At 39.7% G+C, this 57,348-nt stretch carries 56 protein-coding genes and 1 pseudogene; 23 read left to right on the top strand and 34 right to left on the bottom strand.

Annotated features, from left to right (window positions below; genetic code table 11):
• Window positions 1-370 precede the first annotated feature (370 nt).
• From gltX to proB, 4 genes are all read right to left on the bottom strand, one after another.
• A complete protein-coding gene (gltX, locus tag H5087_RS17300) occupies window positions 371-1,855 on the bottom strand; it encodes a glutamate--tRNA ligase (protein WP_002961608.1) in 1,485 nt (494 codons plus the stop codon).
• Between the two features lie 39 nt (window positions 1,856-1,894).
• Complete coding sequence (locus H5087_RS17305) at window positions 1,895-2,254, bottom strand: glutaredoxin domain-containing protein (protein WP_002961611.1); 360 nt, start codon at window positions 2,252-2,254, stop codon at window positions 1,895-1,897.
• A 56-nt stretch (window positions 2,255-2,310) separates the two neighbouring features.
• On the bottom strand, window positions 2,311-3,285 hold the full coding sequence (locus H5087_RS17310; RefSeq protein WP_182672828.1) for a GGDEF domain-containing protein: 975 nt from the start codon (window positions 3,283-3,285) through the stop codon (window positions 2,311-2,313).
• Window positions 3,286-3,386: 101 nt separating this feature from the next.
• Window positions 3,387-4,490 (bottom strand): glutamate 5-kinase, encoded by a 1,104-nt coding sequence (gene proB, locus H5087_RS17315; protein WP_182672829.1) that lies wholly within the window; start codon window positions 4,488-4,490, stop codon window positions 3,387-3,389.
• A 119-nt stretch (window positions 4,491-4,609) separates the two neighbouring features.
• Here proB and H5087_RS17320 point away from each other — a divergent pair, with 119 nt between their 5' ends.
• A complete protein-coding gene (locus H5087_RS17320; protein WP_182672864.1) occupies window positions 4,610-5,569 on the top strand; it encodes a DMT family transporter in 960 nt (319 codons plus the stop codon).
• Here H5087_RS17320 and H5087_RS17325 read toward each other — a convergent pair.
• Genes H5087_RS17325 through pdsO form a run of 3 tightly spaced genes read right to left on the bottom strand, consistent with a single transcriptional unit; the run spans window position 5,464 to window position 8,862 of the window.
• Window positions 5,464-6,069, bottom strand: a complete 606-nt coding sequence (locus H5087_RS17325) for a class GN sortase (protein WP_081709144.1) — start codon at window positions 6,067-6,069, stop codon at window positions 5,464-5,466. The genes H5087_RS17320 and H5087_RS17325 overlap by 106 nt on opposite strands.
• Window positions 6,066-8,084, bottom strand: a complete 2,019-nt coding sequence (locus tag H5087_RS17330) for a marine proteobacterial sortase target protein (RefSeq protein ID WP_182672830.1) — start codon at window positions 8,082-8,084, stop codon at window positions 6,066-6,068. Before H5087_RS17330 ends, H5087_RS17325 begins: the two co-directional genes overlap by 4 nt.
• Before the next feature lie 46 nt (window positions 8,085-8,130).
• Window positions 8,131-8,862 (bottom strand): sortase-associated OmpA-like protein PdsO, encoded by a 732-nt coding sequence (gene pdsO, locus H5087_RS17335; RefSeq protein WP_182672831.1) that lies wholly within the window; start codon window positions 8,860-8,862, stop codon window positions 8,131-8,133.
• A 204-nt stretch (window positions 8,863-9,066) separates the two neighbouring features.
• Here pdsO and pdsR point away from each other — a divergent pair, with 204 nt between their 5' ends.
• From pdsR to H5087_RS17350, 3 genes are all read left to right on the top strand, one after another.
• On the top strand, window positions 9,067-9,756 hold the full coding sequence (pdsR, locus tag H5087_RS17340; protein ID WP_182672832.1) for a proteobacterial dedicated sortase system response regulator: 690 nt from the start codon (window positions 9,067-9,069) through the stop codon (window positions 9,754-9,756).
• Window positions 9,756-11,894, top strand: coding sequence for a proteobacterial dedicated sortase system histidine kinase (gene pdsS, locus H5087_RS17345; RefSeq protein ID WP_182672833.1), 2,139 nt, complete (start codon window positions 9,756-9,758; stop codon window positions 11,892-11,894). Before pdsR ends, pdsS begins: the two co-directional genes overlap by 1 nt.
• A 281-nt stretch (window positions 11,895-12,175) precedes the next feature.
• Window positions 12,176-12,340, top strand: a complete 165-nt coding sequence (locus H5087_RS17350; protein WP_007581574.1) for a hypothetical protein — start codon at window positions 12,176-12,178, stop codon at window positions 12,338-12,340.
• A 5-nt stretch (window positions 12,341-12,345) separates the two neighbouring features.
• On the opposite strand, the gene H5087_RS17355 is transcribed toward H5087_RS17350, so the two are convergent.
• Complete coding sequence (locus tag H5087_RS17355; RefSeq protein WP_182672834.1) at window positions 12,346-13,596, bottom strand: multifunctional CCA addition/repair protein; 1,251 nt, start codon at window positions 13,594-13,596, stop codon at window positions 12,346-12,348.
• A gap of 132 nt (window positions 13,597-13,728) precedes the next feature.
• Between H5087_RS17355 and H5087_RS17360 the strand changes: the two genes are divergently transcribed.
• Window positions 13,729-13,956: a hypothetical protein gene (locus H5087_RS17360; protein WP_007581571.1), complete on the top strand. Its 228-nt coding sequence runs from the start codon at window positions 13,729-13,731 to the stop codon at window positions 13,954-13,956.
• A 30-nt stretch (window positions 13,957-13,986) separates the two neighbouring features.
• Here H5087_RS17360 and H5087_RS17365 read toward each other — a convergent pair whose 3' ends face one another.
• The 4 genes from H5087_RS17365 to H5087_RS17380 are packed head-to-tail and all read right to left on the bottom strand — an operon-like array spanning window position 13,987 to window position 17,852.
• Window positions 13,987-14,487 (bottom strand): DUF1543 domain-containing protein, encoded by a 501-nt coding sequence (locus H5087_RS17365; RefSeq protein ID WP_182672835.1) that lies wholly within the window; start codon window positions 14,485-14,487, stop codon window positions 13,987-13,989.
• Between the two features lie 8 nt (window positions 14,488-14,495).
• On the bottom strand, window positions 14,496-15,845 hold the full coding sequence (locus tag H5087_RS17370; protein WP_024597600.1) for a sigma 54-interacting transcriptional regulator: 1,350 nt from the start codon (window positions 15,843-15,845) through the stop codon (window positions 14,496-14,498).
• 2 nt (window positions 15,846-15,847) lie between these two features.
• Window positions 15,848-16,393, bottom strand: coding sequence for a hypothetical protein (locus H5087_RS17375; RefSeq protein WP_182672836.1), 546 nt, complete (start codon window positions 16,391-16,393; stop codon window positions 15,848-15,850).
• A 1-nt stretch (window position 16,394) separates the two neighbouring features.
• Window positions 16,395-17,852, bottom strand: a complete 1,458-nt coding sequence (locus tag H5087_RS17380; RefSeq protein WP_182672837.1) for a sensor histidine kinase KdpD — start codon at window positions 17,850-17,852, stop codon at window positions 16,395-16,397.
• A gap of 330 nt (window positions 17,853-18,182) precedes the next feature.
• On the opposite strand from H5087_RS17380, the gene H5087_RS17385 reads away from it, so the two are divergent.
• The 4 genes from H5087_RS17385 to H5087_RS17400 all read left to right on the top strand — a co-directional run bounded on the left by H5087_RS17385 (window position 18,183) and on the right by H5087_RS17400 (window position 19,337).
• Entirely contained in the window at window positions 18,183-18,416 is a 234-nt protein-coding gene (locus H5087_RS17385; RefSeq protein WP_002961641.1) for an EF-hand domain-containing protein, read from the top strand.
• Between the two features lie 24 nt (window positions 18,417-18,440).
• A complete protein-coding gene (locus H5087_RS17390; protein WP_007581559.1) occupies window positions 18,441-18,668 on the top strand; it encodes a hypothetical protein in 228 nt (75 codons plus the stop codon).
• A gap of 186 nt (window positions 18,669-18,854) precedes the next feature.
• Complete coding sequence (locus H5087_RS17395) at window positions 18,855-19,091, top strand: calcium dependent protein (protein WP_033021630.1); 237 nt, start codon at window positions 18,855-18,857, stop codon at window positions 19,089-19,091.
• A gap of 9 nt (window positions 19,092-19,100) precedes the next feature.
• Window positions 19,101-19,337, top strand: coding sequence for an EF-hand domain-containing protein (locus H5087_RS17400; RefSeq protein ID WP_182672838.1), 237 nt, complete (start codon window positions 19,101-19,103; stop codon window positions 19,335-19,337).
• A 56-nt stretch (window positions 19,338-19,393) separates the two neighbouring features.
• Here the strand turns inward: H5087_RS17400 and H5087_RS20225 are convergent.
• Together H5087_RS20225 and H5087_RS17410 are read right to left on the bottom strand one after the other, a co-directional pair.
• A pseudogene (locus tag H5087_RS20225) lies at window positions 19,394-19,630 on the bottom strand (energy transducer TonB); the annotation flags it as partial.
• A gap of 349 nt (window positions 19,631-19,979) precedes the next feature.
• Entirely contained in the window at window positions 19,980-20,462 is a 483-nt protein-coding gene (locus tag H5087_RS17410; protein ID WP_182672839.1) for an energy transducer TonB, read from the bottom strand.
• Between the two features lie 172 nt (window positions 20,463-20,634).
• On the opposite strand from H5087_RS17410, the gene H5087_RS17415 reads away from it, so the two are divergent.
• A complete protein-coding gene (locus tag H5087_RS17415; RefSeq protein WP_182672840.1) occupies window positions 20,635-22,317 on the top strand; it encodes an amidohydrolase in 1,683 nt (560 codons plus the stop codon).
• Between the two features lie 55 nt (window positions 22,318-22,372).
• Here H5087_RS17415 and H5087_RS17420 read toward each other — a convergent pair whose 3' ends face one another.
• Window positions 22,373-23,212 (bottom strand): HDOD domain-containing protein, encoded by an 840-nt coding sequence (locus H5087_RS17420; protein ID WP_039485043.1) that lies wholly within the window; start codon window positions 23,210-23,212, stop codon window positions 22,373-22,375.
• 296 nt (window positions 23,213-23,508) lie between these two features.
• On the opposite strand from H5087_RS17420, the gene H5087_RS17425 reads away from it, so the two are divergent.
• On the top strand, window positions 23,509-25,209 hold the full coding sequence (locus H5087_RS17425) for a dipeptidyl-peptidase 3 family protein (protein ID WP_182672841.1): 1,701 nt from the start codon (window positions 23,509-23,511) through the stop codon (window positions 25,207-25,209).
• 41 nt (window positions 25,210-25,250) lie between these two features.
• On the opposite strand, the gene H5087_RS17430 is transcribed toward H5087_RS17425, so the two are convergent.
• Window positions 25,251-25,655, bottom strand: coding sequence for an HIT domain-containing protein (locus tag H5087_RS17430; protein WP_182672842.1), 405 nt, complete (start codon window positions 25,653-25,655; stop codon window positions 25,251-25,253).
• A 111-nt stretch (window positions 25,656-25,766) separates the two neighbouring features.
• Here H5087_RS17430 and H5087_RS17435 point away from each other — a divergent pair, with 111 nt between their 5' ends.
• Both H5087_RS17435 and H5087_RS17440 read left to right on the top strand, forming a co-directional pair.
• Window positions 25,767-27,992: a S9 family peptidase gene (locus H5087_RS17435; RefSeq protein WP_182672843.1), complete on the top strand. Its 2,226-nt coding sequence runs from the start codon at window positions 25,767-25,769 to the stop codon at window positions 27,990-27,992.
• Window positions 27,993-28,134: 142 nt separating this feature from the next.
• Window positions 28,135-29,772: a methyl-accepting chemotaxis protein gene (locus H5087_RS17440; protein WP_182672844.1), complete on the top strand. Its 1,638-nt coding sequence runs from the start codon at window positions 28,135-28,137 to the stop codon at window positions 29,770-29,772.
• A gap of 71 nt (window positions 29,773-29,843) precedes the next feature.
• On the opposite strand, the gene H5087_RS17445 is transcribed toward H5087_RS17440, so the two are convergent.
• Window positions 29,844-31,364: a leucyl aminopeptidase family protein gene (locus tag H5087_RS17445; protein ID WP_154903474.1), complete on the bottom strand. Its 1,521-nt coding sequence runs from the start codon at window positions 31,362-31,364 to the stop codon at window positions 29,844-29,846.
• Between the two features lie 129 nt (window positions 31,365-31,493).
• A complete protein-coding gene (gene dinB, locus H5087_RS17450) occupies window positions 31,494-32,546 on the bottom strand; it encodes a DNA polymerase IV (RefSeq protein WP_039485058.1) in 1,053 nt (350 codons plus the stop codon).
• A 727-nt stretch (window positions 32,547-33,273) separates the two neighbouring features.
• Between dinB and H5087_RS17455 the strand changes: the two genes are divergently transcribed.
• From H5087_RS17455 to H5087_RS17465, 3 genes are all read left to right on the top strand, one after another.
• A complete protein-coding gene (locus tag H5087_RS17455; RefSeq protein ID WP_182672845.1) occupies window positions 33,274-33,702 on the top strand; it encodes a thioesterase family protein in 429 nt (142 codons plus the stop codon).
• Between the two features lie 18 nt (window positions 33,703-33,720).
• Window positions 33,721-34,773 carry an aldo/keto reductase gene (locus tag H5087_RS17460; RefSeq protein ID WP_182672846.1) on the top strand — a complete coding sequence of 351 codons (1,053 nt, stop codon included), beginning with the start codon at window positions 33,721-33,723 and terminating at the stop codon, window positions 34,771-34,773.
• A 116-nt stretch (window positions 34,774-34,889) separates the two neighbouring features.
• Window positions 34,890-35,813, top strand: a complete 924-nt coding sequence (locus tag H5087_RS17465; RefSeq protein ID WP_149602191.1) for an ABC transporter substrate-binding protein — start codon at window positions 34,890-34,892, stop codon at window positions 35,811-35,813.
• Here the strand turns inward: H5087_RS17465 and H5087_RS17470 are convergent.
• The 6 genes from H5087_RS17470 to H5087_RS17495 form a co-directional block, all read right to left on the bottom strand.
• Window positions 35,764-36,384 (bottom strand): fumarylacetoacetate hydrolase family protein, encoded by a 621-nt coding sequence (locus H5087_RS17470; RefSeq protein ID WP_182672847.1) that lies wholly within the window; start codon window positions 36,382-36,384, stop codon window positions 35,764-35,766. The two genes, H5087_RS17465 and H5087_RS17470, sit on opposite strands and share 50 nt — an antisense overlap.
• A gap of 332 nt (window positions 36,385-36,716) precedes the next feature.
• Entirely contained in the window at window positions 36,717-38,684 is a 1,968-nt protein-coding gene (locus tag H5087_RS17475) for a hybrid sensor histidine kinase/response regulator (RefSeq protein ID WP_039485072.1), read from the bottom strand.
• A 10-nt stretch (window positions 38,685-38,694) separates the two neighbouring features.
• Window positions 38,695-39,156, bottom strand: a complete 462-nt coding sequence (locus H5087_RS17480; RefSeq protein ID WP_039485075.1) for a response regulator — start codon at window positions 39,154-39,156, stop codon at window positions 38,695-38,697.
• On the bottom strand, window positions 39,157-40,641 hold the full coding sequence (locus tag H5087_RS17485) for an ATP-binding protein (protein ID WP_182672848.1): 1,485 nt from the start codon (window positions 40,639-40,641) through the stop codon (window positions 39,157-39,159). It abuts the gene before it with no gap.
• Between the two features lie 38 nt (window positions 40,642-40,679).
• Window positions 40,680-40,889 carry a histidine kinase gene (locus tag H5087_RS17490; protein WP_039485081.1) on the bottom strand — a complete coding sequence of 70 codons (210 nt, stop codon included), beginning with the start codon at window positions 40,887-40,889 and terminating at the stop codon, window positions 40,680-40,682.
• A 14-nt stretch (window positions 40,890-40,903) separates the two neighbouring features.
• Window positions 40,904-42,244 carry a sigma-54 dependent transcriptional regulator gene (locus tag H5087_RS17495; RefSeq protein WP_182672849.1) on the bottom strand — a complete coding sequence of 447 codons (1,341 nt, stop codon included), beginning with the start codon at window positions 42,242-42,244 and terminating at the stop codon, window positions 40,904-40,906.
• Between the two features lie 237 nt (window positions 42,245-42,481).
• Between H5087_RS17495 and H5087_RS17500 the strand changes: the two genes are divergently transcribed.
• Together H5087_RS17500 and H5087_RS17505 are read left to right on the top strand one after the other, a co-directional pair.
• Window positions 42,482-42,997, top strand: coding sequence for an NUDIX hydrolase (locus H5087_RS17500; RefSeq protein ID WP_182672850.1), 516 nt, complete (start codon window positions 42,482-42,484; stop codon window positions 42,995-42,997).
• Window positions 42,998-43,212: 215 nt separating this feature from the next.
• Entirely contained in the window at window positions 43,213-44,589 is a 1,377-nt protein-coding gene (locus tag H5087_RS17505) for an NAD-dependent succinate-semialdehyde dehydrogenase (RefSeq protein ID WP_182672851.1), read from the top strand.
• Between the two features lie 157 nt (window positions 44,590-44,746).
• Here the strand turns inward: H5087_RS17505 and H5087_RS17510 are convergent, their stop codons facing one another.
• Complete coding sequence (locus H5087_RS17510; RefSeq protein WP_182672852.1) at window positions 44,747-45,094, bottom strand: hypothetical protein; 348 nt, start codon at window positions 45,092-45,094, stop codon at window positions 44,747-44,749.
• A 338-nt stretch (window positions 45,095-45,432) separates the two neighbouring features.
• Between H5087_RS17510 and H5087_RS17515 the strand changes: the two genes are divergently transcribed.
• Window positions 45,433-46,068, top strand: a complete 636-nt coding sequence (locus H5087_RS17515; RefSeq protein ID WP_182672853.1) for a hypothetical protein — start codon at window positions 45,433-45,435, stop codon at window positions 46,066-46,068.
• 107 nt (window positions 46,069-46,175) lie between these two features.
• Here H5087_RS17515 and H5087_RS17520 read toward each other — a convergent pair whose 3' ends face one another.
• The 3 genes from H5087_RS17520 to H5087_RS17530 form a co-directional block, all read right to left on the bottom strand.
• A complete protein-coding gene (locus H5087_RS17520; RefSeq protein ID WP_182672854.1) occupies window positions 46,176-47,258 on the bottom strand; it encodes an endonuclease/exonuclease/phosphatase family protein in 1,083 nt (360 codons plus the stop codon).
• A gap of 23 nt (window positions 47,259-47,281) precedes the next feature.
• Window positions 47,282-47,644: a hypothetical protein gene (locus H5087_RS17525; protein WP_182672855.1), complete on the bottom strand. Its 363-nt coding sequence runs from the start codon at window positions 47,642-47,644 to the stop codon at window positions 47,282-47,284.
• 76 nt (window positions 47,645-47,720) lie between these two features.
• The gene (locus H5087_RS17530; RefSeq protein WP_024595124.1) at window positions 47,721-47,969 is read right to left on the bottom strand and encodes a TIGR03643 family protein; all 249 of its coding nucleotides are present in this window, start codon (window positions 47,967-47,969) and stop codon (window positions 47,721-47,723) included.
• Window positions 47,970-48,092: 123 nt separating this feature from the next.
• Here H5087_RS17530 and H5087_RS17535 point away from each other — a divergent pair, with 123 nt between their 5' ends.
• The 3 genes from H5087_RS17535 to H5087_RS17545 all read left to right on the top strand — a co-directional run bounded on the left by H5087_RS17535 (window position 48,093) and on the right by H5087_RS17545 (window position 51,603).
• Window positions 48,093-48,782, top strand: a complete 690-nt coding sequence (locus tag H5087_RS17535) for an ABC transporter substrate-binding protein (protein ID WP_182672856.1) — start codon at window positions 48,093-48,095, stop codon at window positions 48,780-48,782.
• 29 nt (window positions 48,783-48,811) lie between these two features.
• Complete coding sequence (locus tag H5087_RS17540) at window positions 48,812-49,468, top strand: YoaK family protein (protein ID WP_182672857.1); 657 nt, start codon at window positions 48,812-48,814, stop codon at window positions 49,466-49,468.
• Window positions 49,469-49,542: 74 nt separating this feature from the next.
• Entirely contained in the window at window positions 49,543-51,603 is a 2,061-nt protein-coding gene (locus H5087_RS17545; RefSeq protein ID WP_182672858.1) for a TonB-dependent receptor, read from the top strand.
• Window positions 51,604-51,638: 35 nt separating this feature from the next.
• On the opposite strand, the gene H5087_RS17550 is transcribed toward H5087_RS17545, so the two are convergent.
• On the bottom strand, window positions 51,639-52,430 hold the full coding sequence (locus H5087_RS17550) for a helix-turn-helix domain-containing protein (RefSeq protein ID WP_007581507.1): 792 nt from the start codon (window positions 52,428-52,430) through the stop codon (window positions 51,639-51,641).
• 106 nt (window positions 52,431-52,536) lie between these two features.
• Here H5087_RS17550 and H5087_RS17555 point away from each other — a divergent pair, with 106 nt between their 5' ends.
• Window positions 52,537-53,733 carry an MFS transporter gene (locus tag H5087_RS17555; RefSeq protein WP_149602180.1) on the top strand — a complete coding sequence of 399 codons (1,197 nt, stop codon included), beginning with the start codon at window positions 52,537-52,539 and terminating at the stop codon, window positions 53,731-53,733.
• Here the strand turns inward: H5087_RS17555 and H5087_RS17560 are convergent.
• The 5 genes from H5087_RS17560 to H5087_RS17580 all read right to left on the bottom strand — a co-directional run bounded on the left by H5087_RS17560 (window position 53,722) and on the right by H5087_RS17580 (window position 57,260).
• The gene (locus H5087_RS17560; RefSeq protein WP_182672859.1) at window positions 53,722-53,943 is read right to left on the bottom strand and encodes a hypothetical protein; all 222 of its coding nucleotides are present in this window, start codon (window positions 53,941-53,943) and stop codon (window positions 53,722-53,724) included. The genes H5087_RS17555 and H5087_RS17560 overlap by 12 nt on opposite strands.
• 112 nt (window positions 53,944-54,055) lie before the next feature.
• Complete coding sequence (locus H5087_RS17565) at window positions 54,056-54,898, bottom strand: glycosyltransferase family 2 protein (RefSeq protein ID WP_182672860.1); 843 nt, start codon at window positions 54,896-54,898, stop codon at window positions 54,056-54,058.
• Window positions 54,888-55,946, bottom strand: coding sequence for a glycosyltransferase (locus H5087_RS17570; RefSeq protein ID WP_182672861.1), 1,059 nt, complete (start codon window positions 55,944-55,946; stop codon window positions 54,888-54,890). Before H5087_RS17570 ends, H5087_RS17565 begins: the two co-directional genes overlap by 11 nt.
• Window positions 55,930-56,964 carry a glycosyltransferase gene (locus tag H5087_RS17575; protein ID WP_182672862.1) on the bottom strand — a complete coding sequence of 345 codons (1,035 nt, stop codon included), beginning with the start codon at window positions 56,962-56,964 and terminating at the stop codon, window positions 55,930-55,932. Before H5087_RS17575 ends, H5087_RS17570 begins: the two co-directional genes overlap by 17 nt.
• The gene (locus H5087_RS17580) at window positions 56,961-57,260 is read right to left on the bottom strand and encodes a glycosyltransferase (RefSeq protein WP_182672863.1); all 300 of its coding nucleotides are present in this window, start codon (window positions 57,258-57,260) and stop codon (window positions 56,961-56,963) included. The genes H5087_RS17575 and H5087_RS17580 overlap by 4 nt, the downstream gene beginning before the upstream one ends.
• Between the last annotated feature and the right edge of the window lie 88 nt (window positions 57,261-57,348).

Consider the following 57,348-nt stretch of genomic DNA (forward strand, 5'->3'; position numbering starts at 1 on the left):
TGTTTAAAGTACTTATGGCAAACTGATGTCTCAGGCATAGCAGTTGTGACTTATGTGGGTTGTGGTGATTTACATAAGATCATAAATTGCTGTGCCTGTCACGTTTTGGGGATTCGTCAGCCCAAAGGGTTCTTTCTAGGGGCTATTTACTCTTTGTTGCTCGGTTTTTACTTAGCCCACTAGGTTACAAACCTCGCGCCGCGATTAAATAGCCCCTAGTTTGAACAAATTTTAATCCGAAAAGATCAACAGACCCTAATACTTTAGTTAAACAATATCAAAATACGATGTCATATAGCTAAACAGCCTGAAACAAAAAAGCCGAACTTATTTTACTAAGCTCGGCTTTTAAAAGTACATTGTTTAGCAATTATGCACTTGGGTATTCGCGGTACGCACGCTCTATATTTTTAGCCTGCTTTTTAGAAATACCTAAATGAGCAAGCGCTACACGTAAACGAGCACGTGATAAGTCAGAGCCTAATATCTCCATTGCATCAAGCACCGACGTACTTGATGTTTTGCCTGTAATTGCAACAAAAATTGGCTCTAAAAAGTCTTTAATTTTAAGCTCGTGGAATGTAGCCACTTCTTTTGCAATTGCAAAAATAGCGGGCTTATCAAAGCTACGTAAGCCTTCTAGCTGCCATACAAAAAATTGTAGTGCTTGGCGTATTACGTTTTCGTCTGCTTTACCAGCTGTTAATAGCGCAGGGTCGTAAGTTGGAATACCACCTACAAAGTGCCCTGCCAGCTCAACCATATCCGAAAGGGTATTAATACGCGTTTTAGCCTCAGGTAATACTTTAGCTAACATTTCACCGTTAAACTTCCAATCAACAAAGCGCTGAATTAACTGCTCGTCGGTTAGATTTTCGCGGATCCACATGCCGTTTAACCAGCTTAATTTATCCACGTCGAATACTGGGCCACCAAGCGATACGCGCTTCATGTCAAAGTTTTCAATCATTTCATTGAGTGTGAACTTTTCACGCTCATCTGGCATTGACCAACCCATACGACCTAAGTAGTTAAGCACGGCTTCTGGCAGGTAACCCATTTCTTTATAGTAGTTAATAGACGTTGGGTTTTTACGCTTAGATAGCTTTGATTTATCTGGGTTACGTAGTAATGGTAAATGACCAAGTACTGGCGCTTCCCAACCAAAGTCTTCGTAAAGTTTTAATAACTTAGGTGCTGAGTTAATCCACTCTTCGCCACGGAAAATATGACTAATTTGCATATGGTGGTCATCAACTACGTTCGCTAAAAAGTACGTTGGGAAACCATCCGCTTTTAAAAGCACTTGCATGTCTACGTTTTCCCACGGGATCTCAATTTCATCTCGTAGGTAGTCGTTAAACTTAAATGTGCCTTCGCTTGGGATTTTCATACGTATAACGTAAGGTTTGCCTGCCGCTAAGTTTGCTTTAATTTCTTCATCTGTATGGTTTAAACCACGACCGTCGTATTTAGGGCGCAAGCCTTCTGCCATTTGCTCTTCACGCATTTGATCAAGCTCTTCGCTTGTTGCAAAGCAGTAAAACGCTTTCCCATCGTCAACTAACTGATGCGCGTATTTTTTATATAAATCGCTACGCTCAGATTGACGGTAAGGACCAAATTCGCCACCCACATCAGGACCATGATCCCACTCAAGCCCTAACCAGCGTAAGCTATCCATAATCGCAAGTTCAGACTCTGGCGTGCTACGTACTTGGTCTGTATCTTCTATACGAAGTACAAATTCACCGCCTTGTTGTTTAGCAAAACAGTAGTTAAATAAGGCGATATAAGCGGTGCCAAGATGCGGGTCACCAGTTGGCGACGGGGCAACACGGGTGCGAATTGTCATGGTAAATTCTCTTTAAATAAGTGAGATAATAAAAGTGGTTTATGCAGCTACTTTGTTTAAGTAAGCAATAATATCGTTTGATTCATAAAGCCATTGTACTTGGCCATTTTTCTCTATACGCAGGCAAGGCACTTTAACTTTGCCGCCTTGCTCAAGAAGCTCTTGACGATATTGCTCATTATTTTTTGCATCACGCGTTTCTATGTTTAAGCCTTCGCGCTTAATAGCGCGGCGTACTTTTACACAAAACGGGCATGCTTTAAATTGGTACAGTTTAAATTGTGAGGTTTGCTGATCAAGCTGTGCTTGCTCGTCGCTTGCACGCTTTTTACTGCGAGGAGTAAATACAAAATTAAAGAATAAGATTATACAACCTAAAAACCAACGAACTAATTTCATGTTCTGTGCTCTGCTTACAACAATTTAAGGAGCCAGATTTTAGCACAAATTTACAATCAAAAAAGCTCAATACTGTTATCTATCTTTGGTTCGTTATTAACTTCTAATTCACTGTAGGAGGTAACTCTATTACGGCCAGTATTTTTAGAGTAGTAAAGCGCTAAATCAGCCTGATTTACAATACTCGATACAGTATCAATACTCACTAACTCTAAAAAACCAATGCTAATGGTTAATTTGCCAATTTGTGGAAAAGGGTATTGGGCAACATTAAGGCGTAACCGGTTAAGTGCAACATGTGCATCAGCCTCTGTTTTTGCTTGAAATAACATTGCAAATTCTTCACCACCATACCTAAATACATAGTCTTCTATTCTAAAATTATTTTTTAGTAGCCGTGCAACAAGTAAAATAACCTCATCGCCAATTACATGCCCGTAGTTGTCATTAATATTTTTAAAGTTGTCGATATCGGCAATAGCTAAGTACCAACGTCGCTTTTTATTGTTATCATTTCTTGGTAACAAAAAACCGTTACCCGATACAATCTCAATTACTTTTTTATCAAATGTTTGCCTATTTAAAAGCTCTGTAAGTGGATCTAACCGCGACTTATATAATAGCCCAAGCTGATTAGCATAAATATTTAAAATATGTACAGCTAACATAGTTGTTCGTTCTGGTAATTCTTGCTCGGTTTCTATTAATAAAGTGCCGACTACTTTTCCAAAATGATAAATAGGCACGTAACTTGTTGTGCTACTAAAAGCATAGCTCACCCTAATTTTATTTTGAGTGACCTTTTGTAATAACAATGATGCTTCATCTGGGCTTAATTGCTCTAAATTACTATTTGGATTAATAAGAGTAGGGGGTATGAGGGCTGAAAAATTTTTATTGACGTAAATGGCAAAATTATCAACTTCGAGCAAGTCGCTAATTATTTGTATTAATGCGCTATCTAAATCACTTTCTTCCTCTTGCTGGGTAAGCTTAATAATCCATTCGTGCCCACACTTATTTGCCTTCATTACACTGCCTAAACTAATTAAACTTTTATTAGTCTAGACAATACTCATGAATTTACTAAGTTATGAGGTAATACTTATTAACTAATCCTTTAGAATAGGTATTAAAGTAATACTAAGTCGTCGCGATGCAATACTTCTGCACCACTATCATATTCAAGTAACCCACCTATTTGATTTGAGTGTGCGCCTTTAATTTTATTTACCTCGGTACTGCTAAAACGCGTTAAGCCACGTGCAATTACTTGATTTTTATTATCTATTAAATCAATTAAATCGCCTCTTTCAAAACGTCCAAATGCATTAGTAACACCTTTAGCAAGTAAGCTTGCGCCTTTATTTTGCAGCGCGGCAATAGCACCTGTATCTATAACAATTTGGCCGGTACTTTTAGGCCCTGCTAGTAACCATTTTTTACGGCCATCTTTTGGGGCGGTGAGTTTTAAAAAACGCGTGCCTGGTAACTCGTCACTCATGCATTTTAAAATAACGTTTTTACCTGCGCCTTTAGCAATAATGACTTCAACGCCTGCACGCCTTGCGATGTCGGCTGCTTGTAATTTAGTTGCCATACCGCCAGTACCTAAGTTTGTACCACTGCCACCAGCAAGTTGTCGCAGCTCATCATTTATATGTGTTACTTCACCAATGAGGGTGGCATCGGCGTTTGTGCGCGGATCGCTGGTAAATAACCCTTCTTGATCGGTAAGTAGCAGTAACTTATTAGCATTAGCCAAAATAGCGACAAGTGCCGATAAATTATCGTTGTCGCCTACTTTTATTTCACTGGTAGCGACTGCGTCATTTTCGTTAATGATGGGCACAACGTCGTAATTTAATAACGCATTGAGTGTATCGCGGGCATTTAAGTAGCGTTCTCTGTCGTCTACATCAGCGCGAGTAAGCAGCATTTGCCCTACATTTACCCCATATAAAGCAAACAAACTCTGCCAAATATGAATAAGTTGACCCTGTCCAATTGCAGCAAGCATTTGTTTATCAATTAAGCTTCTGCCACAGGGTTTTAATAGTTGTTCGCGCCCAGCAGCTACCGCGCCGCTCGATACTAAAATAACGTGATGCCCTTGCTTTTTAAGCTCGCAGCATTGGCGTACTAATTCAACCATATGTGCTTTGTCTAGCTTATCGGTGCCGCCAGTTAGTACGCTTGTACCAAGCTTTACAACTATTACCTGTTCCCTTTGCATGTGCTTTTTACTATTGATTAATTAAAGATGAATTAATTTATACCAGCTCGGTATTTTTGAACAAGTTAAAAATTTTCATGCTAGGATCTGATTTTATTAAATTAAGTAAATTACTCTCTATGCCTGCCAGTTTATGTTTAATTATTGCCACCTTTTTATGGGGCAGCTCTTTTATTGCGCTCAAATACGCCATTGCTATTTACGACCCTGCATTGGTGATATTTTTACGCATGCTCACCACGTTAGTTTTGTCGCTTTGTTTATGGCGCTACGTTATTCGGTTTGAGTACTTAAAAGGTGACTGGAAGTATTTAGTGGGTATGTCGCTTGCTGAGCCTTGCTTATACTTTTTATTTGAAGGCCATGCAATGGAGTACACATCAGCCTCGCAGGCCGGTGTTATTGTCTCTTGCTTGCCTATTATTATTGCGTTGCTCGCCTTTGTATTACTTAAAGAACATATAAGCAAAGCTATTGTTGTTGGTTTTACGCTGTGTATAGGCGGCAGTATTTTACTTACGCTTCTTTCACCAAGTACCGACCAAGCACCTAATCCGTTACTAGGTAACTTTTTAGAGCTTATGGCGATGGTGTGCGCTGCATTTTATACAGTAAGTATTAAACATTTAGCTAATCGCTACTCGCCCCTGACTTTAATTGCGTTGCAAGGTATTAGCGGCAGCTTGTTTTTTGCGCCGTTTTTATTTTTTATCGACCTACCAAGCGAAAACCAACACGACTTAACTGCGCTCATGAGCATTTTGTATTTAGGTTCGTGTGTAACCCTTGGCGGCTACGGCATGTACAACTATGCAATTAGCAAAGTATCGGTATTAACCGCTGCTGCGTACTCTAATTTAATTCCTATTTTTACACTTATTTTGTCAGCTATTATTTTGGGCGAAGTGCTCAACGTTTGGCAATGGCTGAGCATATTTGTGGTATTTATTGGCGTAATGATAAGCCAGCGCCATCAAGAACTTGTGGTGGATATACCGCTTAGCGAATCGGGCGAAGACATTTGCGCAGATACAAGCAACCTTAAATCAGTACCCGAGGCAAGCGAATCAAAAGGGTAACAGGTAAGCAAATACAGCCCAGATGTTTGTAAAAATGAGTTTTGGGATTGATGAATAACCTCAATCCCCGTTACCTTATAATTTTGAATCACCCCACTTTGCAGTTGCAAAGTAAACGCCTCACCTACTTTGGCGTTTTGTAAAAATGCAAAGTGGGTGTCGTTATGCCCGGCTATTAGCGCGCCTTTTTCGTTTCCAAACTCTTTTCCGCCAAGCTCCCCTGCAGGTAAAAATTGGCTAGGCGCAAACGCTAAATTGCGACCACTCGCTCCAGCTAATACACTTAATGTTTTATTATGGCTTGGCCAATCAAGCTTTGCAGTCACGTAGCTGTCGGCGTAATACCACGGCTTTACTTTAGTGTCGGGTGATTTAAGTGCCTCTTGCCATGCTTGCTCAATTAATACTTGAGCAAGCCACGCTTTTGCCTGCATATAAGCGCCGTGACCAAATAATCCAAGCCCAGCTATTAGTAAGCCCACGCTTAGCCACTTTTTCATTTACGTGCCCTGCTTAACTTAAATGATCGGTTTATTTTAAGGGCGCTAAATCCCAATAATAAAATACAGCCTAGTAATATATGTAACCTGCTTTGCCCATCGGTTTGCGGTAAACGCATTGCCATACCTTGTGGTACTGCATTAGTAGCTTGCGCCGTTTGCTCTGCCACTTCTTTTATTTGAGTTTGTTCAATCGCTATAAAAGCAGTAAACGGGCTAAGTAATTGATGAGTAAGCGCAAGCTCCTGTACTTCATCTTTAACTACACTTTGCTCGTTGTATAAAAGTAATGACTTAATTTTTTGGCGCGCCCACAGTTTTGCTATACCTTGAGCGCTTGAGCTATTTTGTGTACTTAATTTAATACTTAAAGGCCCTTGTGCTGTTTGCCCAGCAAGTACAACATTTTTAGCATTATTAAGTTTTATAGCGACCATGATAGGCTCGCCAAAATATAAATCAGGTAGTGGTGATGGCCAAAAATCTAAACTGTTACCGCTTTCATCGCTTAGCACCAAATTAGTAATAGCCGGATGTGCAAGCTTATCAAACAACTGTTGCATTTTAGGTTGCACCTCGCTTGTGCTGCCTATAAACGTAAATGAGCCCTTACCGACATCTGCCGCTCGGCGCATAAAAAAGCTATTCGGTGCGCTGCCAATACCCACTGTAAATAAGCGGCTATCACCTAACTTACTTTGAATATTTTTAAACAATGCGTCCTCATTGCTTACGCTGCCATCAGTTAAAAATACAACTTGGCGTACAAAACCATCAAACTCGCTACCATCAAGTACAGCATTAAGCGCACCTTGTATTTCAGTGCCGCCGTCAGCTTCTAGGCTATAAATAAATCGCTCTGCACGGCGTAAATTAAAGTCACTGGCTATAAGTGGTTTATCGCTCATTGGAGTTACTAAGTTGTCAAAACCAATAATGTTAAAGCTGTCGTCGCTATCAAGTAATGACAGCGCATAAAACAAGGCTTTTTTAGCTTGCTCCATAGATTGCCCGTGCATAGAGCCTGACGTATCAACTACAAATACCATTTCACGAGGTAAGCGCTGAGTTTGTGTAAAGTGATCCCCTGGTGGCATTAGCATAGCAAGCCCGTATCGATCACCATTTTCAAACTGCTGAGTAAAAAATGCGGCTTGAGCTTGCTCTTTTTGCAGCGGTTTAAACTCAAGTACAAAGTCGCGATTAACTGCATTTGCCTCATTTAACGCTATTTTATATTGTCCAAACGCGGTGTTTTGCACATCAACATTATGATATTTAGAATTGATATCCACCAGCTCTAAGCCTACGTCTATATCTATGTTTAAGCTAAGTTGGCTGCTTGGTACGTTATCATTTTGATTACTGCTTTTAGTGCTGTAAACAGGGCTTAACCATCCCGTTGGGAGCGGATTAACATGCGCTTGATTTTGAGTACTAACCTCAACCTCACCACTAATCGCGTGATAACGCGGTGTAATGGTAGTAGGAAATCTAATAGCGAATGTGCCGCTGCTGTAATCAATTATTTCTTGATACTCAAGCTCAATAATCACTTGCTCACCAGGACCAATATTTGCCACATTCGTAATAAACATATTGGCGCGTTGCTGGCGTACAAGGGCCGCTTGCTTGCCTGCTTTTTTAGCCTCCTCGTATTTTTTTTCGGCTTCCACTTTTTTATCAATTTGGCCTTTAATGACTCGCTCACCTATACGCATCGTCATGGCATGTACGGCGCTTTCATCTGGCAATGGAAAAACGTAGCGCGCATTAACCGCAAACGGGTTTTCGTTTTGATAGGTTTGCGTAACTACAACATGATTAATTAGGCCAGTTAAGGTCATATTGGCGTCGCTTTTTAATATTATTGCTGGGCCTGCTGGCGCACCATTGCTATCAAAAAGCTCTAACTTGGGTGATTGCGCATGGCTTTTGAAGCTCGCTAACAGCACAATCGCTATGAATATAAAAATGCTTACTTTAGTAAGCATTTTGGTCGGTTTACTCAACATAAAATCACTCCATCGAACGCTTTGCTTTACTTAGATTCAGTTAGATTTAGTTACTCGCCGTTTGGCCATTTGCTGGGCTCATTGAGCGAGTGGTAAGCGTTACGCGTCTATCAAAAAAGTTATCTTCCACCGTGTCGCTGTTAGCCAATGTTTGCTGCTCGCCAAATGCCTGCGTGCTTAAACGTTTGTGGCTCACACCGTGTTTTATTAAATAGCTTTGCACGGCATTTACTCGCGCTTTAGAAAGTAAAAGGTTGGCTTGCTCATCGCCGCGCTGATCGGCAAAGCCACTTAAATCAAGTGCGAGTTGTGGTTGGTTGTTTAACAAGGTAACTAGTTGGTCTAACTGCAATGCAAAATGCGGGGCAATAACACTTGAACCTGTTTTAAATTGCACCGTCATCGCCAATAAGTTATTAATTTGAACTTGAGTTAACTGCTCATTTTGATTGGCAAGTACTTCTAACTGCTGCTCTAACATATTGTTGTGGTTAAGCACGTGTTGGTAATCGTTGGTTTTTTCTTTCATGACCGTAATTGCACGCTCTTGCTCTGCAATTTTGTTATCAGCTACTTTTGAATCACCTATTAAACCACCGGCAAAAGCCCCAATAAACGCACCAATTGGCCCGCCCACTACGCCGCCAATAATAGCGCCTGCACCTAGCCCAATAGCCGTTTCTTTATGGGCTTCTTTTGATGGCGTGTTAGATGTTGAGGCAATTGCTGGAGTACAAAAACTAGCAACGAGTGTTAACGCAATTAATGTCTTCTTCATGATTTGATCCTTAAACTTACTTTTTAATTTGTGATGTTTTGTTTTGATGGGTGTATTAAAACAAGCTCAAGTGGCAGCAAAGGGGATCAAAAATGGCAAACTGCTGAGCAATTGTGGCAAAAAAATGGCAATTGCCTTTTTAACCTTACTTAGCTTAAAAACTTCGATATAGTGCACAACAGAGCCGATAGGATAATGATTAAAATGAAAAAAATAGCCATCGTTGAAGATGAACCCGCAATCCGCGAAAACTACATAGAAATGCTGAGCGCACAGGGCTACCAAGTCAGTGGCTTTGAAAATCGCGCCAGCGCTGAAGCTGCATTTAAAAATGCCCTGCCCGATTTAGCCATTGTTGATATTGGCTTAGGCCATGAAATAGATGGTGGTTTTTTACTGTGCCAAACATTGCGTTCGCTTTCTAAAACGCTGCCTATTATTTTTTTAACCGCCCGCGATAGCGAAATAGATACCGTATGCGGCCTACGCATGGGCGCCGACGACTACCTAACAAAAGACATTAGCTTGGCTCACTTGGCTGCACGTATTGGGGCGCTGTTTCGCCGAATGGAAGCACTTGAACAACCCGCTGATGCAAACGCCCTCATAACACGCGGGCAGTTAACGCTCGACACGCAACGTATGCAGGTATTTTGGCAGCAACAATTAGTTGATTTAACCGTAACCGAATTTTGGATGCTGCATTCACTCGCCCAGCGACCAGGCCATGTTAAAAGCCGTAACGAATTAATGAGCGATGCAAAAATTTATGTAGACGACAGCACCATTACTTCACACGTAAAACGTATTCGTAAAAAGTTTATAGCACTCGACAGCTCCTTCGATCGCATAGATACCGTGTATGGCATGGGCTACAGGTGGGAACAACACTAATGCTACGATTTGGTCTGCGCAGTAAATTTATATTACTTTCATGTTTTTTGTTTTTGCTACCGTGGCTTGGCTACGAGTACGTATGGGAAATGGAAAAGTTTTTACGCCAAGGCCAAGAAAAAACTCTCGTAGGCACCACTCGAGCACTTGCTACAGCATTACATGAGCGCCCCGCATTATTTGACGAGCAAACCAACTTTTTAGACCAAGTAGTAAAAGGCCGCGATTTATACGCTTATAATCTTAAAAACCCTATTCAGCTCGACGGTAAACTTAACGATTGGGACAGCTATCAACCGCTATTTTGGCATTACGATAAACGCTACTTACAAAAAACAGATAACAAACATCAAGCCCGTGACTTATCGTTTGATCATATGGTGGGAAAATTTGATAACTACTTATACGCCGTATTTAAAGTCACCGACAATACTCTTATTTATCGCGCTAAAAATAGCTTAAGTATTACCAATAACGATTATTTACAAATTGGCCTAAAAACGCCTAACGGCCAGTTTAATACTTACATTATTGCGCCACGCCAAGACGGCTGGGTTAATGCGTTTGATGCAAATACCAAAGCCCCTTTTACAAAAATTCAGGGCTATTTTGAAAGTACCGAATCAGGTTATAACGTAGAGCTGCGCTTTCCAATTAGCATGCTGGGCAACAAGCTTGGCTTTGCTATTGTTGACATTGATAGTAAAGAGACATTGCTAGAGCCTAAAATAATGTCGACCTCAAACTTAAATAACCCAAACGATTTAGGCTCGGTATTAGTCCCTTCCCCAGAAATTAGCCGTATTTTAAAAGGTATGGGCCACAGCGGTAGCCGCATTTGGGTGGTTGATAACCATCATCGTGTACTTGCCCAATCGGGTACTATTCAAAATGCAGATGGCGTATGGGCTGATGGGCTTGCTAACAAAACACCTGAAACTTGGTGGCAGCGCTTTGAGCAAAATTACTTACACCCAATTTACTATAAAATATTAACGCGCCCCGAAAATGAGTTTTTAGATACCCTGCACGATGTAGCCTCTATGCAGGGCACACATTTAGCGAAAGCATTAAAAGGACAACCTGCATCGTCTTGGCGCTTAACTCCCGACAGCAAAGCCGTTATTTTATCGGCCGCTTACCCTATTTGGATTCAAGACCAAGTAATTGGCGCGGTAATAGCAGAGGAAACTACAAACGGCGTACGTACGCTGCGTAACAAATCGCTCGAAAAACTCTTTAACGTTATTTTAGCTGTGATGCTAATTGGTACTGTCACCTTGTTCTTTTTTGCCTCACGCATATCGAACCGAATTAGGCGGCTGCGCGATACAGCTGAGCAAGCAATTGATGCGCAAGGGCGTGTTACTGGCAGTATTAATTACAGCGACGCTAACGATGAAATTGGCGACCTGTCTCGTAGTTTTTCAAACATTGTGAGCCGACTTGGTGGCTATACCGATTACTTAGAGAATATGTCGTCGCGGTTATCCCACGAACTGCGCACGCCGGTTGCCGTAGTGCGCTCATCACTCGAAAACTTACAAAGCTTGCCACAAAACGAGCTGAGTCAAAAATACCTCGACCGCGCCAGTGAAGGCGTTGAACGCTTAGGTAAAATAATAACCACCATGAGTGAAGCTACTCGCCTTGAGCAAAGTATTCAAAGCAACGAGCCTGAGCCTTTTGATTTACAAAAAGTAATAAATGGCTGCATGCAAGGCTATCAGCTTACTTACCCACACCAGTTATTTACGCTTGATGTATGCCAAAGCAAATTACCTATGCAAGGTGCACCGGAGTTTATAGCTCAGCTGCTAGATAAACTTATTAATAACGCGCTGGAGTTCACTGAAGCCAATACGGCTATTAATGTAAGCCTTAAGCAGAGCGAAAATAAAGCAACATTAACAGTGAGTAATACTGGTCCCGTTTTACCTGAAGGATTAACTGAGCATATTTTTGACTCTATGGTGTCGGTACGTAGCCAGCAAATGCAACAACAGCCACATTTGGGATTAGGGCTTTATATTGTAAGGCTGGTGTGCGACTACCATAAAGGCAATGTAACCGCGCAAAACAACGAGCAAGGTGATGGTGTCGTCTTTACCGTAACACTGCCGTTAGCTAATAGTTAGGGCTGTATTTATACCGTTATATCTGTACCGTTATATTTATAGCCACAGCATTATATGCAAATAGTAAGTACGCAATAAGTTAAATTCAGCTGTATAATTTTAGTTAAAAAAAGCTACTTTAATTTACCTTAACTCCATATAAATTAACAAATACCTCCCTCTCATCCCTTAAAAGCTGCCGGTTACAATTTAGTACAACTTCAAATGTAACTATTCACTTTTAATTCAGTCGAATGACCATACCCTACATCATATTAAAGTATTAAATTGAAGGAATACTCATGAAACCATCACTAGAGCGTGAAGAACTAGACTTTATTTTTGACTTATACAGGCCCTCTAAAAAACCTGAGTCTGAAAATGTAAAACCAAAAAGTACAAACTACAAAGAGCTAAGAAAGCACGACGCGACTAAAAACCAAGGCGTATCGCACTACTTAGTCTAATTTTATTACGCTTGGGACTTCTCATGTTCTAAAAATGCTTTAATGCAGTTTATTTCTGCAAGTTTTACTTCTTCGCCTATTTCAGGGCCTTTTTTGCCATTTTTAAGTGCATTTTGCACTACCAGTTTCTTATCCATTTTTTGCAGTTCAGTATGAATTGCTCGCAGCTTAGCTGCTTGCGGGTATGGCTTATCAACAAGTGTTTCACCACGCCCTTGTGCATCGCATTGGCATGCTTGGGTAAACGCTATAAAACGTTCTGGGTGTACCAACGCATTTAGGTTAGTCACTATTAGCTTGTGAATGGTTTGCGGCCTTAACTGGTCAATCGTGTGGCAAAGGGTATGATTATCACTGGTGAGTACGCCAACATCGCGAAAACAGTTAGGCACTTTTAAGCGCTCACAAAACGCCTCAATAACTGCAACACCTTCGCGTTCGTGCCCACGTAGGTTTCCATATTTTTTAAAACTAAGCGCTTTTCCAAAATCATGGGTTAGTGCAGCAAAACGTGTTTCTAAATTAAAATTTAAATCGGCTGCACGCCTAAGTACCAGCATAGTATGTACAAATACATCACCTTCAGGATGATGGTTTGCCGGTTGCGGTACATTAACCATGCGCTCAAGTTCTGGAAAGATACCTAAGCCTTGCAGTGCTTCAAAATAAAGCTCAGGGTACTTTTCACCCAGTGCTTTTTCAGTTTCAAGCCACACGCGCTCAGGTACTAAATGATTTAGCTCACCTTTATTTTTAAGCTCGCGCATTAATGCATACGTACTTGGGTGAATACGCCAATCACTGCCATAGCGCGCTAAAAAACGGGCAATACGCAGTACTCGAACAGGGTCTTCTACAAATGCCTCAGTGGTGTGGCGCAGTGTTTTATTTTGTAAGTCAGTTTGGCCATTAAACGGATCAATAATATTACCGTGTTCATCAAGCGCCATTGAATTTATGGTTAAATCACGCCTTGCTAAATCTTCTTCTAGCGTCACTGTTGGGCTGGCATCAACCACAAAGCCAGTATAGCCTTTGCCGCTTTTACGCTCTGTGCGCCCCAGTGCATATTCTTCTTTTGTTTTTGGGTGTAAATAAACAGGAAAATCGCTACCTATTGGTACAAAACCGAGCGACTGCATTGTGTCTGGCGTTTCACCAATCACTACATAATCGTTATCTTTTGATTTTATATTTAGCAGTTTGTCGCGCACTGCACCACCAACGAGGTAAACTTTTTTTAAGTTACTTTTCACTTTATTCCCATAAACATTAATAAAATTGTTTGATACTAATCATAACATTAATTAAAAAACTCTGCGGTGTTTGCCAAGCTTAAGTAAGCTCATTACAATGGCGCATTATTTTCAGCTATAGCCTCACAATTAATGAAAAACCATTCATCAAAAAAAGAACTTATGTTACTACCCATTTTATTAGTGGTTATTTTAATGTGTGTGGCGGGTCACTTTTTACTACAAGCAAATTTTCAAGACAGTAATGTGGTTGAATACATGTTAGCAGCACTGCCGTTTGCTATGTTTGGATTGGTTATTGTGGCGTTTAAAATGGCGGCTAAAAGCGAAAAGGATGAACAAAACGAGCAGGACTCTTAATCCTACTCAGTTTTAGCTACTTATTATAATTTAAAGTATGTGATAGCCAAACCAGTCTGGCTTTATAGGCTGCGATATACCGCTGGGCGTGAGCTTAATGTTTAGCTGGCTGTCGAGTAAATCAATGGCAAAGCAATCGTCTACGTCATATAAATCATCTTTATGGATATGGCTAAGCCCTGCTAGCAAATCGCTTTTAGCGCGCTCTTTAGCTTCATGGCTACTGCTTGCAACATACAGTGCAAAGTCGTGTTGCTCAGCCATAGAATCACTTCTGTAAGCGCCTAAATTTACAAAATAGAGTTGTTTATTTTGTTCAACGTACGTATCAACAACTTCTACTTTAAAGCCATCAATATGATTAATTGCCATGTAACTATCCATGTGAACACTACTTCTGTCGCCTACCCATTGGCTTTTTAACTTTGAATAAGTTTGCTCAATGTTTTGCCCTACAACAAAACGAATATCATGCATTTCAATGTGGCAACCTTGAATCCGCCCCCCTAAATACACCATAAATAACTGCATGCTTTTCCTTAACCTAAATTATCAACATCAATATTATGCTTTTTAATCAACTTATAAAAATCTGAGCGGTTGCGCTTGGCAAGCTTAGCGCCTTCAGCTACGTTACCACCTGCCATTTTTAAAGTGTTAATTACATAGTCGCGCTCAAACTCTTTTTTAGCGTCGTTTAGTGATAATGGTTCTACGTTTGTTTCGTTACTATTTAGCGCAGCTAACACTAAATGCTCTGAAATAACATCGCTTGGCGTTAATGCTACAACCTGCTCTACTACGTTTTGTAATTGGCGGATATTACCTGGCCAGTCGTAACGTACAAGTGCATGCATAGCATCGCTTGCAAAGTGTTTTTCAGTTTGGTTCATGCGCTTAGCAATGCTTGCACTAAAGTGCTGTGCTAATAAGCTTATATCTTCGCGGCGCTCACACAGTGGCGGTAATTTTAAATTAACTACGTTTAAGCGATAGTATAAATCTTCTCTAAATTGCTGGTTTAAAATAGCTTCAGGAAGATTTTTATGTGTTGCCGACACTATGCGTACATCAATTGCTATCTCTTCTTGAAAACCTACTGGGCGAATTGTTTTTTCTTGTAATACGCGCAGTAACTTAACCTGTAAGTTAAGCGGCATATCGCCAATTTCGTCTAAAAATAACGTGCCACCCTGTGCTTGTTGAAACAAACCTTGGTGATCTTTAATTGCACCCGTAAACGAGCCTTTTTTATGACCAAATAATTCGGACTCTAAAAGCTCCCCTGGTACAGCGCCGCAGTTAATTGCAACAAAAGGGCCACCGCTTACATGGCTATGCTGGTGAATCGCCTGTGCGAGTAATTCTTTACCAGTACCACTAGCCCCCGAAATAAGTACATTAACTTGGGTTGGCCCAAGTAGTTTTACTTGCTCTAACAAGTGCAGCATGGCACCACTGCGCGTAACTATATTACTTTTAGGTGCAGCTTCATCGGCGTTAACACCATGAATTTCTATCGCTTTTGCAAGGCTGTCAAATAGCTCGTCTTTATCCACTGGTTTAGTTATAAATGCAAAAATGCCCTGCTTAGTTGCCTCTACGGCATCAGGAATTGAGCCGTGCGCTGTCATCATAATGACTGGTAATGCAGGGTAGCGGCTTTGCAGCTGACGATGCAGTGCCATACCATCCATTTCATCCATGCGTAAGTCGGTTATAACGGCATCAAACACTTGGCTTTTAAGTATTTGTAGTGCAGTTAAGCCGCTTTCGCAGGTTGTTACTTCGTATCCTTTTGATTCAATACGAATAGCAAGCAGTTTTAATAAGCTAGCGTCGTCGTCTACGAGTAATACTTTTGCACCTTGTACTTTAGTTGCGGCCATCATTACTGCTCCTTCGTTTCTTCTCGTAGTAAAAGTTGCTGCTCAATCGTTGCTAACGATGAGAGGGTTTCTTGCATTTTATTATTAAGTGCTTGCTGCTCTTTTTTAGCATTTATTTGCATAGTTACTTGCTGCTTTTGAAGCCATAAATATTGCTTTATGTCATCAGGCCAAAAGTAAGCAAGATCGAGCTTTAGCAACTGAGTCATTACCGTATTTGGATCATTATTTATGTTTAAGCACATAAATTTAAAAAAGCGTTTAAGCTCGTTTTCGCCTGTAAAAACATTTTTGCTAGGAACCAATTTAAACCCGCCACACTGATTAGCGTGCCATGCAATAACTTGCTCTGCAGGAGGATAGCTTGGTTCAATTTTTGGTCTAGGTTTTGGACTAGGGTTACTGTTTTTGTCGGTCGTTTTTTTTGTATCGACCACAGGTGCAGGTGTAATTGACACACGCTCTTCTTGCCCATTATTAATTTCACAACCTGATATAACCATGCTGCTACTGAGCACACATAAAATAGCGATTAAACGCAAGCGCATGTTAATTAACTCCTAGATTTTTTGTTATGGGAATTTTAATTGAAAACCGGCAACCATGTGGCTCGTTATGCTCAACACTAAGTGTACCTCTTAGCTGTTCAACAGACTCTTTTACAATAGTTAAACCCAGTCCACTGCCTTGCAGCGTAACATTTTTACTGTGTTTACCTTGATAAAATGCGCTGAAAATTTGAGTTTTTTCTTGCTCTTTAATACCGCACCCTTTATCAAGTACAACGATACAAAGCTGGTTTTGCTCAAGCGCTAAATTAATAGTAACGCTTTGCTTATCTTCTGAAAATTTTAAGCCATTTGAAATAAGCTGAATTAAAATCATCTCAATAAGCTCACTAGGTAAAGCAAGCGGTTTATTCGGTAAAGTATTTTGCCACTGCAGAGCTTGCTGACGCGCAGTTAAGCGATGCTCAAAATGGCTATTAATTTTATTAATAAGAAGACTAAACTCAACTTCGCTTAAGCTGTCTTTACTGGTGCGAATCGCATTATAACTCAGCAAACTGTCAATCATTGTGCGAAGGCGCACCATAGATTGGCTAATAAGCTCAAGCACCGCTTTTTGCTCAGCAGTAATTGGACCTACTATTTCATCAGTTAATAAATCAGTGCCTTCAACCATTGAAGCAAGCGGCGTTTTTAGCTCATGAGTTACATGGCGTAAAAAAGTATCTTTTTGCTGCTCAAGCATATGAAGCTGTTCTTGTACCCATTGGAGCTTTTCTCCTAGCTCAACAAGCTCAGCTGAACCTTTCACAGATATTTTTTGCTGCCAATGCCCCTGCCCAAGCTTATCAATAACCGTAGTTAACCCTTTTAGCCGCCCACTTATGCGCCATAAAAAACCTCCCCCAACAATTAAAGTCAGCGGAATTAGTGCCACCAGCCAGTTTATAAATGACGCTTGCAGGCTTGTAAGCTCATTTTGGTTATTGGTAATTTGCGCTTCGTTTTTATCACGTAACCATAAAGTAAGCTCAGCAATTAAATCGCTCACTGGCACAAATAGCTCAGCTTGTTGTTGTTTTTGCTCAACGAGTTTTACATGCGCGGTTTGTAAGGTGGTATATAAGCGTTGCCATTGGTTGATATACTCTTTATTCGGGTTTACAAATTTGAGTTCATCAATGCTTTGTAGGGATGATTGCCATTTATCGACAATGAGCTTATCAAGCGATTCACTTTTTAATACCCAGTTTTGCCTAGTAGCGCGTTCAAGGCTGTTGAGTTCTTGCTTTAAAGTGTTAAACGATTTGGTAACTTGGTAGTTACTACTCACAATACTTTGAGTAACCGCTAATTGCTTATTAAGCGCATTTAAAAATACGATCACCACTATAGAAAGCGGAAGTAGCGAAAGCAGCATACTCATTGCAAATTGCCCAATTAAATTAGGCCGCCAGTTAAGCATTGCTTGGTATTTTTTAGCTATGGTTGCTGGCATTTCGTTTAGTCCTTTTAAGTTAAGCGCTCTATTATTAAGTGCTTACCTTATACACTAGCTGAACCAGCAATTATATTTAATACGATTAACAGCCAGCACTATAAAACAATGTGTCGCCAAATAGAGACAACGTAACTCGTTGATTTTAATAAATTCCCTTTCAACCTCACTAAATAGTGTTGCAAAAGGCGCACAAAAATTACAATAAACCCAGTAAAAACTTCTCACTGGCTTAAAGCAAAAACAATAACCAATTGAAAAATAACAACAATTATTATTGGCACCATTTTTGTAATAGGAGTAATAACTTTAATCAATAAGGAAATAATTATGAACAAACGCATTTTAGTAATTTCATCATTACTGGCTTTAGGCTTTTTAGGCGCTAATGCACACGCAATGGACGTTCACGCGACTTTTAACGAACTTGATAAAGACAGTAACGGCACATTGAGTGAAGCCGAAGCAGGTGAAGATGCTGTGTTACACGAGAATTTTTCTCAAATTGATACTAATCAAGATGGGCAATTGTCGCTAGATGAATTCAAAAAATTTATTCAATAAACTCATTTAATAAGGAACGTGATTATGAAACAACTTATAGCCGCTTTTTCATTAATGTTTTTAGCAATTAGTGCCACTGTAATTGCATCGCCAACAAATGTGCGCTTTGCCCACTTAGATAAAGACATGGACGGACAAATATCAATTGTAGAAGCAAAGGAAGACAAGGAAGTAATGAGACAGTTTGCCGACTTAGATGAAGACGGTGATGAAAAAGTCTCAAAAAAAGAATTTGAAAGCTTTAAACCTTAATGAGTAATTACTGATTAAGCTTTACTTAAGCTTGTTATAGGTAAACTGGAATTAAAAGCATTTGCCATAATCCCTGAGGGAGTGTGTAAAAGGATTTAATGTTGGGAGTTAAATTACGGCAAGTGCTTTTTCCTTTTCACTTTATTTTAGCCACAAACTTTAAATACATCTTTTGGAAGGAACACCATGAAGATACTTCCCCTTATTATAAGCATCTTAATGCTATTAAGCTTTGATGCCGCTGCACTTGATGTAAAGCAACGCTTTGATCACCTCGATAGCGACAAAAGTGGCTATTTAACGCATGACGAACTTGATCCCCAACCACAACTATTAAACACATTCGTAAAATGGGACAAAAACCAAGATAACCAAATTTCGTTAATCGAATTTAAAAATTACCTTACCAATAACCTCTACTGAGTATTTTTCATGAAAAAAACAAGCTATATAGCGCTTTTTGCGTTTAGTATTTTTAGCACATTAGGCTTTGCTGCAAGCAACAATGTTGCAGAGCAATTTGAAAAACTTGATAGAAACCAGGATGGTTTTTTAACACGTTCAGAAACCGCTGTAGACCCCGCTTTGTGGTCTCGATTTTCAAGCTATGATCAAGACAAAGACGGCAAGCTAACGCTAAGTGAATACAGTTTATATGCAAGTATGTAATCTTATAGCTAGGTACACAAACACCTAGCTTATTATATTTATACTATTAATTACGTTTAGACTTTATTTTTACAACAATGCGCTAAGTACTCTGCATCAGTAGGTTTTGGGCTCACCATAAAATCCATTTTGAGATAAGTTAGAATCGGTTGCTTACTCGTATTTTCAACTGTCGGTTTCCAGCTCCATAAACCCACAGCAGCTGCCGCATCAATATCAAACACGCCCTCAGGGTAAGACGAGACAACCTTATACCCTTGGGCTTCACCTTGTGAATTAATTAACATAGCAAACTCAACACAGCCTTAAATACTTTTCTTTGCAGCTTCTATCTGATATCGCGGCTCAACTCTTTTAGCAACATCCCAGTATTCACCTACCTTACTTCGCAGTTCAGGACTTGATAAATCAATAAAACTCGGCATTTCATCGTTTATTTGTTTATTTGTTTATTTGTTTATTTGTTTATCAGACATTGAGCTACAGACTGTCAGCATCATGCTCAAGGGGAGTAATAAATAGAGAGCTTTCATAGCATTTCCTTATCAATTCGTTATAAATAATTTTTTAAGTAGTTGCATCAATTACCTGTTATGCAAACGCACCACCAAAGTGAGGTATATAAATACTCCACTTAAAATCTTATGACTTTCTTCTTTCTCCCGTTATTTGAAATGCTTCGCCAGCCGGACAATTCTTTAAATATTTTTCACCTACTGGTTTTGATTCAATAGTGAAATCAATTCTAATATGAGTAAGAACAGGCTGTTTAGCTACATTTACGTTAGTAGGCAACCAGGCCCATGTACTTAAAGATTGAGCTGCGGCTTCATCAAATAACCCTTTAGGATATGAGGAGGTTACTTTATATCCTTGCGCCCTACCCTCAGAATTAATGATAGTCATGAGTTCTACACAACCTGCAAGACCTTTTTTTGCAGCAGCTATTGGATATTGTGGTTCTGTTCTTGTTAAAATATTCCAATAGTCTTTCACCCTATCGCGCAGCTCAACACTTGATAAATCTATATAATCTAGCTTTTCAACAGTTTCCTCTGTCGTAGGTGTTGCTCCACATGCCACAAGTAATGAAGTTAATGGGAGTAATAAATAGAGGGCTTTCATAGCGTTTCCTTATGCTTTATTGATTGTTTTACATACTAAATATTCACATCAATTACCTATTTTGTAAACAGTTAGTATAGAGAAAAACCTTAAAATGAGGCCTATCAATTCATTGGTATTATAAAATCAAGTTTGTTAATGTAAGTAAATTAACAATAAAAATTAAGTAACTATGCCGCTCAAAAAAATAATCAAACCACTCATACTAGCCAGCCTTTGCGCTAGTTCTAGTTACACTATTGCACAAACAAAAGTAATTTATAATGCCAACGGTTATACCCCTTTATATCAAGGTGAAGTACAGCAGTTTACTACCCTCGTTATTAAAAATGGCAAGGTAGTAAAACTAGGTAGCGATACACTTAAAGATAGCTACCCAGATGCCAAGCTAATTGACGCGCACGGTAATACCTTATTACCAGGCTTAATTGATGCTCATGGGCACGTTATTGGCCTTGGCGATAATTTATCGCAACTTGATGTACGCGGTGCAAAATCGGTTGATGAAGTAACGAATAAACTAAAAGTATTTGCCGATAACAAACAAGGTTGGATTATAGGGCGAGGTTGGAACCAAGAGCTATGGCCTGATACACGCTTTCCTACGGCTAAAGATTTAGACAAAGTAGTTAACGATCGACCTGTGGTGCTTTCTCGAGTTGATAGCCATGCCATTTGGGTTAATTCAAAAGCGCTCGAACTTGCAGGTATTACCGCCCAAACGAAAGCACCTGAAGGCGGTGAGATAATTAAAGACGAATTTGGCAATCCTACGGGTATTTTTGTAGACAAAGCAGAATCGCTAATTACCCAGCATATGCCAGCCCCTTCAAAACAAGATATAAGTGACTCACTAGATGCAGCTGGTAAACATTTATTAAGTTTAGGCATTACCTCTACTCACGATGCAGGTATTGATAAAACCACATGGGAGGTTTACAAAGAGCGCGGCGACCTTGGTAATTTACCACTGCGTATTGTGGCAATGTTAAGTGGTGCAAGCCCTGATTTAGACACAATGTTAAAGGCAGGCCGGTACCACGACAAAAATGACTTTATGGAAATTCGCAGTGTTAAAGTTTATGCCGATGGCGCACTGGGCTCTCGTGGTGCAGCACTTATTGAAGAATATGCAGACAGACCTGGTCACCATGGTTTAATGCTTGAAACACAAGAGAAACTCGAAGCACTCTTTACACAAAGCTTTAAAAGCGGCTTTAGCGCAAATACTCACGCCATTGGCGACAAAGCAAATAAAGTAGTACTTGATGCCTATCAAAATGTGTTTAAAAAAACGGGCGGTATATTACTGCGAAACCGAATAGAGCACGCCCAAATTGTAACCCCTGATGATATCCCTCGCTTTAAAGCGTTAAAAATAATCCCTTCAATGCAGCCGGTGCATGCCACTTCTGATATGCATATGGCAGAGCAGCGTTTAACTGAAAAACAACTAAGCGGCGCCTACGCGTGGCAAACATTTTTACAGCAAGGTTCGGTGGTTGCTGCGGGCTCTGATTACCCTGTAGAGCTTGCAAATCCATTTGATGGTTTGTATTCAGCCATTACACGCATGGATCATAACAAACTACCGGAAAACGGCTGGCGCGCAAGTGAAGTACTAAGCCGCGAAGATGCATTACGTGCATTTACTCTTGGTGGCGCCTATGCAGCTCATCAAGAATTTAAGGTGGGTAGTTTAGAAAAAGGTAAATGGGCCGACTTTATTTTAATTGATAAAGACTACTTTAAAGTGCCTGTTGAGGAGATATACAAAACAAACGTACTGCAAACATGGGTAGCAGGAATAAAGCGATACGAAAAAACTAAAACAGAAAATACCACCGAAAAATAAAACTAAAAAAGGGTTAACGCAAGTTAACCCTTTTTGGTTGTGTAGGAAGGCACTTTTAGCTAAACATGTTTTTCACATCTTTTAGCATGTCGTTGTACTCATCACTCGTGAATAGCTGCATAGACGGTATAACGCCTTTGTCTATATACGTTTGTAGCGCTGCAGACTTATCAGAAACTTGTAACGTGCCCTCTAAAATAGCCCCTACTCGAATAAAATCCACGTAACTTACTTTTTCAGGTTTGTAACTTGGGTCAGCCCAGCTCTGAGCTACATCAACAAACTCTTTAGGGAATTCCCACGCTTGCATAATAGATGAGCCAACCTTTCCGCTAAGCTTTTGAATTGCATGAGCCAAAAAGCTTGGATTAGCAAATACCTCTGGGTGGCGCTCAGCTTCAGTTAAAATTGGTAATACACCAATATTATAAACAAGTGCGGCTAGTGTAATAGAATCGCGGTTTAGTGACGTGTGCTTACTATTTTTTAAATAAAACTCCATGAGTGATATTGAATGGCTAGCAACGGTTAATGTTTTTTGCCATGCCTTACCCATGTAGCCTTTAATTAGCTCATTATTTGATACAAATAATTGTTCCATAGCCATAGCTGTAGCAATGTTTTTAATTTGACGTAATCCAATACGAGTCACTGCTTGTTGTAAATTAGATACTTTTACAGAACGTCCCATAATCGCACTATTAGCTACTTTTATCATACGAGCTGAAAGCGCTGGATCTTGTGAGATTACATCTGACATTTGGATTAAATTCACATCTGGGTTATCTGCAGCTTGGCGAACCTTAATCGCTACTTCAGGTAGCGTTGGTAAAACCAACGTATCGTTATTTATTCTATCGACTAGAATCGTTAATAAAGCGTTTTCTGTAGACATAAAGCTGCCATCCTTTTGTGTTCAGCCTGTAAAGTAACTGCAAACTCAGGCATTTAATTTTCGTATTAGTAATATAATTAGTATTGTCTAACTTACCGATAAAGTTAAGAAAATTATAGAAGTTTATTTTTATTTATAATGCTTTACCGCTCATGCTTGCCTTACAACGCCAAATACTTGCTATTTACCATTTAGTTTTGCTTTAATGCACTCACAATAAGGAAGCGTTTGTACATACTTAATATTTTAACTAAAGCAGTACAAATTATTAAACTTACTTTTTAACAGGCAATATAATGATCTTAAATAAAATTAGCCAAGCAATTATGCTCTCTGGTGTTGTTTTTCTTAGCGCATGTTCTGAAAAAGCGCCGTCTTCTACCGACAACACAGCCGTAGAGCTTGCTCAAAAAAGCAGTGCACAGTCAGGCCCTAAGCTTATTAATGCAGATAAACAACGTTTAGATATTTACACCGACTTTAGCTTACAAAGTGATTTATCGCACTTAAGCGATAATCAACGAGCAATGGTTGCAAAGCTTATTGACGCTTCAAAAATAATGGATGAGTTATTTTGGAAGCAAGCATTTGGTGAAAATAAAGATGCTTTTTTAGCAAAACTAAACGATGGAAAAGTACGTAAATTTGCTGATATTAACTATGGTCCATGGGATCGTTTAAATGGTGATGAAGCATTTTTATCCAGCTATAAAGAAAAACCTCTTGGCGCACAGTTTTACCCTGCTGATATAACCAAAGAAGAGTTAAACAATGCAGACGTTGAAGACAAAACAGGGCTTTATTCTGTAATTAAGCGTGATGAGCAAGGCAAGCTTTACAGCGTGCCATATTCAAAAGAATACGCTGATGAGCTTGCAAAAGCCGCTGATATTTTACGTGAAGCAAGCAAGCTTGCTGACGATAAAGAATTTGCTAACTATCTAAACTTGCGTGCCGATGCTCTACAAAAAGATGACTTCCAAGTATCTGACTTTGCTTGGATGGATATGAAAAATAACCCAGTAGATGTGGTTATTGGTCCAATTGAAACTTATGAAGATCAATTATTTGGTTACCGCGCAGCTTATGAATCTTACGTACTTATTAAAGATTTAAAATGGAGCGAACGCTTAGCTAAATTTGCAGCATTTTTACCTGAGCTTCAAAAAGGCTTACCTGTAGATGCTAAGTACAAACAAGAAGTACCAGGCTCTGACGCCGACCTAAATGCATATGATGTTGTTTACTACGCTGGGCATTCAAACGCGGGTAGTAAAACAATTGCAATTAACTTACCAAACGATGAGCAAGTACAGCTCGAAAAAGGAACTCGTCGTCTGCAACTTAAAAACGCAATGCGTGCTAAATTTGATAAAATTTTAGTGCCAATTTCAGAGCAGTTAATTGTACCAGAGCAGCGTAAACACATTACTTTTGATGCATTTTTTGCCAATACGATGTTCCATGAAGTGGCGCATGGTTTAGGTATTAAAAATACAATTACTGGTAAAGGTACTGTTCGTCAATCATTACAAGAACACGCAAGTGCCCTTGAAGAAGGTAAAGCCGATATTTTAGGTCTATACATGATTGAACAGTTACTTAAAAAAGGCGAAATAACTGAAGGCACTATTGAAGATTATTACACGACCTTCATGGCTGGTATATTCCGCTCAGTTCGTTTTGGCGCATCAAGCGCGCATGGTAAAGCAAATATGATCCGCTTTAACTTTTTTGCTCAAGAAGGTGCTTTTTCTAAAAATGAAGAAGGCTTATACCGCGTTAATATGGAAAAAATGAGCATTGCAATGGCCAAGCTTTCTCGCTTAATTTTAACCTTACAAGGTGATGGCGATTACGAAAAAGTAGATCAACTAATTGCAACGCATGGCGACATTAAAGAAGAACTTGCTAAAGACTTAGAAAAACTAAGTAAAGCTAATATCCCTGTAGATGTAACATTTAAGCAAGGTAAGGAAATACTAGGGCTTAAATAAGTTTAGTTAAACTTAGTTAAACCCTAAAAAAGCGTTGCAGCTTATAAATGCAGCGCTTTTTTTAGCTCTGTGATTTGTACATCTGTATACGGCACTGCTGGGTGTTTACCCCATATTGGCGCAGGCCATGCAGCATCACTCGTAAAACGCGCAATATGATGAATATGCAATTGCGGCACCATATTACCTAAAGCCGCTATGTTTAATTTATCAGGTTTAAATACATCCATTAATAATTTACTTAGCTTGGCTGACTCTTTTAAATAAACAATTTGATCATCCTCAGATAAATCAATTATCTCTTTTAAGTTAGCCTGCCTAGGCACTAATACAAACCACGGATACAAGCTGTCGTTCAATAAAAGTACTTTACACAATGGCCAATCGGCAAGTTCTATACAGTCGCGTTTAAGTTCTGGCGCTAGTTTAAATTCAGGGTGAGTCATTGCTATGTCCTACTTTGTCTTTGATAATCGCCACTTTATAGCATTTAGTTGCAGTTGCACACGCTTGGCTTTACCATCAAAGCAATATTTATAATAAGCTAAGGCAACCTTGTGCTAAAAAAAATAAAACACCTCTCACTAGCTATACCGTTAATGGTTGGCGCTATTAGTGTTCAAGCAAAACCTTTATCGCTGGAGCGAATTTTTGACGATCCGAGCCTTTCTGGTAAATCACCTGTACAACTTAAATTTTCGCCTGACGGCAGCCGTGTAACTTACCTACAAGGCAAAAGCGATGACTACAACCGCTACGATTTATGGGAATACAATCTAAAAGATAACACCAACCGTGTGCTAGTTGATTCGGCAAAGTTATTTTCAGGCCCAGAAAACCTATCAGATGAAGAAAAAGCACGCCGCGAACGCCAACGTATTTTTGGTAAAGGCATACTTGAATACAAATGGTCTAAAGATGGCAAAGCACTTTTATTCCCACTCAATGGTGACCTTTATTATTACGATTTAGCCTCAGCTAAAAGTAAAAAACTAACCGACACTGAAGCATTTGAAACCGATGCACGCTTTTCACCTAAAGGTAACTACGTATCGTTTATTCGAGAGCAAAACCTTTATGCTTTAGAGCTTGAATCAGGTAAAGAGATTCAGCTTAGTAAAGATGGCGGCGGCGTAATTAAAAACGGCATGGCCGAATTTGTTGCTCAAGAAGAAATGAGCCGCATGACAGGTTACTGGTGGTCAGGTGATGAAACTAAAATTGCCTATACCCGCGTTGACGAAACCCCAGTAAAAGAAGCTATCCGTAATGAAATTTACGCTGACGAAGTTAAATTATTTAACCAGCGCTACCCGTTTACAGGTACCGATAACGTAAAAATTCAACTTGGTGTGGTTAAGCTAAACGACCAAAAAGTAGATTGGATTGATTTAGGTAAAAATGAAGACATTTACATTGCACGCGCTAAGTGGCTAAAAGACGGCAATACACTGTCGTACCAATGGCAAAATCGCTCGCAACATAAATTAGAGCTGCGTTTTTATAACAGCGAAACTAAAGCCCAAAAAGTAGCGCTGACCGAAAACAGCGAAACGTGGATAAACCTACATTTTGATCTTGAGTTTTTAAAAGACAAAAAACATTTTGTATGGGCATCTGAGCGCGACGGCTTTAAACATTTATATCTGTATCGCACAAACGGTCAACTTGTTCGTCAAATCACCTCAGGTGATTGGGCTGTTGATAGCTTAAAAGGTATTGATGAGAAAAAAGGCATTGTTTACTTTGCCGGTCGAAAAGATACACCGCTTGAAAGCCATTTATACAGTGCGCCTTTATTTAAAAAAGGCGATGCCAAACGTATCACCGAAAAAGGTCAGTACCACAATGTTGTGCTAGCAAAGGACAGCAAAACCTTTATCGATAATAGCTCGTCTGATAATAAACCAAACTCAGCAGCACTTCGTAAAGTAAACGGCGAATTTATTACCTGGCTTGAAGAAAATAAGCTAGATAGTAACCACCCGCTTACTCCTTATTTAAGCGACTTAACAAAACCAGAATACGGCACAATTAAAGCCGAAGATGGTCAAGTTATGCATTACCGTTTATTTAAGCCTAGCACTATTGCTGATGGCAAAAAGCACCCCGTTATTGTTAACGTATACGGCGGCCCGCATGCCCAACGAGTAACGAATAGCTGGCGCAGTAAAAACTTGTACTTTCAGTACATGGCGCAACAAGGTTATGTAATTTTTCAACTGGATAACCGTGGTTCGTACAACCGTGGTAAAAAGTTTGAAGATGCTATTTATAAACATTTAGGTGTGGTTGAAGTTGCCGATCAAATTAAAGGCGTAGAGTTTTTACGTACACTTGATTACGTTGATCCACAACGCATCGGTGTTTATGGCCACAGCTACGGCGGCTACATGGCGCTTATGACTATGTTTAAAGCGGGCGATTACTTTCAAGCCGGCGTATCAGGTGCTCCAGTAACCGATTGGGCTCTATACGATACACATTACACAGAGCGTTATTTAGGTCACCCCGATACAAATGCTAAAGGCTATGAAGACAGCGCAGTATTTCCATATGCTGATGGCTTAAAAGGCCCATTAATGATTTACCATGGAATGGCTGATGACAACGTATTGTTTACGCATTCAACTAAGTTGTTTAAACAACTGCAAGATAACGAAAAACAGTTTGAAATGATGACCTACCCAGGCTCTAAGCACAGCCTACGCGGTAAACAAGTGCAAACACACTTACATCAAACAATTACAAACTTCTTTAATCGCCATTTTGACGTTAAATAAGCAAGTAAAGTAATAACAGACTAAAGGCTGATTGATAAATCAGCCTTTTTTTTGCATTAATAGGCGTTAAGCCTAGATTAAACTCTTTTTTTAGCTACGCTTATTCTATGCGCTAAAGCGCACACTTTTTGAGGATAAATGTATGCCTAATCTACGAAGTCTTAGTATAACCCAGCGTTTTTCACTGTTAATAGCCATCGTTGTATTTGGACTAATAATACTTAGTATATCGAGCCTAACTCACCAATATAGTTCGCTAAAAGACGAGCAATACATAAAAACACAAAATGTAGTAGAAACGGCGTACAGTATAATCGAACACTATTATGCGCTTGAACAAGATAACACTCTCACTCAACAACAAGCTCAATCACAAGCACTTAATGCAATAAAAGCACTGCGCTACGACAAAACCAATTACTTTTGGATTAACAATTACCAGCCAACAATGGTTATGCACCCTATAAAACCTGCGCTTGATGGAAAAGATTTAACTAATAACAAGGACCCTGACGGCAAAGCATTGTTTGTTGATATGGTAAATATAGTTAAACGCTCTGGCGAAGGATTTATCCCTTATAAATGGCCAAAACCAGGTAAAGATAAACCGGTTGAAAAAATCGCATTTGTTAAAGGTTTTAATCAATGGCAGTGGATTATTGGCTCGGGTGTTTACCTTGATTCAATTGACGAAGCATTTAGCGAGCAACGTAACCTTATAGTCATCAGTGCAATAATTATGATTATTGCTGTTATTTTACTTAGTTACTTTATAGGTAAGAGTATTTTAATACCGACTCGCTTAGCGGCCGATATGATGAAAGACATTTCTCAAGGCGAAGGCGATTTAACCCGTAAATTAAATGAATCCGGTAATGATGAAATATCTGAACTATCACGTTCATTTAATTTATTTGCTCTAAAAATGCGAGAGTCACTTGTTCATGTAGCACAAAGTGCAAACGATGTAAGCGAACATGCGCATACAGTTGACGACTCAAGTAGAACAAGCCACTCATTTATTGAGCTTCAAAACGATAGTTCAACCCAAGTTGCAGCTGCCATGGAGCAAATGACTCACCAAATACACGATGTGAGCCGTAACGCTGAAGCCGCAGAGCAAGCAGCTAAGGATGCAGCACAAAATGCATCAACGGGTAAAAATGTGGTTGCGCAAACAATTACAGCAATAGAAACACTCTCAAGCAACATTGAAACAGTCAGCCGTGTAACAGAAGATTTAGCCAACGAGAGCCATAATATAGGCTCTGTGCTTGATGTAATAAGAAGCATATCAGAACAGACAAACTTACTGGCATTAAACGCTGCCATTGAAGCTGCTCGCGCAGGAGAGCATGGTCGAGGATTTGCTGTTGTTGCTGATGAAGTAAGAACATTGGCCAGTCGTACAGGGCAAAGTACTGACGAAATTCAAACCATGATCACTAAACTACAAGAAGGTGCAAAAGCAGCAGTAGAAGCAGTTAAATCAAGCCAAGCACTTTCAGTTTCTACTGTAGAGCAGGCGTCATCAGCCAATACTTCACTTAATGAAATAGAACGACTTGTTTCAATTATTACCGAAATGAACAGCCAAATAGCACGTGCCACAGAGCAACAAACGCAAGCTGCCGACGAGGTTAATTTGCGTATAAATGAGCTATCTCAATCAACTGAGCAATCATTAAATAATACTAAGCAGCTTACCGATGCCAGTGATAATCTCAAACAAAGTAGCGAAGGTCTTTCGAGCGTAGTTAATCGTTTTAAATTAGATTAATCGATAGCGTTCTCATAAAATGCAAAAGCCCTGAATTAACAGGGCTTTTTTATTACATGTAAGTTTTTAGCTTACAAACAATAACGTGCAAACAAGCTCGTTACTGATGCAGCTGTTGGCTTACCATGCTGCCAATCACCGCCTTCAACACCGCTACCTGCTATATCCATATGAACATAAGGTAGAGGCTGTGCAGAGTCATTACCGTGCTTATCAAGCCCACCAACAATAGCCATAAACGCCATAGGGAACTGATGTCCACGAGCAGTAACGGCAGATGCTGCGTTATTGCTAGATAAAACATCGTCAGCTAGCGTACGTGGTTTAATAAAGTCGTAGTCTTCACGGCGTGAACGCGATACTTCAGCGCCATCGGCCCACAAATCTCCAAGGTCAGCTATTTGACGTGAGACACCAGCACTACGAGCTGGACCATTTTCAACATACGCACCGTAAGGACCCATTGCACGTGCCGCATGACCCGTTAATGTAGCAACAGTAAACAGCGTTGGGTTAATCTCACCTTTAGCTAAATCTTTCATTTCGCTAAGCAGGTCGCCCATTGCTAAACGCCCTTCTGCATCGGTATTACCAATACGTACACGAACACCTTCACGGCTAGTAATAATTTCATCTGGCACAAAACAATCTGAGCCAATAGAGTTGCGAACAACAGCTAAGTACGATACCACTTTAACGCCTTTAGGCTGATAATCAGCAACGGCTTTCATAAAGCCCGCAACAGAAGCTGCGCCGCCTTTATCACGACTCATGCCTGCCATATGGCCGCCTACTTTTAAATCTGCACCGCCTGTATCGTATACAAGGCCCTTACCTACAAACATAAGTGTGCGAGTAATTTCGCCCTCTGGTACATATTCAAGCTTAACAACACGTGGGTGATGGCGCTCAACTGCATACGATGCGCGAGCAACAGTACTTAGCATTGGGTAGTTTTTATCAATAGCTGCAATATCATCAATTACGTCAACTGCAATGTTTGAGCCTTTAAACAATTCAACGCAGTAATCAGCAAAACGTGGGGGAGCCATACGCTCAGGTTCAGTGCCACACAGGTCACGCGCTGCATATTGGCCAGCTGCAATTGCATTAACAGCTTTAATAGTTTGCTCGCTTGCGCCAACTAAACCAATCTGTGTAATTGGTTCAATGCTTTCACCGTGATATTCACGCGCTTCTAATGGCTGCCATAAGGCTTGGCAAGCGCCTAAATAAGCAACTTCTAAAGCATGCTGATAACGGCTATCGCCATTTAAATTTGTTAAAAATAATGCAGGGTTAACACTGCCCGACGCTTTTGCTTCGTTAATTGCTAATTTAGCAGCATCAAAATAACGACGCACGTCGTCGTAATCTCTATTTAACGGACCGGTTGGCGCAAGTACAACGCGCTTGTTTTCAATTACTAATAAAGTAACTTGCTTACCGATGCGAGAATCTACGTTTGCTTGAGCTAAAATAGCATCACGTAATGAGTTATTTGGTAACTGAGAAAAGTCATTACTAATAATAATAAGCGCATCATGAGATGTGCATTCAAGGCTTGCACTAACCGCTTGAGGGTATGCCATAAATAAGGTCCTGTTAGAAAACATAAGCCCCTATTATCGTCGATTTAAATATTGAAGACCAGTAAGGAGCGATGAGCTAAACACATAACCTATCAATAAATGGCAACTTGGAGTTACAGGCTTTACAGCTTAATCGAGAATACTAAGTTGGAAGTTTTGCTCTGGTTCGTTTTTAATGCCAACGCCTATGCCAAGTAATCTTACAGGCTGTTGTAGCCCACGCTGGTAAGCCTTAGTAAGTAGTTGAACAAATATTTCTGTATTTAGCTCGTGATATACCTGATCGGCTGAGGTCACTACAAAATTTGCAAACTTCACCTTAACACTCAATTTATTAATACGGTTTTGTAACTGCTGTTTATTTAGCCTTAAAACTAATTCCTCTAACAATCTTGGCAGCTCATCTAAGCACTCTTGCAAACTTGTTTTGTTGTACTCGTAGGTATGTTCAACACTCAGCGATTTTCTTATACGATCTGTGGATACTTTACCAACATACTCACCTGCACATTTTTGATAAAGCGAAACACCAAAATTACCCACATGTTGCTGCATCCAGTTAACGCCTTTTTCACGTACATCCTTGCCAGTATATAAGCCTTTTAAATTTAGCTTTTCGAGCGTTACTTTGCCCACTCCTGGAATTTTCCCCAGCGGTAATTGCGCTAAAAAGTCATCAACCTCATCAGGCAAAACGACAAATTGACCATTCGGTTTGTTTTCGTCACTGGCTATTTTGGCAATAAATTTAATCGGTGCAATACCTGCTGATGCAGTGAGCCCTGTAGCATTGTAAATATCGGCTCTTATTTGCTGTGCAATAAGTGTGGCACTGCCTTTACATGCGGTGCTGTCTGTTACATCTAGATAGGCTTCGTCTAAAGAAAGGGGTTCAATTAAGTCTGTGTAGCGGCTAAATACTTCACGTATTTGGTTTGAAGCTTCTTTGTATACAGCCATGCGCCCTGGGACAATAACTAAATCGGGGCATAATTGTTTAGCATGATAGTTCGACATAGCCGATCGTACGCCATACTCTCTAGCTATATAGTTAGCGGTTGAGAGCACGCCTCGTCGGCTATTGCCTCCAATAGCAAGCGGTACACATGCAAGTTTTGGATTATCTCGCATTTCTACTGCTGCATAAAAGCAATCCATGTCTATGTGAATAAACTTTTTCATCACCACAATAATAACTGGTTATTTATACAGTCATTATTATAGAATCAAATGTGATAAGCAAGCCTAGGGCCTGTTTATCTTTCGAGGTTAAATTTGCAGCAGTATGTTTGGTATTTAGGCAAGGCAGAGCCTATGTAGTGTGGTTATTCCCCATAAATAGGCGATAACGTAGCACAAATGCCAAACATACGCTGCCCGAAGGGTTCTGCCTAGGGGCAATTTACTCTTTGTTGCCTACATGGATGTAGGTAAGGGGCGTGAGCAGGACGCGGAAGCTTTGCTCGGTTTTTACTTAGCCCACTAGGTCACAAACCTCGCGCCGCGATTAAATAGCCCCTAGATTGAACAAATTTTAATCCTGAAAGGTCTACAGGCCCTAGTTAACGATTAAAAAAAGTGTTTATTGTCCTCTGACCTCTTATAACCACGTAGCCAATACATAACCTCAAATAAAAATCCTGCCAACATTAAAATGATAGCGCCAGATTCATTCCCCATCGCGTAACAGGTAAAAGAGGCTATAAAAACCAAACAAGCTAAGGACCAATTAATTATATTCTGCATATTTTTACCTTTGTGTGTGTTTTTGTGTGTCTGTGTAATTTAACTGTAGACCTAAAATTAAACAGGTACAATCATCTTATAAAAAAACATGCCATTAATTATCTTGAGCTCGTAACCCCATGTTGATAATCTAAGTACTTTAAAAATCAAGGGCCAATAAATAATGCAAACGTTTAAAGATCAGCACCCTATTCATACCGATATCACCATAGCATGGGCTGATATGGATGCGCTACAACACGTAAATAATGTAGTGTATTTACGTTACTTTGAAATAGCCCGAATCGACTTTTTAAATAAAATAAACCTGTTCGACACAATAAGCCCAAATGGTGTGGGCCCGGTAATAAGCGAAAATAACGTTCGCTATAAACGTCCAGTAACTTTTCCCGACACACTCACTGTAGGCGTTACAATTACAGATCTTAAAACAGATCGCTTTACCATGAACTACACCGTTTACAGCCATGCACAAAAAGCAATAACGACTACGGGTGCATCTAAAGTTGTAATGTTTGATTTTACTACAGGGCAAAAAGCCCCAATCTCCGAGCCTCTTTTATCGGCTTTAATCAGCCATGCTCAAAACTAATTTAGTTAAGGAATTTTTATGCAATACAACCCACTAGGTAGCAGTGGCGTAAACGTATCTCGAGTGTGCCTAGGGAGTATGACATGGGGTAAACAAAATACTCAAAGCGACGCTGATGAACAAATAGCCTACGCGCTAGCGCAAGGCGTAAACTTTATTGATACAGCCGAAATGTATGCTGTACCTCCTTCGCCAGAGACCTATGGTAAAACCGAGGAAATTATTGGCAATTGGCTATCGCGTAATCAGCAAAAGCGCAGCGATGTGGTACTAGCTACAAAAATTGCAGGCAATGGATTATCGTGGGTACGTGATGGCGGCAATATTACTCGCCAAACAGTAATAGAAGCCGTGGATGATTCACTTAAGCGACTTCAAACAGACTACATTGATTTATATCAACTACATTGGCCAAACCGCTCTACCCCTCACTTTGGCAGACAATGGCCCGGCACTCTTAAATTTACCGACGTAAATACACAAGAGCAGCAAGCTAGTATGCTTGATATTCTAGAAGGCCTTAATGAATGTGTTAAAGCAGGTAAAATTAAGCACTGCGGTTTATCTGACGATACGCCATGGGGTATAAGCCAGTTTTTAAGTTTGGCCAAAGAGCATAACTTACCGCGAATGGTATCTATTCAAAATGAGTTTAGCTTAGCGCACGCTAAAGACTGGCCGTATTTAATAGAACAATGTGTACACGAAGATATTGCCTACTTACCGTGGTCGCCTTTAGCAGCCGGTTTATTAACGGGTAAATATCTAAATGGAGCTCGCCCTGAAGGCTCTCGTTGGACCTTCATGCAGCGTAACGGTATTTTTAGAGATACACCCAATGCAGAGCAAGCAACTAAGCAGTATGTTGAGCTGGCTCATGCAAACAATATTACTCCAGCACAACTAGCCTTAGCATGGTGTAACCAAGTAGATGGCGTAACTTCTTCAATTATTGGGGCAACATCTATAGCTCAATTAAAGGAAGATATAGACGCATTTAGCATAACGCTAAACGACGAAATTCTTAGTGAGGTTAACACCATATTTAGAAACCATCCGATGCCTTATTAAGCATGTATGAGTTAAAAGCGGCCTTGAATGAGGTTGCTTTTAACTAAAATATTTGACCCTACTACAACCAACACTATACTTTTATTAAGTTTTCTTAATTCAACGAACACTTATCAATGCTGAAAAACGGATACTATGCATTTTGCTTATTAATTGTATTTAACGCGCACGCCGTTGAGCAAAAAGTACAGCCTCTAGAAGAAATTATTTGGCTGCAAAGTTACACGCCCCCTTTTCATATAGCTAAAAGCGAAAGCGCACCACAAGGCGGAATTTGCGACAACCTAACCGAGCAACTCATCAGAACCATAACTGATGTAAAACATACTCGCTTAATTGTTCCTCAGCAGCGTATAAATAAATATTTAAATGAAGGAAAAAACGTATGCTTCCCGTGTGTTATTTATAAAAAAAATAATAACCAACAACTTAACTACTCAAATCCAACAACGGTATATCCCCCATTTTCAATTATCACGACTAAAGAGCTAAAGCCGCAATTAGAAGAAAAGCACGGCTCGCCTATTCACCTTATTAATTTATTAACCGACCCGCAATATGTATACGGGCAAGCGGCTGCACGTAAATTTACAACTAAAATTAATACAATTATTGAAAATACAAAACGAGATAAAGAGTCTTCGTTAAGTTGGAGTAGCGAAAATGAAAGTCAGGCTGTTATAGCACGCTTGAGTCACGGCTTTTTAGACTACTCTATTGATTACCCGTTTATGGCAGATTACTTTAATAAACAAGGGGAGTATACGAATATAGAAAGTGTGCCAATTGCAGAAAATGACATTCAATTTATAAGAGGAGCAATAGGCTGTGCGGCTAAAGCACCTAATAATTTTGCAGAGCAAGCCCTTAAAAAAATTAACCGCGCATTAAAAAATAATGTACTTCAATCGCCTGAGTATCAACAAAGTCAGCATAATTGGCTTAAAACCACCTTTACTGACTTTGATAAACACTACCAACAGCAAGTCATTAATTTTTACTTACTTGCCACTGATGCTCAAGCAAACACTGATCATTAGCATAAAGCGCCACTGCAAAAATACTTTTAGCTGTTACCTCACCTACGCCCGACGGTGTACCTGTCATTATTACATCACCGTCTTCTAAGCTCATAAATTCACTAATTTCTTGTAAAATTGAGTCAGGGTTGTGCAGCATAAAATGAGTATCACCTCGCTGAATCACTTCATTATTAATTCTAAGTTCAAAGGTAAAGTGCTTCATTGCATCAGTTAGCGCTACAAAATCAGTTAAAATTACAGAGCCGTCGAACGCTTTAGCGCGCTCCCATGGAAGCCCTTTATTTTTTAATTTACTTTGCACAGTACGCTTAGTTAAATCAAGGCCGAGTCCCACACCTGCAAATTTTTTATCTTTAACTACAAAACATAGCTCGGTTTCATAATGCAGCGTATCGCCGTTGTGAGCTGCAAATAACGTATTAGTAATTGCGCTATTTGGCTTATTAAATAAAACCATTTGATCTGGCGTTTCGTTATTTAGCTCTGCAATGTGTGCGGTATAATTACGACCAACACACACTACTTTTGATGGTGTTAATTCTTCAGATACTAACTTTATTGAATGCATATAAATAATGTCTCAGTTATTGGACCTGTTAACCTTTCAGGATTAAAATTCGTTCAATCTAGGGGCTATTTAATCGCGGCGCGAGGTTTGTAACCTAGTGGGCTCGATAACTGATCCTGCGTTATTCTACTGACTTACATCCCTGTAAGAATAAGTAAAAACCGAGCAACAAAGAGTAAATAGCCCCTAGGCAGAACCCTTCGGGCAGCGCATGTTTGGCATTTGTGCTACGTTATCGCCTATTTATGGGGAATAACCACACTACATAGGCTCTGCCTTGCCTAAATACCAAACAAACTGCTGTAAATTCAACCTCGAAAGATAGACAGGCCCTAGCTAATAAGCGTTTCAAGTAAGCTCAAATTAATAGGTTTAAGTAAAACTCGGTCAATATTTAAATCTTTTATTTCTCTTGGATCAGGCTCTGCTCCACTTACAATCACTAAACGTAATTCAGGGTATCGTTCATTAATTTGCTGGCCTAAGTCAACGCCACGACCATCAGGTAAATGCATATCTAACAATACCTTATTAAATTGCTGGTCATGATTAAGTATTTGCAAACATTGTGCGCAGCTAGACGCAATGACGGTTTCAACGCCTAAACTTTCTAAAAGTAGTTGCGTAATTTGCGCTGCATCATGATCGTCTTCCACAAGTAAAAAGCGCTGCTTTTTCTCGGTTAAGCCATTACTACAATTTATATCTTTAGCTTGCGGTGCATGCTCTGGCGCTACCAAGTAATCTTGCAAACATTGATATAAAGCCGCGCTATCAACAGGCTTTGGTATTACATCGTTAAAACCAAGTGCAGCAAGCTCCTCATGTATTCCTTTCATCGTAGCGGCAGTGAGCGCAATTATTGGGCCTTTGTAGCCCATTTTTCTAAGCTCTATGGTAGCTTCCTTGCCGCCCATTACAGGCATATGAATATCAATAAAAATAATATCGTAAGGCGCTTTATACGCATCTGCTATGCGTACTTTTTCAAGTGCTTGCTGGCCATGTTCGGCATAATCTACGCGCGCACCACAGGTACTGATCATATGACCAACTAGCATGCGTAAATCACGTAAATCATCAACCACTAATACTCGCCCATGCACTTTGCATGGAGCCGATTTACTTTGTAATTGTGGGGCACTACTAAAATTAAGTACTTGTCGTTCTACTTCGCTAATATCACCTGGATATACCGAAATCGTAAATGTAGAACCTTTGCCTATTTCAGAGTGCAAACTAATATCACCGTGCATACGCGCTAACAATTCAGCACATATTGCCAAACCTAAGCCTGCGCCACCTACAGAGCGTGATTCTACATCGGCTATCTGTTCAAATGGCTTAAATATGAGTTCTTGTTTTTCAGGGGCAATGCCCATACCTGAATCTTTAATGCTAAAAAATAGCATTTCGCGATCATCAACCCATTGCGTCCACGCATTAACAACAATTTCGCCTTTATCGGTAAATTTAACCGCATTGTTTATTAGATTTATTAAAATTTGACGAACTCTTGTTGCATCCAGTCGTGCAACCAAAGGTAATGGCTGATGTGATTCAAAGCGCAGCGTAAGGCCCTTATCAAGCACCGATACGCGCATTAGCGTGTATACATCGGCAAGCATGCTATCAAGGTTAACTTCGCTTAGGGTAAGTTCCAGTTTATCGGCAGCTATTTTAGATAAGTCGAGCACGTCGTTTAACAAGCTCAATAAGTGTTTACCATTTCGATAAATAACACCCAATTCATTTTCAGCTTGCTGACTAAAATCGCTCTGCATTAACAGTTCGGTGTAGCCTAAAATAGACGATAGAGGAGTACGTAACTCATGGCTCAAATGAGCTAAAAATCGATCTTTTGAACGGTTTTCGGCTTCAGCTTTTAAGCGCTCTACTCTCTCGCCTTCAACATCTTTACGTGCCAAAGCATAACGAATAGCACGCGCAAAGCGGCTCGAACTCATTTCTGTTTTAATTAAGTAATCTACTGCACCGGCATCAAGCGCCGCCGAGTCTAACTCGTCGTTTGACTGCCCGGTAAGCATAATAATCGGTCCGCTAAAGCCATTGGCAATTGCTTCTTTTAATACATCTAAACCATTCGATGCACCCAAGCGGTAATCAAGCAGGCAAATGTCGTGCTCATTTTTACTAAGCGTTGCAATTGCCTGCTCTGGGGAGCTTATCCATTGAATGTTAAACGTGTGTGAATCCAATTGGTCCAGATAGTCGCAGGTGAGTATGTAATCATCTTCATCGTCTTCTACAAGCAGCAACTGAGTCACTTTATCTAACATACAATCTCCATTAATCGTTAAATGTTGTCGGTAGCTCTACAAATTCTACCCAGTATTTTCCTAGCGTTTTCATCAAATCAACCAAACCATCAAACGTTACTGGTTTTGTAATGTAAGATGCAGCACCTAAGTTATACCCTTTAACCATGTCTTCTTCTTGTTTAGACGTAGTTAATATAACAACCGGAATTCCCTTTAAGTTAGGGTTTCCTTTTATAGCTTCAAGCGCTTCACGGCCATCCATTCTAGGCATATTTAAATCAAGTAATATAAGTCCAGGACGCGGCGAAACTGCTTTGTCTTCAAACTTACCTTTACGCTCTAAATACTCAAGCAACTCAACGCCATCTTCAACAAAATGAAGCTCGTTAAGTACACGACTTTCAGCAAGGGCATCCTGTGTTAACAAACGATCATCTTCATCGTCGTCTGCCATTAAAATAGTAATCGGTTTTACTTTTGAATAGGGCATTTAAGCCTCTCCTTGCAATGTGAAAAGCTCAGCTTCCACAGGTAGTTTTATAATAAAGGTTGCACCTTCACCGTCTTTACTTTGGGCTGTAATTGTTCCGCCGTGGCGCTCCACAATACGCCTACATACAGAAAGGCCAATACCCGTGCCTTTATATTGTGAGCGTCCATGCAAGCGCTGAAACGGTACAAATATTTTATCGGCATAGTCTTGTGAAAAACCAATACCGTTATCTTCTATGGTAATAACTTGAAAACTTAAATGAGTATTATGATCAGAGCTGAAAATATCTTCATCTTGATAACTAATTTTTATGTGTGGGTTTACGTCGGGACACCTAAATTTAACAGCGTTCGACAACAAATTTAAAAACAGCTGCTGCATTTGGCTTTTATCTGCCTGAATAACTGGCAAATCATCTACATCAATTTGTGCTTCAGACTCTTTTATCGCTATCTCTAAATCACTTAATATATCAGCTACAACTTCATTTAAATTCGTGTCATCAAAATCTTTACCACGCGTTGTAATTCGCGAAAACTCTAATAAGTCGTTTATTAAATTAGACATACGCTGCGCTGCATTTTTCATGCGCCCAATGTAATCCATCCCCTTTTCACCCAATTCATCTTTAAACATGGTTTCAAGACGATCGCTAAAGGCTTGGATTTTTCTAAGAGGTTCTTGTAAATCATGGCTTGCTACAAAAGCAAACTCTTCAAGCTCTCGGTTACTACGGCTCAATTCATCTGAATATAATGTTAGCTCTTGTGTCCGTTCAGAAACCTTCATTGCTAATGTTTCGTTTTGTTTTTCAAGCTCAAAACGATATTGTGCTGCATTTCTTAAATTAAGGCGCGTCATAATAAACATACCAATAATCAGTAACGCACTCGTTATTGCTGTTATAGCGAATGTAATTTTAGCTTCATTTTTAATCTGTGCTAATTTAGAAAAATGGCTTACTTTAAAGAGTAATTCACGGTCTTGAATTTCATTAACATACTCTCTAATTTGCTTATAAAGCTTTCTTCCTTTATGCGTATTTAATACATACAACGCACGTCTTTCTTTGTCATCTAGCGCAAGGTTTACAGTTTGTTTTAATTCTTTAATTTTACTATCTACAAGAACTAACAACTGGGCTATACGCTCAGCTTGACCGTCAATCTCAGAGTGAAGCGACTTGACATGATCTGTTTGCGCTTCAATTTGGCCTACAGCATCGTAGTACGGCGTTAAATAGTCAGCCTCTTCTGTCAATAAATAACCACGCTGTCCTGACTCAGCCTGCACTATGGATAGATGCAGCTTCTCAATTGCAGTGGTTAGCATGCTAGTGTTGTCTAAACTTTTTTGGGTTTGTGTTAAGCCTTGAATCGTATTCAATGCTAAAAATGCGTTGCCCACAATAATACCTAGCACAACCACCATAAATGTTGCCCAAGTGATATTCGCCTTACCTTGCTGTTTTTTCTTGCTCATTTAGCTTCCCGAATTAAAGTTTATACAACACTTAATATTTATTGAGAGTCTGATATTTTTTGCAAACTTTCGCTGCACTGTTGGCAATTATTGATAATTTTATCAAGTGCATCTAACGCTTTTTCTTTTGGCATATCGTTTTCAAGTACCAATTTAATCAGCTCAGCATTCATCGAAATACGATTTAGCGGCCCTCTTGCATCGTGTACTAATTTATTGAGTTGCTCTGTTTGGTTATCGGATGTCATGCCCTTCCTCAAATCTATTTATATTCGCCAATACCGCCATATGCATTAAGGCGGTTATAAAGTGTTTTAGTACTAATACCCAGCATTTGTGCAGCAAGCGTTTTATTACCTTGCACCTTATCAAGCGTTGCATGAATAAGTTCTTTTTCAACTTCTTCAATTGTTTGCCCTGCTGATACAGGCTTTTCGGCAGCTTGATTATTAACGCGCGAAAAAGGTGACTCTAAGTTATCAGGTAAAATAATGTCGCTGGTTTGTGGGTCGCTCATGATAAATGCACGGTGTATAGCATGGCGGAGCTCTCGCACATTACCCGGCCATTCATAGCTTTGCAGCTCTTTGAGCTGTGCGGCAGTCCAACTAAAGGCAGTGCCGTTTTCGTCATTAAGTTGATCTAAAAAGGCTTTTGCTAATAAAGGTACATCTTCTTTTCTATCGCGAAGTGGCGGTATATCAATAGGAAAAACAGCCAACCTAAAGTAAATATCTTCACGAATAACATTATTTTTTGCTAAATCGGTAAGCGAGCGGTTAGTAGCTGAAATAACACGGCAATTAGTTGGTATTTCTCTGTTACCACCTACGCGTGTTACCTTTTTAGTTTCAAGCACTCGTAGTAAATTTGGCTGCATATCAATTGGCATTTCAGTTACTTCATCTAAAAACAAAGTACCGTTATTTGATTGCTCAAATACACCTTCTTTACGTGCAATTGCGCCTGTAAATGCGCCTTTTTCGTGGCCAAATAACTCACTACCAATTAACTCTTTGGAAAGTGCGCCACAGTTGCTAGCAACTAATGGCCCTTCGCACTGGCTTGCGTTATGAATAGCTTGAGCCACTACTTCTTTACCTGCACCACTTTCACCCATAAGCATCACGTTAGCATTTGTTTTAGCTACACGTTCAATCATGCTGTAAAGCTTTTGCATTGGCTCAGATTCACCAATCAAACCGCCAAAGTGGCGTACAATACCGCTCGACTTTGCTTTTTTAACTGCTTTTTTAGGGCCATTTAAAACGAGTTCTAAATCTTCACGTTGTAATGGTTTTAATAAATGCCCTACATTTGGCTCACACATATCAGCTAAAATACCTTTAACTGAAGGATGGCCCGAAATAAGTGTAATTTTTGGAGATTGCCCAATCGTTTTTAAGTGATCAAGTAAGTGCAAACCGCTACCATCAGGCAGCATAAAATCAAGCAGCACATGATCAAAGGCATTATTTTCAAACCATTGATGTGCTTCTTTTAAACTGGTAGCTGTGCTTATATTGTGGCCGAGGAATTCGACTATGTGGCAAACAACGTCACTAAATTCAACGTCGTCATCTACTAAAAGTATGTCTAACATGATAAATCCCTATTCTTTTTCCTTATTCTACGCATCCTAGATATTAATTTAAAGGTGCGCACAGAATCTAATTTTTAAAATAAACTTAAGCGATTAAATGCTATTAATGTTACCAACCTAATATTTACGTATGCTGAAAAAAATCGATCATAAATTATGATTAATAATTAAAATCGTTTCTATTTATAGAATGCTAGCAACTATTATTATTATTAAAAACCTAAAAAAGGAGACGAAATGCAGCAATTAAAAACCTTAATACATTCAGGTATTAATATTGACCAAGGCACTCAATTTACACGCTTAACAGCTCGCGCCATTGTAATTAAAAATAATAAAATACTTTTAATGTATACAAACCGTTATGAAGACTACAGCCTACCCGGCGGTGGAGTAGATGACGGCGAAAGTATTGAGCAAGGCTTAATTCGCGAACTAAGCGAGGAAACCGGTGCACAACAAATAAGTGTAGTTAAAGCTTATGGACTCTATGAAGAGTATCGCCCTTGGTATAAAGACGATTTTGATATTATTCATATTAAATCGTATTGCTTTGTATGCAGTATTGCCGACGAGTTTGGCAAAGCGCAGTTAGAGCATTACGAGCAGCAAAATGGCATGACAGCCAAATGGGTTGATATTAACGACGCAATTGCACATAACGAGCGCACCATTGCTAACAGTGAAAAACAAGGGCTTTCTATTTTACGAGAAACTTACTTATTAAAGCGCATTGCAAAGGAGCTAATATAAAGCTCTGTGTTTGTCCCAGAGGGTGTTGTAAATTTTGCAACGCCCAGAATATTTTACTACCTCGAGCACCTCAATTTTTATATTTAAAAAATACCCCTTCAGCAAAAATATAAATTTAACTAATAAAATCAGATGGATAAAAACAAAAGCAACTTTTTTAAAAACTGGCTCTAGCCTTGCACCTTTTGAATAACTAAATTTGTAAGGAGATAGAAATGAGTAACACAGTTAAAACGATTAACCCCGCAACTGAGCAAACCATTGAAACCTACACGCTACTTTCTCAAAAGGAAGCAGAACAGGTAATCGAAAAATCTCACGAAACATATTTAAAATGGCGATTAACGTCATTCACTGAACGTGCAAAATACCTTAATAAGTTAGCATCGCTATTTGAAGATCAAAAAGAAGCTATTGCAAAACTCATGACCGAAGAAATGGGTAAAGTTTACGAGCAAGGCTTTCAAGAAGTTGAACTATGTGCAGGAATTTGTCGTTATACAGCCGAACAAGGCCCACAAGTACTTGCTGACGAAGAACGTGATATGGACGGCGGCCGCGCAATTATCAGCTACCAACCAACAGGTGTACTATTAGGTATTCAACCGTGGAACTTTCCGCTTTATCAGGTAATTCGCTACAGTGCTGCTAACATCATGGCGGGTAACACAACCGTATTAAAACATGCTGGTAATGTATTTGGCATGGCTGAAAAAATAGAAGAGCTATTTAAACAAGCTGGTTTCCCAGAGTATTGCTTTAACAATCTACTTATCGACGGCAAAACAGCCAGTTCTTTAATTTCGCACAAAGCAATTAGCGGCGTAACCTTTACCGGTAGTGATGCGACAGGTAAAAAAGTAGCAGAAGAAGCAGGTAAACACGTTAAGAAAACAGTGTTAGAGCTTGGTAGTAACGACGCTTACTTAGTACTTGATGATGCAGACCTAGAGCTTGCAGTTAAAACCTGTGTAACTGGGCGCATGATCAATAACGGTGAAACGTGTGTTTCAGCTAAACGTTTCGTTGTTGTAGAGTCACTTTACGATGACTTTAAAGCGCAAATTAAAGAGCAATTTGAAGCCATGAAAATGGGCGATCCAATGGCTGATGACACAGACTTAGGTCCAATGGCACGTGAAGACTTACGCGACGGTATTCACGACCAAGTAATGGAATCAGTTAAAGCAGGTGCAAACATAGTAACGGGCGGCGAAATACCTTCGCAAACAGGCTATTACTACCCACCTACTCTACTAGATAACTTAGCCCCTGGTATGCCAGCCTATGACGACGAATTATTTGGCCCAGTAGCTTCGCTTATTAAAGCCAAGGACAACGACGATGCAATGCGCATCGCTAACGACTCTCGCTACGGTTTAGGCGGCGGTATTTTCTCTAAAGATGAGAAAAAAGCCATTGAACTAGCTAAAAAGTACTTTGACACAGGCATGATCAATATTAACGGCTACGGTTTAGCACAACCTAACCTACCGTTTGGTGGTGTTAAAGAAAGTGGCTACGGCCGAGAGCACGGCGGCTTTGGTATGCGCGAATTTGTGAATATCAAATGTATTATGATCAATAGCTAATTTAGCTTTAAACACTAATACATTAGAAAACCTAAAAGTGGGTAACCGCTTTTAGGTTTTTTAACTTTAAAATTAGATTAAAGAAGAGCTTAGTCTCTACTAAGTTCAAACCACAAAGCAACTACACAGTAATAACTGTAAATGAGCAGTTTACTTTTTAATCATTATCAACATAAAAGAATAATATAATAAATTCAGAGGCACTAATTGCAGCTAGCTGCATTATCAGCAAAAACATAATACCAATCCCAGCCTGAGGGTCAGGTTCAATACCAAAGACAAGTACTGGCGCTAAAGTAATAGTACATAATGCAGCTATAATTCTAATAAAAATGAGCCGTTTATTTTCATAGTTCTTAGCGTTAGCTAAAAAATATAGAAGCAAATAAGGCAACAGCATAAACGCAAAGCCAATTTCAGTTGGCATCCAGTACTTAATAGCAACAGCAACTAAAGATAAAACAGCAAGCGCTCTTACCGGATAATACATTTTTTTATAATTCACATGCTTTCCTTTGCACGCAGTGCTTTATTAGCACCAAATAAAATATCGCCGAACAATATAAAAACTTTAACTATGCAATGCAATCTATTTCACTAGACTTAACCTGACAGGCAACAATGAGTGATAAGCGGTCATTGAGATAGTAGTCACTAATTTAGTAAGAATAAGAGGAAACTTTCCCATTTTTTTACATGTTTATATAAATAACAGAAAGCATAATATTTATAGCTGGCAATGACTTAAACTGTTTGCTATTAATGTAAGTTCACAAAATAAGGACGTTTTCGCGCTAAAATAGGGAAAGTGTCCTCTGATAAAGTGTCATAGGGATATCAAGTATGGGTGCAAGTGAAGAGCTATTGGAGTCAACTAAAAACTGGCGAGATATCGTTCAGTTAAATGCAAGAACTGATTCGCTAAATGCCTTCGTTGATGCAATTGTTTCATCAAGCTCAGAGGTAGACAAAATCTCTAGCTGGACGCTTGGAGCTGGCGGGGCAATCGCTGGTCTAATTATCGCAAACATTGATAAGCTTGGAGCTAAGCATTTTGACATCGCTGATATCAAAGTCATGTTGTTAATTCTAACTTCTTCTATTTTATGTGGTTTAGCGCAAAAATCATTAGCCCTTAAATGTGCAGTTCACGTACAAGTTAAAGGCGTATTATCTCTAAAATTAAAAGAGATAATGACTGTTTTTGAATTATATGAGGAGAAAATTGAGCAGCAGATTAATAAGCATAAGTTAGATCTAACTATAGATTTTAACCTGCAAGAGGTAATAACTAGGTTTGTTGAGTTATCTCCTTTTTATATCAAGTGGTTAGTTAAAAAACAAACATCAAAGACAATCGCCGACCCTGAATATGGTCCAAGGCTAATATTAAAAATCTATTACAGACAAAACTTATGGTTTGTGCTTCAAGCTATAGCATTTATAGGCTTTATATTGTTTACAGTACTATCCCTATAAGAAGAGTCTAAGGTTACGACAGTCTGCTTATTGCACTTTCTAGCCAATTCATTATTTTTGTCGGATGGCGTGGCTTCGCCACTTATCCGACCTACACTGCCTAATAACTATAACTTTTCCTCAAACCTCGGCACTTTTCGCTTGTCTGCCTTATTCATAGCAAGCTCTTGGATTTCTTCATGCTTTAGATCTTCGGGTTTATCTTCTAGTGACTCCTGATTGGCGTTCTCAAAAGAAAGCTCAGTCAGTAGCGCAAAGTGATCAGAGCCATACTTAGCTAAGCGCTTAATACGCTTTACTTTAAAGCCTTCGCTGTGAAATAAGTGATCGAGCGGCCAACGCATAAAAAAGTAACTTGCATGAAAGGTGTTATAAAAACCACGGCCTTTTCGAGGGTCTAAAAAGCCACTTATTTGCATAAACAAACGAGTGCTGCGCGACCATGCTACGTCGTTTAAATCTCCGGCAACTATAGTAGGCCGTGTAGGGTTTTTAAGTGCTTTAGCCACCATTATTAGCTCTGAGTCGCGCGGACGCGATGAGTCTTCCTCTGTCGGGCTTGGCGGTGCTGGGTGAATAAAGTGCCCTTGCATTTGCAGGCCTTCATCGTTTTCAAACAGAATATGAATTGAAGGAATATCTTCTTCTATTAGCTCACATATTTGTGCATCGAGTATTTTAAACTTGCTGTATAAGTGCATGCCATAACGATTGTCTTTAGGGCATTCTATGTAATACGGGTAATTTTTTTTAATGACTGATAATTTATTTTCCCACCAGCTATCGCTTTCAAGCGTAATGAGCAGGTCGGGTTGGTGCTCATCTACAAGGCTAATTAGCTGCTCACTTTTATGGTTCGACATAAGTACATTTGCCGACATAATTCGTACGCTGTGGTCTATATGCTTTGGTGCGCTTTGCACTTCTTTTTTAGCAAGCCACGTATACGGGTAAATCCATTTACCTTGTAAAATCATTATAAATAATGAGGTTAAGGCTATAAATACATAACCTATTGCGCTACTTTGCCATAATAAAAACAACGATGTAACGGCTACAAAACTGGCAATATAAAATACCTGTAAGCGCACAAAGTCGCAGCTACGCACTAAGTAATGCTGGCTGTACGACATAGGCAACAAGGTAACCAGTAAAAAAAAGCCAATAATTATAGCCAGCGCAATAAGCATTTTAATATCCTTATAAAGTTAGTTTAGCGACTTAAGATTGAAAGTATTTCTCGGGTGTCGTGCACCATGTGAATAACTGTACGGTCTATTTCTATACTCACTGTACCATTATCTCTAGAGCGTTCAATCACTCTACCTCGTTTATATAAATCACGATCTAAATAGTCGCCTCGGTGGTAGCTTTTACTTAGCCCTGGTGGCGTCCAACCTGCGCGAATTAACTGCTGTGCCTCTTTTTTAGAAAGGTAGTCATTGTCGTTGTGTTTATGAGAATGATGCTTATTATGGCCGTGTTTATGACCATGCTTATCTTTATGCGGTTTCGCATCTGCGCTTATTGAAAATAAAGCCAATGCTATTAGTGCTGTGTATGTTAGTGCTCTCATAAATAATCTCTAGCGTAATTAATAGCTAAAGGTTAACAAACACGGCTGAACATCATATGAAACAGCTTACACTTATTTAACGTTGTTTATATTGTGTTTTACAGTGGCTTCGCATAATAGCGGGATCGCGTAATTTTAAGTGTTTTGTTTTACGACCAGCATGGCGTTTACGCCACACTTTAAAACTGCCTTTTGAAATATGTTCGCGCATAAATACCACCAGCTGCGGGTATTTTAATCCGTATAACTGCTCTATTGCCTCAAAAGGGGTTCTATCTTCCCACGCCATTTCGATAATGCGTGACTGCTGCTCTGCGTTAAACATGGTATATCTCACAAAATTTAACTTATACGCTAGGTAAAAATACTTAGATCAATGCAATTAAGCTCAGTAACTGTATAATTGGCGTTCAATTTATGTATTTTAAAAGATATCGAATTTTTATTTATGCGCGCAATATTTCTGTTTTTAGCTTTAACTTTACCTTCATTATTACTTGCAGCGCCAAGTAAAACCCTGCGCTGCGTAACAACTCACTACCCGCCTTTTACTATATTTGATGAGAAAAGCGATACGTTCACAGGTTTAGATATTGAATACTTAACCTTTATTGAGCGTAATTTAAATCTTAAAATTGACGTAATTCATCTGCCATGGGCGCGCGTTAAAAAAGAAATGGCGCTGGGCTACTACGACTGCTATTTCTCTTTGGCCAATACAGAGGAACGAGCAAAGTATTTAGATTTTACAAGCGTGCCCTTGCATACTACTAAGTATGGTTTATTTGCTTTAAACAAAGATAAATTGCTCACTGACGATTTATCAAATACCCCAATAGCAATGCTGCGCGGCGTTCCTGTGCCTGAGGTTATTGCTAAAAAGTATAACCTTGATGAGAATAATCTACTTCGTTCACTTTCAACTAAAGACACTTTTGAGCTGCTAGAAAAAAATCGCGTTGAATACGCAATAACTAACTATCAAGCGGGTTTGTGGTACTCAAAGGAATATAAAAACGTATCCGCTAGGCAGCTCAATGAGTTTACGTTTCCTACTTACATTGCTTTTAAGCGTGGCGTAATAGATACAAAATTAGTTGATGAGCAAATAAAGCGTTTTAAAGCGCAAACTCAATAATTAACACTGTACACGTTAAGAGATAACCAATGTTTACAAAACTACCAAAGTGGGTTGAATATGGCGCGTTTACGCTCGCATTTATAGCGGGCATAGTAAACGCTGTAGGCTTATTAGGATTTGAGCACCAGGCTATTTCGCATGTATCTGGCTCTGTTACTTTACTTGGTATTAAAGCAATAACTAATCCTAGTACTGCCTTATTGCTACTTTCAATAATTATTAGCTTTATGTTGGGTTCGGCACTGTCGGGATTTTTGCTCTCTGGTGGCTCATTAAAGCTTGGTCGTCATTACGACACTTTGCTTTTTATTGAAGGATTGCTACTACTTGCGAGTGCTTATTTACTCAAAAACACATTCGTTTACGGCATTGTTTTAACGTCAGCTGCGTGTGGGTTACAAAATGCGCTAGCAACTAATTACAGTGGTGCTGTTATACGTACGACACATTTAACCGGTATTTTTACTGACCTTGGTTTAATGCTAGGTAAAGCGCTTAAAGGTGAGCAATTTGATACCCGTAAAGGCGTTATGTTTTTACTCATTATTGCAGGCTTTTTAATAGGCGGTATAACCGGCTACGTTTTATTTAAGCATTACTTAGTGCTGGCTTTGGTGTTTCCTGCTGTGGCTTGTTTTGTTTTATCAATTACATATCGGATTTATAGGTTACGTACGCTTTAACACAACAAGTTTAAATGCATATTAAAACCGCATATTATAGAGGCAATGCAATATAGATTACTTTCAAGGAATGTATGAAACCTTATTTTTTGCCGCTGATATTACCCTTTAGCCACACTGCGTTTGCCAATAATCAAAACAACGATGCAATAGAAACCATAACAACTACGGCATCACGTATTGAAGCACTATCTACCCCACTCCCTTTATCAATAAGTACACTTAGTGAAGCGCAGCTAAATAGCATAGCGCCTACCCATATTGAAGAAGCCCTGCAACGTGTAGCAGGGGCTAATATTCAACGCGGAAATGGCCAAGAGTATTTACCCGCACTTCGCTCTCCGGTACTTTCGGGCGCAGGCGCATGTGGTGGCATATTAACCTTAGAAGATGGTATACCACTGAGAGCCGCTGGGTTTTGTAACATAAACGAGCTATTTGAGGCGCACAGCGAAATGGCGCAGCGCATTGAAGTACTAAAAGGCCCTGGCTCTGCACTTTATGGCTCAAACGCTGTGCATGGTGTTATTAATATAATAACGCCCGACACCACACAAGGCGGTGGCTTAGTTGGTTTAGATTATGGCTCGTACGGTTATACTCGCTACAAATTACGCGCAGGGCAAGATTACGGCAACAGCGGTATCGGCATTAACGCAAGTGTTACCGACGATAGAGGTTACCGCGACGACGAAAGCGTAGAGCAACAAAAAGTAAATATTCGCCATCGCTATTCAAATAATAATTTATTACTTACCTCAGGCCTTACTTATACAAATCTTAATCAGCAAACGGCTGGATTTATTACAGGCTTTGAAAGTTATAAAAACGAAGACCTCGCGCAAAAAAACTTTGACCCTGACGCATTTAGAAAAGCACGCGCATTTAGAGCATGGAGCAACGCTACATGGCAATTAAATAACAATGATGTGCTCTCTACTACGTTATATTTTCGCGACCAAAGCATGGACTTTTTTAAGCACTTTTTACCCGGCACACCGCTTGAAACAAACAGCCAAACAGGTTTTGGCATACAATCGCTTTATCAATATAATTTACAAAGTAATATAAAAATAAACCTAGGGCTTGATGGCGAATACACGCAAGCCGATTTTACTCAAAGCCAAAACGAGCCCACTCAAGGTTCTGCATTTTTAGTTGCTACAGTGCCACAAGGTAAGCATTACGATTACGATGTAAACGCCACGCTTTATGCCCCTTTAGCATCGCTTGATTGGCAATTAAATAAATGGTTACTTACCGCAGGTGTGCGCTACGAGCATATGCAGTACGACTACACCAATAATATGCTAGCAGGTAGAACAAAAGACGATGGCACTGAATGCGGCTTTGGTGGCTGCCGATACAGCCGCCCAGCGAGTGCTAAAAATAGTTTTAGTAATCTATCGCCAAAGCTTGGGGTTAGTTATCAGTACAATACAAATAACACGCTTTATGCAAATTTTTCTCGCGGTTACAGAGCGCCACAAGCGGCTGAGCTATACCAATTACAACGCGAGCAAACTACTGCAAATTTAAGCGCCGAAATAGCGAATAACGCAGAGCTGGGTATTAAAGGGATTTACGAAAAACTACGTTATGGTGTGTCACTTTACGCTATGAGTAAACACAATACGATTTACCGCGATAGTGATTTTTTTACGGTAAATAATGGCAGCTCTCGCCATCGTGGTATTGAGCTTGAGCTTGACTACCAGCTCACCAAGTCGCTTGCGCTTAACTTTGCAGGCACTCACGCAAAGCATACTTATACTAACAACCAAATACTTAACGGTTTAAATATAAACGGCAACGACATAGATACCGCGCCGCGTAATATTGCTAATCTCGATTTAACATGGCAGGCATTAAACAACGCGCAATTTGCTTTGCAGTGGCACCGCGTTGGTAACTACTACACCGACCCAGAAAACTTAAATAAATACCAAGGGCATGATGTTTTAAGCCTACGCGCACAGTGGCAAGTTACTAGTAATCTTGAGCTACTTGCTCGTATTATTAACTTAACTGATGAGGCTTATGCGGAGCGCGCCGATTACACCAGTTTTACCGGCGACAGGTACTTTCCTGGTAGACCTCGTAACGCCATGCTTTCGGCAACTTACACGTGGTAGTCTTATTTAAAGGCTAAACTTATTTAAGAGCTAAGCTAATTTAACTGATTTAAGTCGCTCATGTATTTCATGGGCGACTTTTTCATTACCTTTTTAAACATAGTAATAAATGCACTCACCGACTCATACCCTAATAACTCCGACACCTGCTGCACACTTTGCTTATCAGAAAGCGCTTTTAAGGCTGTAATTATATGTAATTGCGTACGCCACTTTCCAAATGTCATGCCTGTTTCTTTTTTAATTAACCGCGCTAATGTGCGCTCAGTTAATGCAAACTGCTTAGCCCATTGTGGTAGTGTTTTTCGGTTATTTGGCATATTTATAAGCTGATCGCTCATGGTTTGAATTACCTCGTTTTTAGATAATACAAAATCCAGTGGTTGTACGGGCATTTCAATAAGTTGATCAAATAACACCTGCGCTAAACGCGCTGTTTTACTATTTAAAGTATAGTGCTGATTATGCCCAGCCAACTCACACATTAGCTCTTTAACCAGCGGCGTAATGGCTAACGTACAGGTATTTAACGGCATACCGTTTTTACTACTATCAATAAATAAATGACAAAGCTGCGCGTTATCAGACGCCCTATTGCTATGCACCTTTTGTGCTGGGATCCAAATTGCACTGTGCGTAGGCACCATCCACATTTTTGCCGACACTTCACACGTTACATAACCATGTAGCGCTAAAATTAATTGCCCTTTTGGATGGGTATGCAGTGGTATTTCGTGACTTGCATGGGCATGCTCTATTTTGGCTATTATAGGCTGCGCCATAGTTTCAAAATTTTTAATGTCGTCCCAGCCAATTGCATCAAACATAGTTTTGTCTGTTTTTAGTTATTTAATGTCATTATCTCTAAATTATAGTTTTTGCTAAGCCTTTATACTAGCGCCCATTAAGTATTAGCTTTAATGGTCTTCCCTTTTGTTAAATAACACACCTAAATCACGCTTTGCTGGCATATTACTTGTGCTTGGCATATTACTTATTGCCGCAAATTTACGCGCCACATTTACAGGTATTGCACCTGTGCTTGAACAAATTATTAATCACTTTGGGCTTAGCGCATCGCAAGCTGGGTTTTTAACAACATTGCCACTCATTGCCTTTGCGGTTGTATCGCCAATGGCCGCAACTCTTGCTAAAAAGCAGGGGTTAGAGCGCACCTTGTTTGTAGCTTTGTTATTTATACTTGCTGGGGTTGCAGCGCGGGTAATAAATACCTCAGCCATGCTTTTTGTAGGCACCGCTATTATTGGTGTGGGCATTGCCATTGCAAACGTATTATTACCAAGTTTAATTAAGCGCGACTTTCCTGCAAAGGTTGCGTTAATGACCTCAGCCTACGTGCTTACTATGGGCGTGGTATCGGGTGGGTTTTCTACTTTAGTATTTCCACTTAGTCAGTTAAACGGATTAGGATGGCAACTTGCGCTGGGCTCATCAGCTCTTATTACTTTGGCGAGTATTATTGTATGGATGTCGCAATTAAGTAAGCACACAAAACCCGCGAGTATTGCTCAACACACTGACACGTCAAAAAGTGTATGGCGTTATTTACTAGCATGGCAAATTACCCTACTGCTGGGCTTAAACTCGTTTTTAAATTATATAATTATTACGTGGTTACCAAGCATATTAACCGAAACCGGTCACTCAGCTACCCAAGCAGGTGCTTATCATGGTGCTTTTCAAATAGCGACTGCATTACCGGGTTTAATATTAATCCCCCTATTGGCAAAATTAAAAGATCAAAGCGCGCTTAGCTTTATTTTAGCCATGTTGAGTGCACTCAGTGCATTGGGGCTGCTTTACATGCCTAGCTTTGCTTTTGTTTGGACCCTAATGCTGGGCTTTTGCTCTGGGGCATGTTTTATATTGGGGCTGTCGTTTATTAGTTTACGAACCGATGATTCGCAACAAGCAGCGTCGCTTTCAGGTATGTCGCAAAGCGTAGGTTATTTGCTCGCGGCTATTGGTCCTATGCTAGCTGGTGCATTACACACTACAACAGGCAGTTGGAGTGCGCCATTATGGCTGTGCGCTATTGCAGGAGTACTGTGTGCTTTATGTGGTTTGGGCAGTGGTAAAAACACCACTTTAGCTAAATCAGCTAACTAGCTGCAGTAACCACGAAAATAAACCAGACGAAGGTTTACTACTCGCATGCTTTTGCTCATAGCGTTTATTCGTTGCTTCGCGCTGTTCACGGCGCTCTTGTGCTAAATTAGCTTTTGCAGCAAAACGCAAGCGCTGCTCTTGAGTAAGCTCATCATTAAAGCTAATGGCTGACTTTTTAACGGCTAGGCTACTTTTAGGTGAACTACACATATATTTCTCCACATGACGGTCTTATAAATAGACAGTCATGTAGGAAAAAAATTTCAATAATCGTTTGTCATATCCATTGGTTGTTTCGTTTTTAGCATTTAACGCACCTAATTTAATACGGCGAGGTAGAGCGACATGCTTCTATTTCATCGGTGGTCGGTTTTTTTAAAAATTTAACGCTGTGGCTCTTTTCGTCAATTTTAACTATATCCATTGCGGCCATTTTTTTTAGCCAACCAAACATAGGTAAAAATTGCCACTTTTTTGCAAATGTATTGGCGTTGTTACAAATATCTTCGGTGTAATTTAAAGGTGGCGTAAACTTATCGTGGTACTGGTGCAATATCCAGTCATCAATGTAATTAAGCTTTATATTGCTTACTTTGCACTGCATTGCAAAGTCGGTGTCTTCTGCGCCGTAACCAATAAACTGCTCATCAAAACCATTAACTTTATTAAAGTCACGTTTGTTAATCACAAAAATTAAAGACCAAAAAGTTAAAAAATCTACCTCTTCGTTTATAGGTAAGTTTTTGCGTTTAGGGTGATCAACAGCTTCCTCCACTAATAATTCATAGTTACCGCTTTTGGGCACATACGGTAAATACTTTGCTTTAGCACTGACCACTAATCCGTGCGTTAGTTTAGCAAGTAAACTTTCAAAAAGTGTTGGGGAGCAAATGCAATCTACGTCTATAAATATAACGTCGTTTTGCTGCGCATTTTTAACCCCCGTGTTGCGCGCTTTAGCAAGGGGTAAGCCGTTTTCTTGTATGTACACATTTTTAGTCACAAAAGACGTGTTTGGGGTAACATTGTGGCTGTTTTTTTCATCCATCCACACCACCACCATATCAGATGGGCGAAGCGTGCTATTTTCTATACTATGGATAAGGTTAGCAAGCTGCTGGTGGCGGCCTTTTACAATAGTAACGATTGAAAAATTATGACTCAATTGCAACCTCCTTAACTAATTCTACAAACTCGCTGGTAAACTGTTCTGTAGCATTTATTATTTGTGTTTTACTTGTTTGGGTTTTTCTTACATTAACCAACGCAGCCTCTATTTGGGCATTGTTGTGCTGTAAAAACGCTGAAAAAGGCAAATGCACTGCGAGGTTATTTTTAGCTAACATGCGCGCTTTTTCATCTTGCTCTTGGTAGGGTCGGTTTTCGGGTATAACAATCAGCTTTTTCCCCAGTGATAACAACTGTGATACTGCGTTATTGCCACCACTTGTTACAACCACATTTGCTGAAATCGCTTGATCTATATTGCTCACTTTGCCTTTGTAGGTTACTCCTTCAATGGCTTCACCTTGGCAACCAATAACCTCAACGTGTTCGGTGTACTTAATCAGTGTACGGGCAATTAATGCCGCGCTTTGGGCATCGGTCATTAGCAAAGTAATACAGCTGCCAAAATCTGTATTGGTGGCACTTTCACAACCTGTGTATTTTGATATAAATCCTAAATAATGAGTTTTATTAAAATAGCTGTAGTGAGGTGTTTCTAGCTGCTTTGGGTACGGGGCATATAGTTTAGTCGCGCATTCGTAAGCAAACACTTGCGTGGGGTCGCCACTAATATCACCCGAATGGCGCTGCATTAAAACAGGTAAACCAATGCTTCTGGCCATAATAGTCAGTTCGGCCGATACATCACTAATAAATAGTACCGGTTTGTATTGCTGCGCCAATAGGTTAAAGGTTATGGAGCGTTCAAGTGGCGCTTCGCTATATTCTATTCCTTCAAATGCAGTGTTATAGCTTCTTTGTACAGCGCTTTGGCCTGCCCATTTTGAAGGTAGCTTTTCAAAAATGCTCCGCTTACACACTTTATTCAAAGCAATTTTTACGTTTAAATCGCCATAAAGCACCACTACGTTATAGCTATTTTGTAACTTAGTAATAAGTAACTCAGCACGTGTAATGTGGCCCGCGCCATGATGGTGAACATAAAAAAATACAGTCGGTAAATTTGGCTCATATAAGTGCTGCATATTCGGCCTCATAATTTGAAACAGTCACGTTAAAGTCGAAGTTTTTAGCAAAAGATTGGCACGCTTGCGGCGATACTTTGCCTAGCTTTTTAATGGCTGATACAGCTTCATCCACATTGTTTAGTGCAGTACACACGTTAGAAAATCGTAGTTCTTCTGGTATGGCTGTTTTAAAGCCTACAACAGGTATACCATGAGCAAGCGCTTCAATAGTGGTTAGGCCAAAAGGTTCATTCCACTTAGAGGTAGCTAAAAACAAACAAGATTTAGCAAGCTGTGTAAACAATTCATCGTGTTTTAAATGCCCAATATAATAAATGGAGTCTGTAAGTAGCGGTTCGACGTGAGCATTAAAGTATTCCCTATCCTCAACGGGGCCAGCTATGCATAATTTGCGCTGTAATTTTTGCGCTATTTTAATCGCCGATACTAGGTCTTTTTCGGCGTTAATACGTCCCATCCAAAATAAATCGTGGGTTTTGTTAATTTTTTGCACACACTCACTTTTGGGTAGAGTAACGCCATTTGAAATCACTTTAATGGCACTACCTAGATGAGCCTCCCACTCTTTGCATAACCTGTTAGATACGGCAATATAGCGGTGATCGCTACGCGCTTTATGCAGCTTATGTATTAAGCCTAACTTTGGTGATACCGGGGCATGTAAAGTAATTACGCTTTTTATATTATGAAGTAATGCCACATCATAGAGTGCATGGTAGTAACTGTGGTAATGCACAACGTCGTAATACGAATTATCTATTAGCGCAAATTGGGCAGCCTGGTACAGCTTTTGGCCTTCTTCCTCTGTGGTTATGTTGTCTTTCATGCGCAGTGGGGATTCGTCTAACTGTAAAATGTTAAACTCGTTTTCTTCATCAGCATCTTTACACAACACATCAACATTGTGGCCTTTTTTACACAATGCGTTAGCTAAATTAGCAACAAAGGCTTCTGTGCCCCCTTTAAAGGGCTGCCTTAAAGAGACTATTGGGCTTGCGACCATCAGTATTCTCATGCAATCCTCCCCAGTATATTGCTATATTCGCTACACATTTTTGCAATAGGAAAATTACGAGCGCTTTTAATTACATCGCTTTGATTTAGTGAGAATGAAGCTTCAAGCGCGGCGGCTAAACTATTTACATTATTGCCCTTAGCAAGCACGCCTGCGCCTTCACTGACTATTTCAGCAAATGCACCGCGATTAAACGACACCACAGGCGTACCTGTTGCCATAGCTTCTAAAGTAGAAAGCCCAAAAGGCTCATCCCATCGGGCTGACGAATCCCCAAAACGTGACAGGCACAGCAATTTATGATCTTATGTAAATCACCACAACCCACATAAGTCACAACTGCTATGCCTGAGACATCAGTTTGCCATAAGTACTTTAAACATG

It is taken from the genome of Pseudoalteromonas sp. SR43-7 (genome assembly GCF_014163785.1).
In the GTDB taxonomy this organism is placed as follows: Bacteria; Pseudomonadota; Gammaproteobacteria; order Enterobacterales; family Alteromonadaceae; genus Pseudoalteromonas; species Pseudoalteromonas distincta.

Bases quoted from the DNA above. Each gene is read 5' to 3' on its own strand.
- gltX (WP_002961608.1), bottom strand. From the start codon at position 1,855: ATGACAATTCGCACCCGTGTTGCCCCGTCGCCAACTGGTGACCCGCAT.
- H5087_RS17305 (WP_002961611.1), bottom strand. From the start codon at position 2,254: ATGAAATTAGTTCGTTGGTTTTTAGGTTGTATAATCTTATTCTTTAAT.
- H5087_RS17310 (WP_182672828.1), bottom strand. From the start codon at position 3,285: ATGAAGGCAAATAAGTGTGGGCACGAATGGATTATTAAGCTTACCCAG.
- proB (WP_182672829.1), bottom strand. From the start codon at position 4,490: ATGCAAAGGGAACAGGTAATAGTTGTAAAGCTTGGTACAAGCGTACTA.
- H5087_RS17320 (WP_182672864.1), top strand. From the start codon at position 4,610: ATGCCTGCCAGTTTATGTTTAATTATTGCCACCTTTTTATGGGGCAGC.
- H5087_RS17325 (WP_081709144.1), bottom strand. From the start codon at position 6,069: ATGAAAAAGTGGCTAAGCGTGGGCTTACTAATAGCTGGGCTTGGATTA.
- H5087_RS17330 (WP_182672830.1), bottom strand. From the start codon at position 8,084: ATGTTGAGTAAACCGACCAAAATGCTTACTAAAGTAAGCATTTTTATA.
- pdsO (WP_182672831.1), bottom strand. From the start codon at position 8,862: ATGAAGAAGACATTAATTGCGTTAACACTCGTTGCTAGTTTTTGTACT.
- pdsR (WP_182672832.1), top strand. From the start codon at position 9,067: ATGAAAAAAATAGCCATCGTTGAAGATGAACCCGCAATCCGCGAAAAC.
- pdsS (WP_182672833.1), top strand. From the start codon at position 9,756: ATGCTACGATTTGGTCTGCGCAGTAAATTTATATTACTTTCATGTTTT.
- H5087_RS17350 (WP_007581574.1), top strand. From the start codon at position 12,176: ATGAAACCATCACTAGAGCGTGAAGAACTAGACTTTATTTTTGACTTA.
- H5087_RS17360 (WP_007581571.1), top strand. From the start codon at position 13,729: ATGAAAAACCATTCATCAAAAAAAGAACTTATGTTACTACCCATTTTA.
- H5087_RS17365 (WP_182672835.1), bottom strand. From the start codon at position 14,487: ATGCAGTTATTTATGGTGTATTTAGGGGGGCGGATTCAAGGTTGCCAC.
- H5087_RS17370 (WP_024597600.1), bottom strand. From the start codon at position 15,845: ATGGCCGCAACTAAAGTACAAGGTGCAAAAGTATTACTCGTAGACGAC.
- H5087_RS17375 (WP_182672836.1), bottom strand. From the start codon at position 16,393: ATGCGCTTGCGTTTAATCGCTATTTTATGTGTGCTCAGTAGCAGCATG.
- H5087_RS17380 (WP_182672837.1), bottom strand. From the start codon at position 17,852: ATGCCAGCAACCATAGCTAAAAAATACCAAGCAATGCTTAACTGGCGG.
- H5087_RS17385 (WP_002961641.1), top strand. From the start codon at position 18,183: ATGAACAAACGCATTTTAGTAATTTCATCATTACTGGCTTTAGGCTTT.
- H5087_RS17390 (WP_007581559.1), top strand. From the start codon at position 18,441: ATGAAACAACTTATAGCCGCTTTTTCATTAATGTTTTTAGCAATTAGT.
- H5087_RS17395 (WP_033021630.1), top strand. From the start codon at position 18,855: ATGAAGATACTTCCCCTTATTATAAGCATCTTAATGCTATTAAGCTTT.
- H5087_RS17400 (WP_182672838.1), top strand. From the start codon at position 19,101: ATGAAAAAAACAAGCTATATAGCGCTTTTTGCGTTTAGTATTTTTAGC.
- H5087_RS17410 (WP_182672839.1), bottom strand. From the start codon at position 20,462: ATGAAAGCCCTCTATTTATTACTCCCATTAACTTCATTACTTGTGGCA.
- H5087_RS17415 (WP_182672840.1), top strand. From the start codon at position 20,635: ATGCCGCTCAAAAAAATAATCAAACCACTCATACTAGCCAGCCTTTGC.
- H5087_RS17420 (WP_039485043.1), bottom strand. From the start codon at position 23,212: ATGTCTACAGAAAACGCTTTATTAACGATTCTAGTCGATAGAATAAAT.
- H5087_RS17425 (WP_182672841.1), top strand. From the start codon at position 23,509: ATGATCTTAAATAAAATTAGCCAAGCAATTATGCTCTCTGGTGTTGTT.
- H5087_RS17430 (WP_182672842.1), bottom strand. From the start codon at position 25,655: ATGACTCACCCTGAATTTAAACTAGCGCCAGAACTTAAACGCGACTGT.
- H5087_RS17440 (WP_182672844.1), top strand. From the start codon at position 28,135: ATGCCTAATCTACGAAGTCTTAGTATAACCCAGCGTTTTTCACTGTTA.
- H5087_RS17445 (WP_154903474.1), bottom strand. From the start codon at position 31,364: ATGGCATACCCTCAAGCGGTTAGTGCAAGCCTTGAATGCACATCTCAT.
- dinB (WP_039485058.1), bottom strand. From the start codon at position 32,546: ATGAAAAAGTTTATTCACATAGACATGGATTGCTTTTATGCAGCAGTA.
- H5087_RS17455 (WP_182672845.1), top strand. From the start codon at position 33,274: ATGCAAACGTTTAAAGATCAGCACCCTATTCATACCGATATCACCATA.
- H5087_RS17460 (WP_182672846.1), top strand. From the start codon at position 33,721: ATGCAATACAACCCACTAGGTAGCAGTGGCGTAAACGTATCTCGAGTG.
- H5087_RS17465 (WP_149602191.1), top strand. From the start codon at position 34,890: ATGCTGAAAAACGGATACTATGCATTTTGCTTATTAATTGTATTTAAC.
- H5087_RS17470 (WP_182672847.1), bottom strand. From the start codon at position 36,384: ATGCATTCAATAAAGTTAGTATCTGAAGAATTAACACCATCAAAAGTA.
- H5087_RS17475 (WP_039485072.1), bottom strand. From the start codon at position 38,684: ATGTTAGATAAAGTGACTCAGTTGCTGCTTGTAGAAGACGATGAAGAT.
- H5087_RS17480 (WP_039485075.1), bottom strand. From the start codon at position 39,156: ATGCCCTATTCAAAAGTAAAACCGATTACTATTTTAATGGCAGACGAC.
- H5087_RS17485 (WP_182672848.1), bottom strand. From the start codon at position 40,641: ATGAGCAAGAAAAAACAGCAAGGTAAGGCGAATATCACTTGGGCAACA.
- H5087_RS17490 (WP_039485081.1), bottom strand. From the start codon at position 40,889: ATGACATCCGATAACCAAACAGAGCAACTCAATAAATTAGTACACGAT.
- H5087_RS17495 (WP_182672849.1), bottom strand. From the start codon at position 42,244: ATGTTAGACATACTTTTAGTAGATGACGACGTTGAATTTAGTGACGTT.
- H5087_RS17500 (WP_182672850.1), top strand. From the start codon at position 42,482: ATGCAGCAATTAAAAACCTTAATACATTCAGGTATTAATATTGACCAA.
- H5087_RS17505 (WP_182672851.1), top strand. From the start codon at position 43,213: ATGAGTAACACAGTTAAAACGATTAACCCCGCAACTGAGCAAACCATT.
- H5087_RS17515 (WP_182672853.1), top strand. From the start codon at position 45,433: ATGGGTGCAAGTGAAGAGCTATTGGAGTCAACTAAAAACTGGCGAGAT.
- H5087_RS17520 (WP_182672854.1), bottom strand. From the start codon at position 47,258: ATGCTTATTGCGCTGGCTATAATTATTGGCTTTTTTTTACTGGTTACC.
- H5087_RS17525 (WP_182672855.1), bottom strand. From the start codon at position 47,644: ATGAGAGCACTAACATACACAGCACTAATAGCATTGGCTTTATTTTCA.
- H5087_RS17530 (WP_024595124.1), bottom strand. From the start codon at position 47,969: ATGTTTAACGCAGAGCAGCAGTCACGCATTATCGAAATGGCGTGGGAA.
- H5087_RS17535 (WP_182672856.1), top strand. From the start codon at position 48,093: ATGCGCGCAATATTTCTGTTTTTAGCTTTAACTTTACCTTCATTATTA.
- H5087_RS17540 (WP_182672857.1), top strand. From the start codon at position 48,812: ATGTTTACAAAACTACCAAAGTGGGTTGAATATGGCGCGTTTACGCTC.
- H5087_RS17545 (WP_182672858.1), top strand. From the start codon at position 49,543: ATGAAACCTTATTTTTTGCCGCTGATATTACCCTTTAGCCACACTGCG.
- H5087_RS17550 (WP_007581507.1), bottom strand. From the start codon at position 52,430: ATGTTTGATGCAATTGGCTGGGACGACATTAAAAATTTTGAAACTATG.
- H5087_RS17560 (WP_182672859.1), bottom strand. From the start codon at position 53,943: ATGTGTAGTTCACCTAAAAGTAGCCTAGCCGTTAAAAAGTCAGCCATT.
- H5087_RS17570 (WP_182672861.1), bottom strand. From the start codon at position 55,946: ATGCAGCACTTATATGAGCCAAATTTACCGACTGTATTTTTTTATGTT.
- H5087_RS17575 (WP_182672862.1), bottom strand. From the start codon at position 56,964: ATGAGAATACTGATGGTCGCAAGCCCAATAGTCTCTTTAAGGCAGCCC.